This window comes from Oscillospiraceae bacterium (assembly GCA_034925865.1).
Taxonomy (GTDB): Bacteria; Bacillota; Clostridia; order Oscillospirales; family SIG627; genus SIG704.
The window spans coordinates 1-46667 of the sequence record JAYFRN010000037.1; the positions used below are offsets into that span (position 1 = coordinate 1).

Consider the following 46667-nt stretch of genomic DNA (forward strand, 5'->3'; position numbering starts at 1 on the left):
AATAGAAGGCTTTGTTCCGTACCCTTACGGAATATACGATGTTTTTGTCAGTAGCGGTGAAAACGGCGTTGATACATACAAGCTGACAATTCCCGAAGCGAGAAGCGAACTATTCACCTGTCACGCATCAGGAAACGAAAGCAAAGAGGCGATGTTCGACGTTACAAACAAAGCGACATATAAAGACGCGGTAATTGCCGAGAGATTTGCTCTACCTCGGACATCGTCGGACGAATTGAATGCAGAAATAATAAAGGATTTCTTTGAATTTGCTGATAAAAACGCCGTGTTTTCGGATAAGCGAGAAGAACTCGCGTATTATGTAAACTATAATATACGCCGGACATACGGACTTGAACGCATCGAGGTGCATTATATAACCTTTGACGAATACGGAAAAAAGAGCGATGAGATAAAGAAATATTTCTGCGAAACAACCACAGGAGCGTATTGGAAAGACGGTGATGTAGAACCAGAGGATATTATAAAAACTCTTGCATTGAATTTCGCAGATCGTCTGCAGATGTTTGTCGGTGATGTATCTGCAGAAAGACCATTGAAATGCGACATATATTCAATTGCCGCCGCGATGTATCTTTGTAAAAGAACAGCAATTGATCCTGTCTCGACAACGTATTATTCCCCACAAGAAATGAATATTACCAATTATGAAACAGAACGGATTTTCGTTGAGCTTTTAGGGATTGATTTTGTGTTGCCGGAGGAAAATCAAAGATACAAAAGCGAAGGAAACTTATATATTACATTAGGTGATGAAAAGAGCAGGTTCAGTATGGGATCTGTCTCCACCGTGCTGAACAGGTCGCTTTCCGAAATAAAAATTATCGGAAACCGGGTAACTGTCGACGCGGTATGTGAATATGCGGCAAGATTTGGATTTTCTTACGGCAAAAAAGCAATGCGTTATGAATTTGAATTCGACGGGCTTGAATTAAAACTGATATCTGCCAGGACGGAAAAGTCCATTAATGATCCTGAACCCGTTACAGTAAAGTTAATTGAAAAATCCCCTGACGGAAAATATGCATCGTTTGACGATGCTGTCCGCGCTGAGCTTGTGTTTGATAATACTGAAGATATTTCTTTTAGCGAATCACTTAAAAAGCAAATCTGCGATTTTGCCCTCGCATATAAAAACATCGCCGGTTCGTGTCTATCAACAGAAAGCATCGATAGTATACCATATAATGACTTTACATTTAATAGTGGATTCAGAATTGAAAGCTGTTGTTTTAACTGTACTCTCGACAACGGCAATAAAGTATGGTTATATACGCTATCCGCCATCCGGTCAACAACCGATAACAAATATAACGTTTATATAATAAAAATCGACGTTTTTACAGATGAAGACCCAACTTATATATCATTGTCTGATGACGGAATAAAAGCTGTGCTTGATAATGATCCGCGCTTCTGCGGGACTTATAATGAGCGTCATTTAGTGTGCGACGGATGGAAAAACGTTGATTTTGGTACTATAATCAAAGAAGCCGGATATGATAAGGTATTAGCATACTGTGGGTTTAACAATAAGGACGCGCTTCCATATATCGCGGTTATCGCCGGAAAATCTATTACAGAAAAACTGGACGGTAAGTTCATATTATATTATAAAAACGTTACTTTAATGTTTTATAATATAGAAACCGGATTATTTTCTGAGAAATGCATTGAATTGAAAGATATTCAAAATATACTCGGTTATAGTCTTAAATCGGATGACGATTATTTATATATTATTTTAACCACAAAAAACGGAGATGAAGAACAAAAAATTAAATATTGTCTTAAATATAACGGTTCCTCTGATCCCAAGCTTATCGAAGGAGAACCCAAAATTGTTTTCGAAGGGGATTCGAATGCTTATTACATTACTTCCATAATAGAAACCGAAAAATGGGTGATAGAAAGAGATTCGGGTGGATCAATTTATACGACGCGAAAATCTGACGGTGAAAAGAAAACATTATACAGTAGTATTCCGTACAAATATGGAGAAAGAGGAACATCAGCACAATTATACAGCATAATATCTGAAAAATACTTAATATATCAAATATTCGGTTGGGAATGGTCGGTCGGTTTCGGAGTGTTTAATCTCGAAACAGAAAAAAACTGGGTGGTTGAATGCGGTGCGTATTTACACGAAATATTCGGTGAATATATCATTCTGCAGGATAATGATGAACTTAAGTATGCCAAAGTCACAGCTCCTTTTGTCCAATTTCTTCTGATAGACAATCTTTGGGAATATGATTCTGTGTATATAGATTCGGAAATGAAACGCTTTTTTGTCTCGCCCGAAAGCTCCGGTTATAAAGCTTATTTATTTGAGGTGTATTATTTTGAAAGGACAAGCGGCAAATGTGTTCCGACGTCTTATTTCAGAATTTACGGTAAGGAAAATGATTGCAGATTCACCCTTACTGGAGGCTATGCGCTGGTTTTCTCATATGACAAAGAGGAATTTATATATAAAAAGCTGTATTATTAAACGGCATTTAAATAAGTCTTGTTTTATAAGAGAGAAAAGCCCATATACCAGAGTCTTTTCTCTCTTTGAGCGGTAATTATTTAAATGCCGAGTTAATAAACGAATGTTGATTATAAAAGCAGATTAGCAGATTTATATATTTAAGAAGTGTTTACGCATAAGAAAGGATTTCATTTATGAAGAATACACGAATTATAACCGCGCTTTTATGCGCAGTAACAGTTTTTTCGCTTATCGCATTCGCTTCATGTTCTCAAAAGCCCTCGTCTGACTCCGGGCTTACCGAAACCGGAGCGGAAACCGGTATCTCTCCGTTGACTGTTCATAAGACAGAACCTTCACCTGATACGGAAGATCCTGAGACTGAGTATTTACCGGAAACCAATAATCCTTTCGAAACCGAAGATTCAACTGAAACAGGAAGCCCTGCTGAAACAGGGAATTCTGTCGAAACAGGACCTGACACAGGCATTCCCTCCGAAACACAAACGGAGGAGCGCGTTCCTCTCACGACAAATCAGTTTGATATGCTCTTTGCGGAGAATGATTCTGAATTTGACGGAGGTGTAAAATTCTCGCTTGACAGATTTCAGATTCATTTACAAGTTGAATCAGATGCGACTTATGAAAAAATAAATGATATTATTGATGAAGAAGATAAAATAATAAATGCAAAATCTTACAGAGACGGAAGTGAGATTCGAAGTTCATACATATGGTCTTGTATTAATGGAAATTTTACATTTGTAAAGATGAATGATGGTTATGATTATAATCCTGAATATGTTTATACGATTTTTTACGACTTATATCATGAAAAGAGACTAAATTTGGAAGAGTCACTCAAAGCTGTGGGATTAACAGAAGTTTTGCTGCGCGAAAAGCTTTCCGCTGCGGGAGTGCAGCTTGGAGAAAACAGCAAAATAGAGGGAATTATGCCTAGTCCATATGGTGAATACAATGTTTATATCAGTAATGATAAAATTAGATCTGTAAAAACTTATACATTAAAAATTCCTGAGGCAAGGAGTGAGTTATTTACCTGTCATGCGTCCGATAGCGAGGATATTGAAGAAACATTTGATGTTATAAACACGGTTATGTTAAAAAATGTTTGCGTAATTGAGCGGTATCGATTACCGAGGACATCGTCAGAAGAGCTCAATACAATTATCACATCTGACTTTTTTAAATTTGCAGACGAAAACGCTGTTTTTTCAGATAAACGAAAAGAACTCGCGTATTATGTAAACTTCAAAATCCGCCGGACATACGGACTTGAGCGCATCGAGGTGCATTATATAACTTTTGATGAATACGGTAGAAAGAGCGATGAAATAAAGAAATATTTCTGCGAAACAACCACTGGGGCGTACTGGAGAGACGGTGATGAAGTACCGGAAGATATAATAAAGACGCTTGCACTTAATTTCACAGATCGTCTGCAGATGTTTGTCGGTGATGTATCGGCAGTGAATCCGTTGAAAACAGATGTAAATTCCGTTGCCGCTGCTATATATCTGACCGGAAGAACTGCAATCGACCCTGCAAAGATATCAGTATATACACATAATTCAAGAAAAATGATAAATATTTCTATTCAAGAGATAAAAAGCATTTTCAGTGATTGTTTTTCAACAGTGTTTGAAATCGGACCGGATAAAATTAACTTTTGCGATAATTATACAATATTAACGCAAAACGACAGTGGTTATCATTTGGAAATCACAAATGCTTCTACTGTATTGAACAGACCGCTTTCCGAAATAGGTATTGTTGGGAACCGGATAACTGTCGACGCGGTATGTGAATATGCGGCAAGATTCGGTTTTACTTACGGCAGAAAAACAATGCATTATGAATTTAAATTCGACGGTCTTGAGTTAAAACTGATATCCGCAAAGACGATAGATGACAGTAAAGAAGAACCGGCATCTTCAGAGAATCATCTCGGATATGGAGAAGGCTGGAATAATACAAATTTGACGGAACAGGTCAAAAAAGCCGGATATGATGTGATAGTCAGATGTCATGAATATGGTATTTCAAACGTATATCCATATGCTCCGATTATAGTGGCTAATAAAAGCAATTACACAATAAATGAAAAAGTTACCGATTGTTATACCGATCTGACGCTGTTGTTTTACAATATTGAGAATAACCGTTTTTGTGAAAAACACTTTAAGATTAATGATAATGATTATACAATAACTGGAGTATCATATCAAATATATAAAAAAATTGATGGTTATATATATATTATAATATCAATGCATTCCTCTGAAGGCAATTTGAATAAAACTTACCGCCTTGAATATGACGGTTCATTTAATCCTTCACTTATTAATGCACAACCTGAATTAATCGATATGGCAGATGGTGAAATATATAACATCCCCACAAAAATTGAAGCCGGAGGATGGGTTGCAGAGCGTGATTCCGACGGATCAATTTATGCTACGAGAATATCCGACGGTGAAAAAAAGGTGTTATATGAGGGTATTCCGGTTGAAATAACTGTAGAGGGGTCAACCGCCGCAAGGCTTTTTGGCGTAATATCAGAAAAATATATCGTATACAGTATATATGGATGGGAATGGTCAATCGGATATGGCGTGTTTAATACCGAAACAGGCACAAACTGGTTGGTTAAAAACGGTAAAAGCTTATACTGTGCGCGAGGGGATTATCTGATACTATTAGATGATACAAATCTTGAATATACAAAAATCACATCTCCTTATGAAACTTTTAATTTGACAGAATATATAAATGAAGGCGACAGTATTTATATTGACGAAAATTTTGAAAATATAACTGTCGTTAATTGGTCAAGCAGTACAAGTGATAATTATCTTGGAATATACACGTTTAAGAGAGAATCAGATAAATTGGTTCCGAAGTCCTTCGACAGAATTACGGGAAATAACGCCGGTGAGCGAGTTATTATATCCGGCGGATATGCTCTTGTGTCTTCTAATGATATGAAAGAATTTATATCTAAAAAGCTGATTTATTGAATGTCAATCTAGTAATATTGCTTGTCATATAGAGAAAAGCCCGAAGACTAAAGCTTTTTCTTATAAAAGCGGGATTATTTATTATTAACTCGGCAATTAAATAATTACCGTTAAAAGAGAGAAAAGTTCTTGTATATGGACTTTTCTCTCTAATAAAACAAGACTTATTTAATTGCCGTTTTAATAACTCGGCATTTAATAACCACTTTGAGAGAGAAAATGCTCTGGCATACGGGATTTTCTCTCATACAAAACAAGGATTAATTAATTACCGTTTAATAAAAATCGAATTATATTACAGTATGAATAATTCGTGGTAATAGTTATGAATACATAAGCGGAAAAGCTTGACGGTATTTGAAAAATATGTTATAACAATATCAATTCTGATGTTCATTTCAATTACCCATGCCCCAATAAATGAATGCGCGGCTTCCGGTCTTTCCGGCGGCCGCGCGGATTTTACAATATTCACAAAACAAAGATAAAACTACAGCAAAGGAGAAGCGGGCGCCGCTTCAATTTAAAATGAAAAAAGAAAGAAACAAGCCCAGGAGCAAATGGATTAAATTTATCTCTTATTACAGACCGTATCTCGGACTGTTTACCTCCGATATGTTTTTCGCTTTTCTGGGAGCGGTGGTGTCCCTTATGATACCGCTTGTCATCAGATACATAACATCCGATGTCATTTTTCGCCCGGAGAGCGAAGCTCTTAAGACGATCATCATGCTTTCCGCACTGATGATCGGTCTGATCCTCGTGGAATGCTACAGCAACTTCTATATGGCATTTTACGGTCATATGATGGGCGCGAAAATGGAATACAATATGCGTTCGGAGATATTCGCGCATTTTCAAAAGCTGCCGAATTCATTTTACGATGACCGAAAGGTCGGAAGCCTTATGTCACGTATTACAAACGACCTTTTTGAAATAAGTGAGCTTTTTCACCATGGGCCGGAGGATATCGTCATATCTATAATAAAGCTTTTTGGTTCGCTTGTTATTTTGATCTCCGTAAACGCGAACCTCGCAGCAGTTGCATTCGCGGTCATTCCCTTCATGATTCTGTTTGCGGTCAAATACAATATTAAGATGAAGCGCGCATTTAAACGCAATCGGGAGAGGATCGCCGAAATAAACGCCGGCATCGAGGACAATCTGTCCGGTATACGGGTCGTCAAGTCATTCGCGAATGAGGATATTGAGCAAAGGAAGTTCACGGAAGGCAACGACCGTTTTCTTGAAAGCAAGAAAGACAGCTATTATTACATGGGCATATATCACGCCGGGCTCGGAGCGTTTACATCGTTTATTAACATTGCGGTTATAGCGACCGGAACGGTGTTTATCACTTTGAAAATCATAGATGTAACTGATCTTATCACGTTTTTGCTATATATAAACAATTTCACCGAACCGGTCAGAAAGCTTATCAATTTTACCGAACAGTTTCAGAACGGAGCGACGGGTTATGAACGTTTTCTCGAAATACTCAATGTCGATCCTCAGATAAAGGATAAACCCGGCGCGGTTGAAATCGGCCGCGCGGACGGAGCCGTCAAATTTCACAATGTAGGATTCCATTATGAAAGCAATAATGCGATGGTGCTCAAAGATATTGATCTTTACGTTTCGGTTGGAGAATATGTCGCTCTTGTCGGACCATCCGGCGTCGGGAAAACGACGCTTTGCAGCCTGATACCGCGTTTTTACGACGTAACCGAAGGCTGTATACTGCTTGATGGCAGGGACATACGCGATATTACGCTTAAAAGCCTTCGCGACAACATAGGAATTGTTCAGCAAGATGTATATCTATTTTCAGGTACTGTTGAGGAAAATATCAGATACGGCCGCCCCGGTGCATCTGATGATGAAATTATAGAGGCTGCGAAAAAGGCAAACGCGCATAATTTCATAATGACTCTACCCGGCGGATATAAAACTGATATCGGTCAGCGTGGAGTGAAGCTTTCAGGCGGACAAAAGCAGAGGATATCCATTGCGCGTGTATTTTTAAAGAATCCGCCGGTGCTTATCTTTGACGAAGCAACCTCATCGCTTGACAACGAAAGCGAACGCGTGGTGCAGGAATCGCTTGAGAAGCTGGCCGAGCACCGCACGACATTTGTCATTGCTCACAGGCTTTCCACAATCAGAAATGCCGAAAGGATTCTCGTTCTCGGAGAGAACGGAATAGCCGAATCCGGCACCCACAATGAACTTATCAAGCTCGGCGGCGTTTACGCATCTCTTTACCGTCTCGCGAGCTGCCAGGAATGAGAGATAGGGGATCAGGGACTTTTTTACGAAAAAGTCCCTGATCCCCCAAAATGCCCCTCTATAAAAAATGCTATTTACAGACAGTCATGTTTATAAGCAGCATTTTATTATTCTCCGTAAAGAAGCAATTTCAATAAGAAAGCTTTGACAACATCTTATTTATATAATACCTGCTGAACAATCATAAAACACATATGACAGTAAAGCACAGAAAATATGAAAACAATGATCGCGCAGGCGGCAATCAATGGATACTTTGACTGGTTTTTCTACTGCCAAAACCTATGCCGTTCGATAACGGCATTATTCAGCGGGCATTATATAACAATATCCGCTCTTTCTTTTACGGAGCATTGTTTAAAATATTCTTCCTCAAGCGGAATCCAGCGGGATTTAAACATTTCAAACAGTTCATCGCTGTTTTTTGAGCGTATGCGGATGCGCTCAAGCTGTTCGTCTTTATCTACATCGCAAAACGCAGATAAATCCGCGTAATCGCTGAATGACGGATGAAAGCTGTACGACCCCTCGACTATGCGCCATTTTGATGCGCTTACATTACGAAGCTCTCCGGGCGTCATCCGGCCGCAGTCAAAGCTTCGATATGAAAAAGCTTCTTCACAAGAAAGCTTCGGAAGGACTTCTGAGGCGAATCTTTCGTAATGGACATTACCGCCCGGCTGTAAAAACCTTTCCTCGGTGCGCAGTTCCGGCGGAAGAAAAAAATCGTCCATGTGAACAACCCCAGCGCCAAGTATATTGCGGAGCTGCTCGGCAATTGTCGTTTTTCCCGCGGCGGCTCGTCCGTCTATCACGATGACATTTGCTCCGGCTTTTTCCGGCAGCGCGGCAAGTTTGACGAGCAGCGGAATTATACGCATAAAATATCCTGACACTATGCGGTATGCCGGATGCTCTTTCTGCCGGTATATATCGCTGTGATGGATGGCACATATACCGTTTTCCTCATACCGCTTTCTGAAGGTGAGCCATTTTTCCGGAGATATGGGTATCACGCCCCGCGTTACAAGCTCCTGCACCGTATCAAGAGAACGAATAAAGCTTGTTTCGGTGCTTTTCACAGTTGAAGAACTCATCATAAACATACGAAAAAGCCATTCACGCGGCATGCATTGCTCTTTCCATACCGGAAGGTTTATACGGCATACATCCTGTGAAATTTGTTCATACAGCTCGCCGTCGCTTTCCGATACGGAATCGTACTCATTATCAAAATACTTTTGCGCCGCGTCTGCATCAGTCAGCAGATGCTCGGCTCCGAAGGCGGCTTGGTAACAGAGCTTTACGATATCCTGCGGCTGCATCGAGGGGTGTTTAATCAGCTGATTTGTCAGATATTCACCGAAATCCATAATTGCTCCTGAATAAGTTTTTGTAAAAGCTTTATATCTGCTTTGGATAACGCGAGGGAATAAGTCTTGCTTTTTCAAGCGCGAAAATTATCGCGGGTATCAGCGCAAGCTGTATAATGATTCCGGGCCAGCAGGTAATGAAATAACTTGCGGTCCATGTTTCTATAGAATACTTTCCCGCGGTAAATATAAGCGCTTTTGCCGCTCCGGCGATTACGCGTCCGATAAGCATGGCGGTAATAAGGCTTATGTATATGTCAATATAATGCTTCTTTGTATGTATAAGCAGCATCATAGCTCCGGCGATAAGTCCGTATATCGCAAGCTCGATCAACATCGGCGGCAGATATGCCATCGGCGGCATACCGGCGATAAGGCTTGAGAGAAGAGGACCTGTTAAGCCGCAAAGCAGTCCGAACTGCCAGCCGCAGATCAGGCCGCAAAGCAGCACCGGTATATGCATAGGGCTGTAAATGATTCCCGCGTCCGGTATCGCGTGAAAGGCCATCGGCAGTACGACACATAAAGCGATGCATACCGCGGTTATAATAGAGAGTTTGATATAAGACATTTTGTTCATATTGAATTCCTCCTGAAATAAATTATTATAAAACTGAAATTTGAATCACAAATACCGAAGTGCATACCGCAAGCGCAGCATAATCTCTCATATGAAGCGGCTCGCGTTTTCGACGGGTGCGGTTGCGGGCGTTGCGATATCCGCGTGCCTCCATTGCCTGAGACAGCTCGTCCGCATGCCGAAACGCGGAAATAAAAATCGGAATGACGAGAGGAGTTATGCTTGCGGCCTTTTCCAAAAGGCGTTTGCTTTCGAAACGTGCTCCTCGCGCAGTTTGTGCCTTTCGTATCGTATCTGTTTCTTCAAGCAGCGTCGGAATGAATTGTATGGCTATGCTGATTATCATCGCCACATCCTCCACAGGCACACGGATAAACTTGAGCGGTTTGATAAGGCTATTAAGCGCAAAGGTTATTTCCGCGGTATCTGTCGTGCAGGTAAATATATTGCTTATTATAATTATAAGCATAACGCGGAGCACCACGTTTGCTCCCTGTACCAGACCGCCGTGTGACAAAGAAAATATCCACCACGAACATATGCGATCTGCGGAATCAAAAAACAATGCGTTCATGAGAAAGATAACGAGAAAAAACAGCCACATTCTATGTACTGAGCCTAAGGTAACTGTAATTGGCAGATTCAATAATAACAGTATGACCGACAATATACAAATGATAAAAAGGTATCTCCATAGAGTTGATGAAGCAATGACCGCGGCAAGCAAAAAAAATGCTCCGACGAGCTTTATTCTGGCGTCAAGGCGGTATAGTAGGGAACAACCGGGGATATATTGACCTGCAGGCATATAGCTCACGCTAATCACCGCCCTTGAGCTTTGATTTTAACGCTTCAAGCAGCTGGTTGTAACCGATGGTGTCCGCAGGAAGCTTAAACCCGCGCTGCATAAGCATGTCAGCGATCAGCCGGGGGGTGCTGACGCCAAGCTTTAGCTTCTTCATTGTGTCTGCATCCGAAAATACTGCTTTTGTTTCTCCGTCCGCGGCAATATGCCCGTTTTCCAGAATGACGAGTCTCCTGGAATACTCCCCATGCATATCCGCGTTGTGAGACACGATTATTACAGTTGTGCCTTCGCGGTTTAATTCCGATACAAGCTTCAAAAAAGCTTCTCGGCCGAGCGGATCAAGTCCGGCAACAGGCTCGTCGAATATAAGAATATCCGGCTTTACCGCAAGGACACCGGCAATCGCAATACGCCGTTTTTCACCTCCGGACAGCGCGAGAGGTGATTGAAGGCGAACTTTTTCAAATTCAAATCCCATTTTCTCTATTGCCCATTTGATACGGTCATTAATTTCTGATTTTGCCAATCCGCTGTGTTTTAGTCCGAAAGCGACGTCTTTTTCAACGGTTGTTTCAAAAAGCTGGCATTCCGGATATTGAAACACAAGCCCCAGTTTGCGGCGAAGCTCGCTTCTGTTATAGCTTTTTAAGTTTATATCCTTTCCGTCAACAAGAATTTCGCCTTTATCCGGGACGAGAAGTCCGGCTATGAGCTGTATCAGAGTGGTTTTTCCGCAGCCGGAACGCCCCATGATCCCGACAAATTCGCCGTCTTCTATTTTAAGGTCGATATCGGACAGAGCTTTTATAAGACCGGCGGCATCGGTTATGTAGGAAAAAGAGACATTTTTTATTTCAATTGCAATCGGCATATTTCCTCCGTCAGCTCCTCATTTGTCAGCGGACAGCGTCCGAGATCAATTCCCGCTGCCTTCAGATCATAATACAGCCGCACAGCAACCGGAGGAATAAGTCCGGCATTATTCATAAGCCCGGCATCTGATAGTATTTCGCGCGGAGAACCGTGAGAAAGAATTCTTCCGCCGTCCATGAGCCAGACGGTATCGGCTATTACAGCTTCCTCGACATAATGCGTTATCATAACTACGGTTTTGCGTTCAATTTTATGAAGCCGGCGAATCATATCAAGCACTTCGTCTCTGCCCTCCGGATCGAGCATGGCCGTTGCTTCGTCAAATATTATTATATCAGGATCGAGGACAAGCACCCCCGCTAGAGCAATTCGCTGCTTCTGACCGCCCGATAATGAATGCGTAGAGCGTTCATTGAAGCTCTCCATTCCTACAAGACGAAGCGCGGCCTCAACCTTCTGTGGGATGATCTCCCTGGGAGTTTCGTAATTTTCGAGTCCAAACGCAATATCGTCATTGATAACCGAGGAGACAAACTGGTTGTCCGGGTTCTGAAAAACCATACCGCATTTGCGTCGCAGCTGCCATATCCCGTTTTCATCGCTCGCATCGATCCCGGATATGGTCAGCTTTCCGTTTTGAAGCCGGAGCAGAGAGTTGAAGTGCTTCACAAGCGTTGATTTTCCGCTTCCGTTTTGACCGAGTATCGCGACAAGCTCTCCCTTTTTGATTTCAATATTCACATTTTCGAGCGCGGGTTTTACACTTGAGTCATATTCGTAGGAATAGCTTATGTCGCTTCCGACAATCAATTGTGCGATTGATGCCATCTCCCTTCGGGCAAAAATAAAAGCCGTGAAAGCAAGGTCTCTCTATCAAGAGACACGCGCCTTCATGGCAGCTGATCAGATATAAATAAAACAAATAAAATCAAAATAAAAATTGCCGTGCAGCTTCAATAATTATTTGCTTGCTAAACGAGCTCCCTTCTGGGAGCATAATTCCTTCGTGGAACAAGCATATTATAACATAAATCGGCGGAAAAAATCAACAATAATTATAACAGTAAATTAAAAAATATAAGAATTGATCTCGGATAATAATAATTTTGATTTATTTCGCTTTTAATAACTTTGATATATTTTGCTCAGAATATAAGCTTTTTAAAAACCCGGAGGGACTTTTTAACAAAAAAAGCCCTCCGGACAAGCTTAACACATAAAATTCAATCGTTATTGCCGAAGCCGACGGCTTTCTGAGGTTCGGGAGAAGGCTTTTGGCGAAGGCCGAAAATATATTGCGGATCGCTTTCGCGTTTTACCGCATCCTGAGTTATAATGACCTTCACGACGTCCGATCTGTCCGGAATTTCATACATGACAGGCTGCATAAACTCTTCCAATATGGATCTCAGTCCACGCGCTCCGGTTTTGCGGTCTTTTGCTATGCGGGCTATCTGCACAAGCGAGTCGGGGGTAAATTCCAATTCGACTCCGTCAAGCTCAAGCAGCTTTTTATATTGCCTTACGAGGCAATTGCGCGGCTCCGCCAGAATTCTGACGAGACTCGCTTCATCAAGCGGATCAAGCGAAACGAGAACCGGAAGACGACCGACAAGCTCGGGGATAAGTCCGTATTTAACCAGATCATGTGATGTAACCTCCCGGAGGATTCCTTTTTCGTCCTTCTGAGCTTTGCTGAGAACGCTTGCGCCGTATCCGATTCCCTGCTTTCCATGCCGGTTTTCGATGATTTCTTCGATTCCGTCGAAAGCTCCGCCGCAGATAAATAGAATATTGGTTGTATTGATTTGTATGAATTCTTGATTGGGATGCTTGCGTCCGCCCTGAGGGGGAACGTTGGCCACGGTGCCCTCGAGAATTTTCAAAAGCGCCTGTTGAACGCCCTCTCCGGAGACATCGCGGGTAATTGACCGGTTTTCAGATTTACGGGAAATTTTATCTATTTCGTCGATATAAATTATTCCCATTTCTGCTCTGTCGATATCGTAATCAGCCGCCTGTATCAGGCGAAGGAGAATGTTTTCGACGTCTTCGCCGACATATCCTGCTTCGGTGAGCGTGGTGGCATCCGAAATCGCAAACGGAACGCGGAGAGTCTTTGCAAGCGTCTGGGCGAGATATGTCTTTCCGACGCCTGTGGGACCGAGCAAAAGAACATTGCTCTTTGAGATTTCGACATCGTCGTTATTCTTTTGAAGGATTCGTTTGTAATGATTGTAAACGGCTACCGAAAGCGCTGTTTTGGCGTTATCCTGGCCGATTACATATTCGTCAAGCGATTCTTTTATTGCCCTGGGTCTTGGCAGAGTTTCCAGAGACAGCTTTCCGGAAATGCGTGATTTACCGTTCATATCTTCAAGGATCATTTGGCAGATACCTATACAGTTATTACAGATATATACATCGTCCGGTCCGGGAATAAGCGTTTTCACCTGTTTCCCGTCTTTGCCGCAAAATGAACAGACGGGGCGCTTTTTGTTATTTTGGGTTGCCATTTAAACTCCTATATGCGCTGTCTTTAAGCGCGTTTTTCGATGACTTTGTCTATGATACCGTATTCCATCGCCTGAGAGGCAGTCATGAAGTTGTCGCGGTCGGTGTCGCGTATTATCTGTTCGAGCGGCTTTCCTGTTATATCGGACAGAATTCTGTTCATTTTTTCTCTTATGGCGATGATATGTTCTGCGTGAATTTTAATATCGCTGGCCTGCCCCTGCATACCCCCGAGAGGCTGATGAATCAATATCTCCGAGTTCGGAAGAGCAAAGCGCTTTCCTTTTGCGCCGGCGGCGAGCAGAAAGGACCCCATACTCGCGGCCATGCCGATACAAATGGTGGATACGTCGCATTTTATATAATTCATCGTATCAAAAATGGCCATGCCGGCGGATATGGAGCCGCCGGGGCTGTTGATGTAAAGGTTTATGTCTTTATCGGGATCCTGGCCTTCGAGGTAAAGCAGCTGAGCAACGATGAGAGTTGCAGTGTAGTCATTGACCTCGTCCGCAAGAAATACTATCCTATCGTTCAGTAAACGCGAATATATGTCATATGCGCGTTCGCTTTTTCCTGTTTGTTCAATTACTGTTGGAATCAGCGGCATAATATATCTCCTTTAAACATATATTTTAATTCAGGATTATTCGTGGTCGTGATCCTCGCCGTGGTGGCATCCGCAGTTTTCGTCATCGCATTCGTGAGAATGCGGCTCAAAGGGCTTTTCGTTAATTTTTGCGGAGTCCTTGACGAGCTTGAGAGCTTTTGATATTTTAAGATCGTTAGCTACTAGCTCTCTATCAAAGTATTCTCTCGCCTTTTCGTCCTCAATTTTATATTCGGAAGCGAGACGTGCGTATTCTTCGTCAGTCTCCCCGTCGCCGATAGCAATGTCTTCGAGCTTTGCGATTTTTTCAAGGGCAAGACGGACTTTTACTGAACGCTCTGCCTGAGGACGAAATTCTTCCTTGAGCTTTTCGGCGGTCATTCCGGTATAATTGAGATACATGTCAAGGCTGATGCCCTGAGACTGCATTCTGTATGTGTAATCGTTGTAGAGGTGTTCAACCTCGTCGTCGATCATGCAAGCCGGAATATCCGCGGTCATGCCGCTGACAAGCTTGGAAAGAAGCGCGTTTTCAAACGCGTTGTCGCTCTGAGAATCATATCTCTTCTGTATATTAGCCTTAATATCGGCTTTGTATGCGTCGAGTGTATCAAAATCTGATGCTTCCTTGGCAAATTCATCGTCAAGTTCAGGAAGCTCAGTATATTCTATGCCGTTGAGGGTCACTTTGAAACAAGCGGCTTTGCCTTTAAGCTCCTCCGCATGATATTCCTCCGGGAACGTCACATTTACGTCAAAGCTGTCGCCAATGGAATGACCGATAATCTGATCCTCAAATCCCGGTATAAAGCTGTTAGAGCCGAGCTTAAGATGATGTCCGTCGGCTTTTCCGCCGTCAAACGGAACACCGTCTACACTGCCTTCATAATCAATTACAGCGGTGTCGCCGGACTGTGCGGCGCGGTCGCTTACTTCAATTGTGCGGCCGTTGCGTTGTCTTGCGTTTTCAAGTTCAAGGGCAATATCCTCGTCTGACACGGCACGGATGATCTTTTCGGTTTCGATGTTTTTATATTCGCCAAGAATAACTTCGGGCTTTACGAAATAATTGGCTATTACTTCAACGCCTTCGTCTCCGATCTCGCCAAGTTCTATGTCGGGGCGAGAAACCGCTTCAATACCGGATTCCTTGAGAGCATCGGTGAGAACGCCAGGAAGCAGCTTGTCAAGGGCTTCCTCATAAAAGAATCCCTTACCATACATTTTTTCAATTATACTTTTCGGAGCTTTGCCTTTACGGAAGCCGGGCACATTTATTTTGCCGACGTTCTTTTTATATGCCGCCGATACCGCCGCGTCAAAATCCGCTTTCGGTATGCTGAGCCTGAGTTCGGTCTTATTATCTTTACCGGGCGTAACCTTCAATAATGCCATTGTGTTAAAATACCTTCCTGCCGCCGCAAAAGGAAAGATCCGGCGGCATCCTTTCATATATTGTCATACCATTCAATTCTAATCGAAACAGGATAAAATGTCAATATCAAAAAGTGAGTTATATTATATTTTAAATGAGACTTTTTATGAATATTTGATAAATATTCCCGTTTTGCCGCTTATTATTTGAATATCTACGCGTTAATAATATTCTGCGCGGTATTGGTAAAAGCAATTAATGTATTGTTTAATTTGTATAAAATCGATTATATGCTGTCATATTATATACGGAAGGAATATAATACAATATGAAAACGAAACCAGACGCATATCACACATTGCCTCCGCAGCTTTTGCCGCCTGATACCGTAAAACAGCGCGGAAGCCTTGCCGGTCATGTATTTGTCGAAGAATGCCGCCGAGGAAGGCCGGATGGAACACGCGGATATACCGTGCGGACGCCGAAGGTGGAGGAAACATATCCGGAAGCTCTGGAATTCAATACTCTTTTTGAGCATGCCGCGTCGGAATTTATTACATATTTCAATAAAATCTGCGTCTTGATTCAAGAAGAAAATAAATCCTGTAAAAAAGGGTTGTACGGCGCTATGTTTTTCGAGCTTTCAGAAGGAAAACGCAGCTTTAAAATAAAGGTGACATCACGGATAATCGGAGCCGGAAGGAATAGAGAGGAGCCTTTGTCCGGAATTGAAAGCCTTGCTTTCGGAAAACAAAATCTAGTGCTGCTTTCCAGAAAAAAGTATTGACAAAATCATCTGATTAATTTATACTTAATCATTATTATTTTTTCGAAATGGTACAAATTATGCAACTTAAAGTCAGTAAATTCGGCGGCTCCTCGCTTGCGGACGCCGCGCAATTCAAAAAAGTCTATGATATAGTAATGTCCGATCCGTCGCGCAGATTTATTGTTCCGTCCGCGCCGGGGAAACGGTTTTCAAAAGATAAGAAAGTTACCGATATGCTGTACGAGTGTTACAAAACAGCAAGCTCGGGCGGTTCTATCGACGCGCTTTTTGCAGAGATAACATCCCGGTACAATGAGATAATCGCCGGATTAGAGCTAAAGCTTGATTTGACTCGCGAATTTGAACGCATAAAAGGCTCGTTCTACGTAAACGCAGGCCGTGATTATGCGGCAAGCCGCGGAGAATACCTCAACGGTAAAATTCTCGCGGCTTATCTCGGCTATGACTTTATCGATGCCGGAGATGTCGTGTTTTTCCGCTTTGACGGCAGCTTTGACGATGAGAAAACATACAGCGTTATGTCAAAAACGCTTTCCGAACATCGCTGTGCCGTAATACCGGGCTTCTACGGATCAATGCCCAACGACACCATAAAGACATTTTCACGCGGCGGCAGCGATATAACCGGTTCGATTGTCGCAAGGGCGGCGGGCGCGGAGCTTTATGAAAACTGGACAGATGTGTCAGGCTTTCTGATGGCCGATCCGCGGATTATCTCGTCTCCGAAAGTGATCGATTATATAACATATCATGAGCTTCGCGAGCTTTCTTATATGGGCGCTACCGTTTTACACGAAGATGCCGTTTTCCCTGTCAGAAAGGTCGGCATTCCGATCAATATCCGGAACACGAACGCTCCGGATGAGCCCGGCACCATGATTGTCACGGAAATTCCGGAAGGGAACAGTATAGGCAATATAACGGGCATCGCGGGCAAAAAGGGCTTTTCCGCTGTAAATATTGAAAAAGACATGATGAACAACGAGCTCGGCTTCGGACGCAGGGTGTTGTACGCGTTCGAGAAAAACGGGATATCGTTTGAGCATCTGCCCAGCGGAATTGATACGATGAGCATTATAGTATCTACCGCGGCAATCGAAGATAAAAAACAACAGCTCATGCGTGATATCTGCGAAATTGTGAATCCGGATCATATTACGATAGAGACCGGACTTGCGCTTGTTGCTGTCGTCGGACGCGGTATGGTCAGAACTAAAGGTACGGCGAGCAGAATATTTACCGCCGTATATAAAAACAACGTAAATATTAAAATGATCGATCAGGGTTCGAGCGAGCTCAATATTATACTCGGAGTAAACGAAGATGATTTCGAAACCGCGATGAGATCAATATACGAGGAATTTGCAAAGGAATAATTTGATAGATTGAAACGTGGGAAGCCGAACATGCTTCCCGCGCTTTTTTATGCGCATTAAAAAACCGATCAAATCTACATACATTTTCACTATTATGTCCTGATAAGTGAAATAATACGTAAATACATTAAAATCAAAGTGTTTGTATGACTTGAATTGTTAAATTAATATGCAGTAAGTATTGACAATATTTTTTTATATCTGTATAATGAAATCAAAATGTATGTCTATATTATTCGGCAATAAAACACACATATCTTCACGGTATAACTTAGATTTTTATTATTAACTCGGCATTTAAATAATTACCGCTAAAGAGAGAAAAGACTCTGGTATATGGGCTTTTCTCTCTTATAAAACAAGACTTATTTAAATGCCGAGTTAATAATCGAGGAAGGTATTCTATATGAACAGAAAAGCAATATGTATATTTATCATTTTAATATTGATTGCCGGAATTCTCCCGATAGAATCCGGCGCGGAGGCTGATGTGTTGTTTACAAGCAATTTCGAAAAAGGTCTTGCCGCCGACGGATGGTCGCTCTCAAATCCCTCTTCTCCGCTCGGAGACAATATTCATATTATTGATTCTCAATATACCGGCACACTGAAGCACGGTGAAATTGCGGATGGCTGTGTTGAGCTTTTCGTAAAAAACGGAGTCAATTCCGGAGTATATATGAGTGCTGCCACAAAAGCGATAAAAGGCGAATGGTATGCTGAGATAACGATGAACATAGTATCGCTTATGAAATATTATGTCGATTACGGCTGGAGAGGGCTTTGCCTCCGCGTATATGATTCCGAAGGACGCGATACTCATATTGTTTTCAGGAAAGATGGAATATTTCAAGTAAAAAACACGAACGGAAATATTCGCGAAGCCCTTGCGTTTGATTATCCGGATGACGGGAAAATGCATACATACGGATTTTATAACGACGGTATAGGCAATATTACATATTCACTTGACGGTATTATTTTAGGCAGCCGTCATTCGAATGCGCTTTCAGAAACGAAAAATTCAATAGTATTGGGCGTGGACGCATGGAACGAGGAGACAGAAAATTCTTCGGATATGCTTGTGATACTCGATTCTGTTAAAATATTCTCCGGGAAGCCGGGCTGGCTCAAACCGATAGCCGGCATATCTCAGGTTTCTTTGACGCCCGATTCCGTATATAATGATATCAACGTTTCAGCGACTGTTGTTGATTTTGAAAAATACAGCGGAACTCTTGATGTAGAAGCTACTCTGTGTAAAACGGACGGAACCGAGCTTTCTTCACAGTCAAAAAAGCTTTCAGATACCGACGGTTACGCGGCTTACCGGTTCAAAATGTCCGGATCCGAATATCCGGACAGAGGCGAATATATTCTCAAATTCAAAGTCAAAGATGAAATCGCCGTAATATCGGAATTTGCGAAACGCATATTTCTTCCGCAAAAGGCGGCTGTTCTGGCCCCTTCAAAGAAGAGCGTTGATTCATCAGACGGCATCACCTATATTCTGACCGATTTGTTACAGTATCTTCCGCAGGATTCATCTTGGGAAACGGGGAAGTACACAGTAAACGGATTCGATGGCGAGTATTTTTGGATATATGGAAAAAACGGAAAATCCGAGTTTAATGTGCCTTTGAAAGCGTCAGGAAAATATGCGCTTTCTGTCGGATACTTTAACATTGACGGAAATTTTAAATATTACGGCTCTTCGGAAAAAGCGATAGCGTCAGTCTCGCTTTCAAAATTTTCCGGAGCTCCCGGTTCATTTATACGTGAAGCATATCTGGGTGTCGTGGATTTTAACGGAGGCAATATAGGCAAATTTGTTTCCGCCGGAAAACTCGCGTATATAAGGCTGCGCCCAATTATATCGGACGAGGAGCTTGATGCACTGAACGAAGAATATGACGGCGAAAAACGGCTGATATTGAACAACGACGGCTGGAGTTCGTATCCGGAATATACTTCCGAAGAACAGCTTGTACAAAGAGTGCTCACACAGCACAACGACAGATATGCGTATATGGTCGATTGGTCACTTGGCGATATTTTTGCTTCAAATGATTTTTCCGAGCTTTTGGGCAATCCTTATTCCCGCCTTACCGACAGTGATATGAACGGATGGCGTCAGATAGATCATGACATGAAAAACTCCATTCTGAATTTCATTGACAAAGGCGTTTCGCCTGCGAAAGTGCTGCTCGATGCCGTAGCAGACAATACGCCGAAGGTCGGATTTGCGTTGAGAGCGATCGCGGATTATACAAGCCTCAATTCTGTCCTCCTCAAGGGCAGAGACAGAATGCGCGTCAAAAATTACGACGGCTCAGATCAGAATTGTATGAGCTATTATTACACTGAAGTTCAGGATTTCATCATTGAAAGAGTAAAAGATGCGTTGTCGGTTGACGGCAGAGGAAAACAGGCTGAAAGCTTCACCTTTGATTTGGCGAGATATCCGTACAATCTTGGCTATGAAATAGAACCATATATGAAGGAAAAATACGGATTTGGCATATCGGGAAAAGAACGCCTGTTCGGTGATGAGCTTAAAGCCTATAATAAGGCCAAGAGTGAAATAATGAACGCCTTCATGACCCGCCTGCGCGAAGCGACAAAAGGCGTTAAATTAATGGTAAGATTCGAGTATGATACTATTGAAAAATACGGGCTTGATATTGAATACTGGGTCAAAAATGGCCTTGTCGATGTCATTATTCCCGGAAAGATCAGCTATGAAGATTTCGGAGATTATTCATACTACGCAAAGCTTGTTGAAAATACCGGAGTAACACTATACGGAGGCATCACATCTGATCTTGACGGTCAGGATCTGACTGCTCAGGAAGAACAGCTGATGAATTCGGGCGTTTCGGTAAATATATACAACTCTACGGTCAATACGGAACAGTATTATACAAGGGCATACCGATTGTACAAGCTCGGATGCGAAAAACTGTATATCTTCAACAACTGGAATGCAACCGATATTCCCGACGATCTGGGAAACAAAAATGCCGTATATCGCTATAATTTGTTTAAATATCCCTGCGATTGCGTTACTTCAGGGGCAAAATTCGGGGAGAAGCTCGGCGATGTAACAGAAGCGATCATCGCTCAGGCATATGCGAACAGTGATGATACCCCGGAGGACGGAATCAATGCTGTTCCGGTCGCAGTAAAATGGGCAATAGGCATAGCAGCGGCCGCAATATGTGCCGCAGCCGCGGTATTGCTTGTCCTGCGCAAAAAACGAAACAAGCGGATATAACATGTTATTCACACAACATTGTTCAGCAAAAATAAAATAAATATTTTCGTCCGAACTTGCGCGGTATGCGTCGGTTCGGACGTTTTTTTTGCGTTTCCATATAAACAGAAAAGGGCGAATTCAGACGAACAATGTCAAAATTCGGGATCCGGGAATATAATAAAGTGGGACTGAATAAAGGATGTCAAAACGGAAAAAATATCTATACAGCAAAAACAAAATGAAAGGATACGAAATAATATGACCGTAAAACGCGGAGATATTTACTATGCTGATCTAAGCCCTGTTGTCGGCAGCGAACAGGGCGGTATACGTCCCGTGGTAATCGTGCAAAATGACATTGGCAACCGTCACAGCCCGACGGTCATCGCGGCGGCAATAACAAGCCGGACTGATAAAACGCGCCTGCCTACCCATATAGAGGTCTACGCGGATAAATACGGATTGGAAAAAGATTCGGTTATATTGCTTGAACAGGTACGCACCATAGACAAAACGCGTCTTAAGGAGCGAATGGGACACCTCGAGGACGACCTTATGCAGAAAGTCAACGAGGCGCTGAACATAAGCATGGGTCTGATTTGAGCTTCGGTTTGAGCAATGAGTTTTTCTCCTGACTCGTAACAAGAATATTCATTATAATTTACCACCATAAAAAGATCGGGCGCCGTATCATACGGCGCCCGGATTTATTTATAAATGTCAGCTTATCAAACGCTGCTTTTGATTAATTCTTTGAAGATCTCCCAAAATGAAAGTTTTCTGACGCTGTCAGCCGAAACAATGGGAGCTTCATATATAATTTTGCCTTCTGATTCATAGATTACACGGCCGATTATCTGTCCCTTATCTACCGGTGCGGTAAGTTCATGGCTCATTTCCGTGCGGCATGTGATCTTGCTTATGTCGCTTTTTTTACACAGAAGCCCGCCGAACAACGCTTCGGGTTTTATGGAATCCGTTATACCGCCCCATACCTTTGTTTGCGGCAGCTCAATACCTTCAGGCTTGAATACGGCGTAATTGGCGAATCCGTAATTCAGCATTTCCTTTGCGTCGGAAAAACGTTCGTCGCTCGTTTCGCCGTGAAGCACAACGGCGATAAGATGCAATCCGTTTTTCTTTGCCGATGCCGATACGCAGAATTTCGATTTTGATGTATATCCCGTTTTAAGTCCGGTTGTGTCCTTATAAAAGCGGACAAGCTTATTTGTATTTACAAGTCCGAACTTTCCTCCGCGTATAGAATCCATCCAAAGCGTTGTAAATTCAAGAATCTTGCTGTGCTTTAAAAGCTCGCAGGACATTTTCGCGACATCGCGTGCCGATGAAAGATGAACTTCATTGTCGTCAAGGCCGGTGACATTAATAAATGATGTATTAGTCATGCCCAATGCCGCGGCCTTTGCGTTCATCCTTTCCACAAAGGCTTCTTCGCTTCCTGCGATATGCTCCGCAAGCGCGAGCGCGGCGTCGTTTGCGGAAGCCATGGCGATCGATTTGATCATATCATGGGCGCTCATCTGCTCTCCGGACGAGAGAAAAGTCTGGCTGCCTCCCATTGAGGCCGCCTTATCGCTGACTGTTATCATATCTTCATATTTTAATATGCCGTCGTCAAGAGCCTCCATTACGAGCAAAAGCGTCATTATTTTGGTTACTGACGCGATAGGCATACGCTCGTCGGCATTTTTTTCATAAAGCACCGTTCCCGTATCGGCATGCACGAGAATGGCCGACGGACATTTTACAGATACCGGCACGGAGGTTGGTTCCGCAGATTTTGATACAATATCAGAATCATTATCCGCGGTTAATTCTCCGTCCGATTGTTCTTCGGAAGCTGCGATACCGGTTAATTCCGTCATATCACACCATTCGTAATAAGTGGGTATATCTCCGGCGGAAGCCGGAACGCAGAATAGAAAAAGAACGGCGAGTATTAACGGAAATGTTTTGACAGTAATTTTCCTGATATTCACAATAATCAACTCCGTATATGATATTTGTAAAGGCAGCCTCTAAAAACACTAATTTCCGCGGCATCGTATTCAAAAATTAATTGCTCAACAGCAACCTTTTCTTCTCATTTTATTGCGGTTTATAGTTATTAGAGGTTCTTTAAAATAATATGCGGAGAATTGATATGTTATTCCATTGCTTTATTATTTACGCATTTATAAACAAAAAGAAAATGCTCCGACATATGGGCTTTATCTTATAATTTTGAGTTATTAAAACGACAATCGAATAGGTCTTGTTTTATAAGAGAGAAAAGTTCATGTACAAGAGCATTTTCTCTCTTTTAGCGGTAATTTTTTAATTGCTGAGTTAATAAAGCAACTGTTATTTAATCGCCGTCTTAATAATATCGGTTTCATGCTGCTCTTTGTCGTCCTTTTGTTCTTCGATCACGCGGTGAGACATCCATTTGGTCCCTAATATTCTCGGAAGGAAAAACGAACTCCGAACTACCCAGTCGCAGTACATGGCGAGCCATACGCTGAGAGTGCCGAGGTTGAATATATATACAAAAAGATAAGCGAAGCCGATCCTGAATATCCACATGGAAAAAACGGAAACTCTCATGGTGAATTTGACGTCTCCGGCTGCGCGAAGGGTATTCGGAAGCACAAACGCCATCGGCCACATCAACGACGAGGCGATACAGTATGTCGTCAGAAGCTGTTTTGTGAGAATGGTCGTATCGGGCTTCAGGTTGTAAAGAGTAAGGAGCGGTCCCATAAATATTATGCATATAAACGCGAGAGCGGCAATTGAAATATATGAGCAGATCATAAGCTTTTTGGTATGATTTTTTGCCTGACGGTATTCTCCGGCGCCTACGCATTGCCCGTTGATTGTGATCAGGGCAAGCCCGATTGCGGAGGCCGGTATCAACAGCATATTCGCAAGGGATCCTGTTGCGGCGTTGGCGGCTATCGCGCTTGTGCCGCCTAATGTCACAAGCCTTTGAACAAGGATTTTTCCGACTTGAAACATTCCGTTTTCAAGCCCTGTGGGTATTCCGAGCGAAAGGATGCGTTTCGTCATGCAGAACTCCGGTATAAATCCATTTAACGAGTCGATATATATCGGCTTGTGCGGATCGCGCAGAATCAACAATACTGCCGCTGCGCCGACAGCACGCGCCGCGAGAGAAGCAATCGCTGCTCCGCTGACACCCATCGAAAAGCCGTATATTAATAACGCGTTTCCGCAGACGTTGATTATATTTACGGCAACGGAAACAAACATCGTGGATTTTGAGTTTCCCATGGAACGCAGAATTGCCGCTCCGCCGTTATATACCGCAATAAACGGATAGGACAATGCAGACCAGAAGAAATATTTAACGCAGTATCGCATCACGGATTCCTCTGTCCGGCCGAATATGGATCTTAAAAGCCATTCGTTTAAACAAAGTGAAAGCACCGCAATCACGATTGAAAGCAAAAACGTCGCGCTGATAAGCTGTTTTGCGGCTTTGCGCGCGGACGCTTCGTCATTTCTGCCGAGATATTGCGATGCAATAATAGCGCCGCCCGTTGCGAGGGCGGCAAATATATTGATAAGCAGTATGTTTATTGAATCTACAACCGATATCGCGCTCATCGCGTCCTCGCCGACGCTTGCAACCATCACTGAGTCGGCCAATCCTATTGATATGGCGAGAAACTGCTCTACAATGAGTGGAAGAACCAGCTTTATAACTGCGGGACGCGGGAAAATCTGTTTTGATTCCGTATCTGTTGCATCCATTTAAATAAAATTCCTGTTATTCATATAGAGCTTCCTGATCGACGTCTTTGAAAGCTTTATATACATTATAAAGCTTTATTGCTATATAAAAGCCGACCGAAACTTCAATTAAGGCAAAGAATGCTTCGTTGGTGAATCCGAGTATCCAGAACGAAGAAAGCAGCAATCGGGGAAGGGAGCTGACCGCGATCAGAAGAACAGCCGAATAGCCGTAAAACAGATAAAGCCTGAGATTGTATACGGCCCGATCTGTGAGAGTGAATTTGGCTTCGTTCAGGAAGAACAGCATTATTGCGCATGGAGTAACGAGAGAGAAGAAATTTGATGGAATACTGACGCTGCCATGGATAGAAATAAAATAAGCTATTACTCTGGATGCCGCCCAAAGAGCCGGAGAGAGCGCGAGAATCGAATAACCGGCACCGTGCGGATATACGTTCTTTGCGGAGGAAATAATAAAATATATTCCGCTCAATACAGCAGTCGCAAGCACGACATACATGATCACATCTATTGAAGGGCTCTTTAACAGGCGGGTAATTAACAGCAAAAAAGAAGAGATGAACATGAAGCCGATCAACGCCGTTGCGAAAACCGCCCAGGAATTATTTGTTACAAGGATCATTCTTGCGCCCTTTGTGACGGTGAGCTTCTCGGGAATGACGTTTTTTTCGGTATTATATTCACCATTGATTTCGCCTGTGCCGCTTTCTGAAATCGGAATATCCGCCGCGGATGCCTGCGGGATATCAGCATCAGGCTTGCTGTCTGTCCGGTCTGACGGAGCAGAGGAATCGGACGCGGGAGAAGTGTCGGCTCCCGCGTCATTTGTTTTCTTTTTAGGCGCGAATCTTACGGAACAGGAAAACGAAACGGCAAAAAGCACAATAAGAAGACCGGCAACGGCATAATTTAAAATGTATGGGAAATTATTTCCGTCAATGCAAAATCCGGTTTTCGGATCAATAAAGTTCATTGTGGAGTATATGCTTAATACGGCTAAAACGGGAATAAGCACAAGAACGCATGTGAGAATGAATATAACTCTCTTGCGTATAATATTGATTTTCACTGTTAATGCCTCGTGAGTTGTATTTAATTAAGATAATATTATTATATACCCTGCTGCGGGAAATTCAAAGACCTGAATAGGATTTTTTATGAATTTTTTCTAAAATTTAATAGATAACTGGATTCAAATTAAATAACTAAAGCTTAAAAGAAAAAGGCTTATGGCTTATCTCTCATATTAAACACGACTTATTTAAATGCCGTTTAATAATTTACCGTTTTACAATATAAAATCTATTCGCGGTTTTTATTCAAGTTGCTCATCTTGTTTTTGTGCATCTGATGTTTAACGCGGCTTTTTTCGCAATTGGACAGAATCAGCTTTTCTGTCTGTTGTATCATAGTCTTCGTGAGCATCAGCTTTACGCCGCCCCGGCGCGCGGATTTAAACGCACGGCAGTTTTTTATATATGAGCTGAGCGCCGGAAGCTTCACAACGTCTTTTTCGCGATGTGTAAATGAAACGCTACGCGAGGTGAAGACGGTGACGCCATTTATATTTAGTTTTGAAAGAGACGGATCTATGTCAAGAATTCGCCCCAATGCTCTCTTATGTATATCATTCTGATATACGGGATTATGAAATCTGATCACCTTATCTTTGTATCTCTGAGTCCATTGCTTTGATGATCCGGTTTGAATCTGTCCGTTGTGGCTTTTTGTCTCAATTACAAATATACCGTACCGGCAGAGCAATATCTGGTCGATCTGTGTCAGACCGTAATCGGTCTTAAGATATATATCTGTCAGCAGGACAGCTCCCGGAAAATTTTTAATCAGGTATTCCGAAACCAACGATTCGGCAAGGTCTCCGTAATGGCCGACTTTGTTTTGTTCTTCTTTCGCTTTTATAGAATGGTAAATCAGGAATATTACGGCGCAGATATTAATAGCGCCGAAAACAGACAAGATGACAATTAATTCTGTATTCATTCTTTATATATCATTTTCTCTTAAAATCATATCGGTAAGATTAATAATATCTCCGGCTCCCATGATCATTATAAGGGTATCTCCGGATTTATTTTCAAGATATTTTGCTATTTGGCTAAAGTCTCCGAGGTACTTGCCGTTCGGAGTTGAAAGCGCGAGCGCTTCGGCGGTCACACCGGGAATCGGGTCTTCCCGGGCGCTGTAAATATCTGCGAATATGACCTCTTCACAATCCGAAAATGCGCTGCGGAATCCGTCAAAGAGAGCTTTTGTCCTTGTGTATGTGTGCGGCTGAAAAACTGTTGTGATATTTTTTGCTCTCATTTCCTTTGCAATCGCAAGTGCTGCGCGTATTTCATCCGGATGATGGGCATAATCGTCATAAACCGCAGCTCCGTATTTAGTACGCCCGCGGTATTCGAATCTGCGTTTTATTCCCGTGTATGCTCCAAGCCCCGCGGCGATGACGTCAGGAGTGATTCCGCAAATATGTGCGCATGCAGCGGCGGCAAGAGCGTCTGTGACCAGCACGCTTCCGGGAGCCGCGAGAGAAATACGTGTTAGCTCTTTCTTGTCTGCGACAAGCATGAACGAATAAAAACCGTTTTTGTCCGCGATATCAGAGGCAAAATATGCGGCCGACGGGTCCTTTATTGAAAAGGCAACAGCTTTGGAAGAACATCCGGATACAGCTTTTACCGTGTTTTCAGAGTCTGCGTTATAGACTGTGAATCCGGCCGGGCCCGGAATTGACGCGAATTTTGAAAAGGATTCGATTACCCGGTCAATGTTTCCGAAATAATCGACATGATCCAACTCCGTGTTCAAAATAACGGATACCGTAGGATAAAAATCAAGAAATGAATCCTTGTATTCGCAGGCTTCGAATATAAAGGGATCGCCGCTTCCCCAGCGGTGTGTTCCGCCCACGGCGTCATAATATGCGCCGATAAACACGGACGGATCCGATTTATTCTCTATAAATATACGTGATATCATAGCGGTGGTTGAAGATTTTCCGTGAGTGCCTGATATCCCGATGCGTACGGGTTTTTCGAGCATTATCGCGCCGAGTATTTGCGCGCGTGTCACGCATTTTATACCGTGTGTGTGCGGATACATATACATCGGATCAGAACCGGAAATGGCATTTGTAAAAACGCAAAGTGAAACACCGTCGAACAACTCGGGAGAATATGAATATGATATGTTAATTCCTTTAGCTTCAAGCCCTAAGGTGACGTCGGAGCGGTGCGCGTCATAACCTTTTATGGCGGCTCCGCGGTCATATAGATGTTCTGCGATGGCAGACATGCTGATCCCGCCGATACCAATAAAAAGCACAGTGCCGTTTAATAAAAAGTTGTTCATGATGTCAGAACTGATTGTTAAATTTTTGTTTTCTTCCGGTTCAGAATTGTCATTCCGGGTTAACATTATCTCTACCTAATCCTTAACAAATATACTTTATAATATGATATAGCACAATAAAGGAGACAGTATATGAAGACCACCGATATAAAGATCAGAAAAACTTTTGACGAGGGACCGATGCGCGCCGTCGTGTCGATGACCTTTGACGATTGCTTCGCGGTTCATGACATAAAGGTAATTTATGCAAACGAGAAATATTTCATTGTTATGCCTTCGCGTAAAAATGCCGACGGGACATACCGTGACATAGCTCATCCTATAAACGGTGAATTCAGACAGCAGCTCGAGAAGGAAGTGCTTGACAAATACTTTGAAATAATCTCGGAAAAAGAAACAAGCGAATCCGACCAGACAACGGAATAAACATGAAACGTCTATATATTATATAATTACCTCTGCTTCTTTGCAATATACAAGTTGTAAATTTTCATTTTTCATCAAAAACCCTGCACGCCGTGTGTCTGTTTTCAGACACGCGGTGTTCTTTATTCGATTGTAAAACAAACAGAATTTTAGAGTAAGGGAAATATGAAAAACATGATTAATACAGGCATCAATCAATGGATACTGCATGTGCAAAACTTCAGTAGATATTATTTGACTGCTGTTTTAATAATTGCCGTCAAATAATTACGAGTTTATAAACTTGCAACTTTTACCCGTAAAATCATATTCTCGTTATTGTTGACAAACACTATTACAGCAAGTATAATTATAATGGCTGTATGTTTTGAATCTGTAATTCATAAAAGCCGCTTGAAACTTACACTTTGATGAAAATGCGTAATAATTAAATTTATATAAGGAGTCCCGGATGCCATCGATAATCAGTCGCGTTATATACGGACAGTTGAAGCTTGCCCGCCCCATTTTGAATCATCTTGATCTGGAGGATTCCAGAAAATATCAGGATATGCTGGGTGAAATGGGAGCAAAGGCCCTTAAAAATCGCGTCGGTTACCGAATCGAGCCTTTTGAGCATTTCGAAGCGGAAATGGCATTTCCACTTTTATTTAAGGATAACGAAAAAAATCAAGAAAAAACGGAGAATTATTCCGATACGAACGATATTCAAGGCGTTAAATGCGGCGGATATGCCGTTTTGTATCTCCACGGAGGCAGCTATACCTCCGGATCGCTTCAATATGCGAGGGGCTTCGGAGGAATTCTGGCTGATGCTCTGCAATGTGAAGTGCTTTGCGCCGCATACAGACTTGCGCCTGAATTTCCGTTTCCTGCCGCAATAAACGACGCCGCGGAAGCATATGTCAGGCTTTTGGAAAGATATCCCGCCGATAAGATTGCGGTCGCGGGTGAATCCGCCGGAGGAGGGCTTACGCTCGCACTCACAGCGAAGCTTAAAAAGGACGGACTGCCGCTTCCGGCGTGCATTGTCCTTATATCTCCGTGGACCGATCTGACATTTTCGGGCGCTTCATATGAAAAAAACCGAGATGCTGATCCGACCCTGTCGGAGGCTTCACTCAGATACAGCGCGACACTTTACCGCGGTCAATATGTTCCGACGGATCCGTATATATCACCGGTTTTTGCCGATATGAGAGGATTTCCGCCGGCGCTTATATTCGCCGGTACAGAGGAAATACTCATGGATGATGCTGCTGCGGCCGCAAACAGAATGCGCGAATGCGGAGCGAAAGCCGAATATCAGACGAAGGAGGGTATGTGGCACGCATATGTGCTGTATCCCATTCCCGAAGCAAAAGAAGCCATTGAAAAAATAGTAACATTCATAAAAACAAACATCAAAGAAAAGCTGGCGGATTATGAATGATCGGCACACAGGACATTCAAGAAAATGGATGAAGCTCGACAACGCGGCAAAAATATATCCCGTCGCCATGAAAGGCGGCTGGATGTCAATTTTCCGCCTGTCGGCCGAGCTTAATGAAAAAGTTGATCCGGAGATACTGCAGCGTGCGCTCATACGCACGGCAAAAAGATTTCCGTCATTTACACAGCGTCTGAGAAGAGGCTTTTTTTGGTATTATCTCGAACAAATAATAGCGGAGCCTGTCATAAGCGAAGATGTGATGAATCCGTGCGCCAGGATGAATTTCAAGAAGAACAACGGATATATGTTTCGCGTCAGATATCATGAAAACCGCATCGCGTTAGAGGTGTTTCACGTTTTGGCCGACGGCACGGGCGGACTTTGCTTTTTAAAGACACTTCTCGCCGAATATATTTCACTGAGATACGGCGAGAACGTACCACGTTCAGATACGATACTTGACTGTAACAAGACTGCTTTAAAAGCAGAATATGAAGATAGCTTTTTAAAATATGCCAGAAAAGCCGCTTTGCTGCCAAAGGAAGAGAACGCATATCATGTTTCAGGTACGCGCGAGGAAAACGGCTTTATGCATGTAACGACCGCGTTTATTTCAGTTAAGGCATTATCCGAAAAAGCAAAGCTGTATGGAGCGACTATAACCGAATATCTTATATGTCATCTTATAGAATCGATTGTCGAGATTCAAAAAAGCGAGATCGGTAAAAAACATTTTCTTCCGGTTAAGGTGTGCGTACCGGTGAACATGCGGAAATTCTATCCATCAAAGACGGTTCGCAACTTCGCTCAGTTTGTAAATGTCGGAATTTCGCCGCGCTTCGGAGAATATACATTTCAAGAAACGCTTTCGATTGTACGGCATCAGATGGGGCTTTTTGCTACGGAAAAGCAGCTCAATGCACGGATGAGCATGAATGTAAATGCCGAAAGACACAAGCTTATGCGTATTGCGCCGCTGTTTATTAAGAATCCGGCTATACTGATCGCATTTATTCGTAACGGAGATCGGAATTCTTCGGTCACTTTATCAAATCTGGGTATCGTTTCACTGCCTGATGAAATGAAAAAACATATCGAACATTTTGACTTTATGCTTGGGGCTTTATCGACAAATCCCATTGTGGTGGGCTGTATATCTTATAATGACCTTCTTTGCATAAATATTACCCGTTCAATAAAAGAGAGCTTTTTTGAACGTGAATTTTTAACCCGCCTTGTAAAATCAGGAATACACGTGAAGGTGGAAAGCAATCAGAGGTTCTGAATGTAAATGTAATGAATGATAACAGGGAAGGAATGAATTACTAAATGTCATATTGCGTAAATTGCGGTGTCGAACTCGGCGACGCAGAAAAGCAATGCCCGCTATGCGGCGTGGTGGTCATAAATCCTGCGAAGCCATGGAAAGAACCTGATAAAAGACCGTATCCGGAGCATATTGATGAGGTCATAAAAAGCATTGATCTCAAATATGTAGTATGCCTTGTCGCGCTTATCATGCTTATTCCGTGCGCGGTGTCGCTCCTATGCAACCTGACTATTGAAGGAAGCTTGTCATGGTCGCTTTATGTTCTCGGGGCATGCGTCTGTTTATTCGTATGGGTGTTGCTGCCATTGCTTTTCAAAAAGCCGAAGCCGTATCTTTTTGTTATGTTCAACGGGCTTGTGACAGCCGCATATCTGTTTTTGATCGCATATATGACGGACGGCATCGAATGGCTGGTTTCTCTTTGCCTGCCTCTTTTGGGTGCGCTTACGGTCATTTCGCTCATTATCGCGTATGTCATACGTCGTAAAAGACTTGCTTTGCTGACGAAAATTTCTCTGATAGAATTATTGAGTGGCTTTTTAGCCGTTGCGATCGAAGTTATTCTTGACCTGTTCATATTACATGAGCTTTGGCTGAATTGGTCGCCGATTGTATTTATCGTTTTTTTCTTCTTCTCGATTATTTTCGAGGTGCTTCGCAGGAGAAAAAAATGGCTCGACGAAATTCGCAGAAGACTGTTTATCTGATATGCGATATATCGAATCGCATGCGAGAATACAGAAGAGAATTATCACAACCATTATATGGAGAAATAATAAATGCGTATTTTATATCCTGAAGTACGGCTTATAGATGACATAAATCCTTTTATAAAAATAGAAAAAATAGGTCGAGTGTGTTATAAATCTTCTTCTGCTTTTACTGAAGAAACAGCAAATCTCTTTTTTAAAAATCTTGTTGCAAGAAAACATTATGCAGTGTTGGAACATGCTAATTTTATTTTTGAGGTATCTGAGAAAGTATATCATTTATTATTCGGGTGTAAGTATTTTAATTATTCTGTGGAAGAATTTGAAAATAAACCGAAAAGATTTATAATTTCCGGAAATTTAAGAGCTATAAATGAGTTTGGTAGAGAAATATTACTTCGTGCTTTACATAATATTGACCCTAACCTTGTATACTCCTGCGGATTCATTCTTAAAGATAATTTATCTATGGTTTCTAAAGATGTAGATTGTAAAATAATTAATATCGATGATATACCTGACATACAAGAGACGGCTTATAAAACACATAAATATTTTTCGTTTGATTTAATATGTGATAGAGGTGTATCGCATGAACTTGTTAGGCATCGTCCTTCTTCTTTTGCACAAGAAAGCACAAGATATTGTTCTTATTTAAAAGAAAAATTTGGCGGGGAGATAAGCATAATTCTTCCTTCTGATTATGATAATTGGAATAATGAGCAGAAAGATAGATATTTAGATTTAATGAAGCAAAGTGAAGAAACTTATCTTTATCTTTTGCAGACAGGTATATTACCTCAGAATGCAAGATCAGTTTTACCAACTTGCTTAAAAACAGAAATTGTCATTACAACAAATGCTTTGGAGTATGAACATATTTTTAACTTGAGGCTTAGAGGTATTACTGGGAGCCCTCATCCTGATATGAAAATAATTATGGAAAAAGCATATGAAATATATTGTGGTAAAAGCAAGTTTTGAAAATAGTGGATTCAAATATATATATATACGATAAATAAGATCTAAATCTTGAAATAATAACATATATAAGAAAAATCAAAAAAATGAAAGGTTATTAACTGAAATGAAGCGACGTTTTTTGTGTTTATTTCTTAGCTTATTAATATGTGCTGCACTTTTATGTTCCTGCGTTCCGCGCGGATATACAATGTATGAAAACAAAGACTCCGAAATTTCGATTATTTACCCTTCTGATTGGGAAAAGAGGGAATACGACGGCTCGATAATTAACTTTTTCACTCCACCTGTTGACGAATCCGACGATTTTCAGGAAAATGTAAGCGTAGTCACGATTATGCTCACAAATATCGACCGCAACAACAACGGAATACCGGACACAATAACTCTGGACGATTATCTTGAAATTTCCAAAGAGGAAATAAACACATACATTTCAGATTATAATGAAATATCGATCAAAGACATAAAGGTCGGGAATCTGGACGCAAAGCGGATTGTATATACCGGAAGCATTGTCAGCGAGTCTGCCGAAACCGTCAGTACTGGCGGCACCGATGGCACCGGCGAAGCTTCATCAGAAGCCGGATCGTCATTGGAAACTCCGTATAATAATTATAAATGGATTCAAGTCATAGTCATACATAACCGTGTCGCATATCTTATAACATATACAGCTCTTCCGGATAGTAATACCGGATATGAAGAGCAATTCGATACAATGATATCAAACTGGCGTATCAGATAAATAATTTCTTGTTAGAACAATGTAAATATTAATGCTGAATTATTAAGGGAATATAATTTATGGATCTCGTCTTTATCATCAACCCTATCGCCGGGAGCGGTAAACGTCAATCAGAGATCAAAATGAAAATCGAGTCAGCTGCCAGAGAAATGAAATTTAGCTATGTAATATATGAGACTACATGCGTCGGAGACGCGTGCAGATTCGCGGCCGAATATATGGCACCCGAGTCCGGGGCCTGCCTATTTGCGTGCGGCGGAGACGGAACTTTGAATGAGGTTGCAAATGGCATTGCGGAAAATAAAGCTTCGGATAAGCTGATACTGGGTATGATACCCATAGGAACCGGAAACGATTTTACGAAATGCTTCGGCGACATTGAACGCTTTTGTGATATACCGACTCAAATTGAAGGTAATCCCATAGTAATTGACGCAATACGCTTCTCCGCCGATAATAACCATGACAAGCTTGCAGTAAACATGTTCAATATGGGCTTTGACAGCGCGGTGGTTGCCCAATCAGAGCGCATCAGGAGGTTTCCGCTGCTGTCTGGACCTATATCGTATACAATAGGGATTATTGTAGAGCTCTTTTCTCTTCCGCATGAAAATCTGACTATTATAATAGATGATTCCGAAGTTATAACGGGAGAATTTTTGCTTACAGCCATCGGAAACGGGACTCACTACGGGGGAGGATATAACGCCACTCCCGATGCAAGAATCAACGACGGCATGCTCAATATGACTCTCGTAAAAATGACCAGCCGCCTGAACTTTATTTCCCTTGTGGGAGCTTATAAAAATGGCACAATACGTAATTCAGAAGCAGGAAAAAAACTCGTTATTTACAAGAAATTAAAAACACTATCAATCATTGCTCACCGAAGAACGAGCATTTGCATTGACGGAGAACTTTTCAGAGCGCATCGGCTGGATCTGACGGTTATACCAGGATTATTGCGTTTTAATCTGCCTAAAGGCATCAGTTATTAATTCTGAATCGTTACCAAAAATTTTGAAGAAAAAATTCTAAAAAAACCAGTTGACAAAACGGATTTGATATGGTATACTTCATAAGTCGTTGCGATAAATGGCGGAATAGCTCAGCTGGCTAGAGCATTCGGTTCATACCCGACAGGTCATAGGTTCAAATCCTATTTCCGCTACCATATACGGCCCGTTGGTCAAGCGGTTAAGACACCGCCCTTTCACGGCGGTATCAGGAGTTCGATTCTCCTACGGGTCACCATGAAAAACCTCGTCGATCGACGAGGTTTTTCAAACTAATTATCAGTTTACATGGCCTCGGCTTTTATATAGCAAAAATATTTAGTTCACCATTTTCAACTTCATACTTAAACTTAATCGGGGTGTAGCGCAGTTGGTAGCGCGCATGGTTTGGGACCATGATGCCGCAGGTTCAAATCCTGTCACTCCGACCAAAAATCCGACTGAAAAGTAATGATTTCAGCCGGATTTTTATATGCGATGTATAATTTCAGAGAAGGAAAAATATTGACCACATAGTACTCTTATGAGAATGTAAAAAACGTTTTCAGCATTACACGCCATAACGTTTATTCTTTGTTTTATTGCGGCTCAAATTTTTAATATTTTGGCGAATCCGATATAAATTTTACTACTATTACAATTAATTAACTCAAAGTTAAATTCAACTTGCTTAATGTTATCTGTACAAATGCTATCAAGAAAGTTATTATATTATCAGAATCAAGCGCTTGATTACTTTTATGAATGGAGATACGAATATGAAAATCAGAATAGGTGAAAATATCAAACGCCTGCGCAAAGCAAAAAGCCTGACACAGGAGCAGCTTGCGGAACTAATGAATATTTCCTGTGCGGCGGTAAGCAAATGGGAGTCAGCGGACACATATCCGGACATTACATTGATTTTCCCGCTTGCTAATCTTTTTGAGGTCAGCGTTGATGAACTGATGGGTTATGATTCTGAACTGATTGAAAGTGAACTCAAAAAAGTGTTGGATAGTTACAGACAGCTTCAGTATGAAGGAAAATATTCTGAAGCCAGTAAATATATTGCCAAAGCACACAGCGAATATCCTAATGATTACAGAATAATGAATTGCTATATGTGGGATGTTGCCGGTGGGTCTGTCGAAAATGATCCGGAATTGCTGAAAGCGCATAGTGACGAACTGATGCAAATTTGTGACTGTATCCTCGGCGGATGTACTGATGAAGATCTTCGGCTCGAAAGCATGACGATGAAGGCAAAACTGCTGTATGCCTCCGGCGACACACAGGCCGCTTTGACGTTGCTTTCCGAATTTCCTTCGTGGTATCAAAGCTCTGGGCAAAAAACCGAACAACTCTTTTCCAAAGATACACAGGATTTCAGATATTGGGTACGCCGCAATCTTTATGAACTCGCCAATTTTTCCGCTGATAAAGCAGCAAAAGTGATATTTTTCGATGATTCTGAGGATTTCTCGGAAAAAGTCATGAGAGCTGAGCATATCGGAGATTCAATCGCATACTCCTATCGTGAAACAGGAGAAACATTCCTGTGTCTGATGGCAGAATCCGTATATGGAAGACTGGCGAATGATATGGTGTTCCGCGGCGGAGAAATAAACGATATTATCCGTATCAGGGATAAATACCTGATGTTTGTTAAATCCGTGACCGAAATATCGAATCAAGATGTGGTTTTACGCGATCTGATCAAGTATGAGTATCATGCCGATAATCTCTTGGATTGGACTCTTGATTACTATCTGTCAACAAACAATAAGGTTCTTGCCGGGCTTCGTGAAAACAACGCGTATATGGATATGCTTAAAAAATACAAATAATAACTTATAGCCGGGCAGTTTCGCCCGGCTTTTTCTTTACACGTCCGCTTTTTCCGCTGCCGCTTTCATCGCGGATTTTTCTTCTGCAATCTGCGCCCTTGCTTGCACAATTTTTATTCCGGCAACTCAACGCATTTCTCTTGCGTTTTGCGTAGACGTTTTGACTCTCTCGCCGTGAGCGTTTGTCGGCGTATATCTGCCTTCGTATAGATGGTTGTTGATCTCATAAATCCCACCCGTTCCGCTTTTCCGCACTTCGCTCTTGTACGGCTCAAGCCCTTTGATAACAGCTTCTTGCGGTTCGGTGCTCTCATGCTTGTTCCGCCGATGCTTCGCTTGGCTCGTATGCCTCACCTTTGCCCATACCGCTCACGATTTTTGCCGCAGCCTGATGTTGCATGGTGTCGGTCACGTGGCTATAAATATCAATCGTCGTTGAGGAAGAAATATGGCCTATATGGCTGAGAGCCTCTTGATGTTCACGCCATGTTTCAGCGCGGTTGTATCTCAGCGTGTATCACGTTGGTTAAACCGCTTCCACAGCCGGTAATATATGTATCTGAATAATAAAAAATATTAAGACCATGGGTATTATAACATAATTTTCTGATGCTTTCTGTAAGAATTTTGAAATAAATGTCGAATAATGGTTGACAATGGAAATAATAGATATTATAATAAAAATAAAAAGAAAATATAAATATTAAATATATAAAATGGTGATTTATGAAATATGCTCATATTTCCGAAGATGGCAATTGTTAATAAAATAATAACGCAGAAAGCGTAACAGATATGAAAATGATATAGAATATGAGGTAGAACATGGAGATTTATGCACGTAAAACGGATGACGGTCGAAAACAGACTCTTTTTGCGCATTCGGAAAGAGTTGCGGAATTTTCATCACAGTGGGCAAATTTGTTCAAGAGCGCTACACTGGCAAAAATTGCGGGAGTATACCATGATGCAGGTAAGGCGACAGTAGAATTTCAAAATTACTTATTTTCCGAAGAAGCAAAGCGGGGAAGCGTTAATCATAGTATATATGGCGCGAAAAGAGCATTTGAAGATTATTATGATTGTTTACCGGTAGCTGAGATACTTGCCAATATAATAATATCACACCACAGAAGCTTACGTGATTATTTATCTCCTGACGGCTGCACACCGCTTATTTCAGAACTACAATCATGTTCGAATAAGCTCAGCCTAGACCAAAATTTGAAGCTTGATTCCAATATATTATATAAAGAAATTCAATCTGTAATAAATATTTCACCGGATAAGAGATTTGGTGCGATGATGCTGACTAAGTTACTATTTTCATGTATCGTTGATGCGGACAGGCTCGATGCATATCTTTTCGAGCGTTGCGAAGTTCATAATCCAAAATGCCCGGACTGGGAAGGGATGCTGATTGAATTAAACAACCGTCTGAACATTATGAATAACGAAAGTAAAAAGAATAAATCAGACAAATCGATACTTGAATTGCGAAATAATATATCCATACAATGCGCGAAATCCGGAATGCGAGAAAAAGGAATCTATAAACTGGAAGTCCCGACAGGTGGCGGAAAAACCCTATCAAGTCTAAGATTCGCACTTGAACATGCAAATAAGCATAATTTCGACCGGATAATATATGTAATACCCTACCTTTCAATATTATCTCAAACCGCAATTGAAATCCGAAAGGCGCTGAATGTCGATAGTGATACGGTTTTGGAACATCATTCGAATGTTCTGCCCGATGATCCTGAATACTACAAGCTACAAACCAACCGCTGGGATTCGCAGATTATTCTGACTACACAAGTGCAGTTTTTGGAAAGTGTGTTTTCAGCCAAGGGCAGCGATTTACGGAAATTGCATAATATGACGAACAGCATTATTATCTTTGACGAGGTGCAAACCCTTCCGGTAAAATGCGTTCATTTGTTCAATAGTGTTGTGAATTTTATTTATAAAGTATGTGGTACAACCGTACTTCTATGTACAGCGACACAACCATTACTTGATAAAGTGGCACGTCCAATAATTCTTTCCGAATACCCTTCTATAGCCGTTTGCAAAAAAATTCCAAAACGCACAGATATTGTCAGCATGATACGCCCTGCTGGTTATTCACCGGAAGACTTAAGCAGGTTTACCCTTGAAAAGCATCACACTTCGACTCTTATTATAGTCAATACAAAAGACGCTGCCAAGTCGCTTTACCTGCGTCTTAAAACTCAAACAAAAATTGTTTTACATCTAAGTACAAATATGTGTCCCGCTCATCGTGATAATGTAATTTCTAAGCTTCGCTGCTGCCTATCGCAGAATGAAAATGTAATCTGCGTTTCGACACAGCTCATCGAAGCGGGTGTTGATATTTCATTTGAATGTGTAATACGCGATTTAGCGGGGCTGGACAGTATATACCAGGCAGCAGGACGATGTAATAGACACAACGAGTTTGGAGAAGTGAAAAATGTCTATGTTGTAAATATAACTGGCGAGAATTTAAACAGACTTGAAGATATCAAAGAAGGCGCCGACGCGACCAGAAGGCTTATAAATGAAGGACAATTGGATATAGATCGTTATTATACATATTATTTCTATGAACGTAGAAACCAGATGGATTATCCTACAAAAGGAGGGGGATCAATTTATGATCTACTGACAAACAATAATCAAGGTCGGAATGCGTATAAAACCTATGTGGGTGACAAAAAATCACCACCTGCGCTGACCTGCGCAATAAAGTCGGCTGCAGATGAATTCTATGTTATAGCTCCGGGTCAGACCGAGGTGTTGACCTATTATGGGGACAGTAAAGAATTGCTGGATGAATACCGAACCGAAAACGATTTGAATAAGAAGAAAATATTATTACGCCGTATAGAACGCTATATGGTATCTCTTTACAAATTTCAAACAGACGAGCTTCTTTCTCGCGGTGCGCTTTCGAATGATAATGGTCTGACAATTCTTGCAGACGGTTTTTACGATGAAGAACTGGGTATTGACATTACAGGCAACCACACTTTTTTGAATGTATGAGGTTTATTATAATGGAGGAGAAAAGAAATTCGGTAAGTTTTAAGGTTTATGGTAGATACGCGCTGTTTTCTGACCCGATAACGCGTCCCGGAGGTGAGAAATTCAGCTACCAGACCCCTACATATCAGGCGCTGAAGGGCATTCTCGAGAGTATATACTGGAAGCCGACAATTATTTGGTATATCGACGCGGTTCGTGTTATCAAAAAAATACAGACCGAAAGCAAAGGTATACGCACTATACTAATACAACCTAAAAAAAAGAATGTAAAAAACGACTTATCATATTACACATATTTACGTGATGTTGAATACAGGGTTTTAGCTCATTTTGAATGGAATGAACAAAGAACCGATTTGATTGAAGACAGAGACGAACACAAGCATCATAATATAGCAAAACGCTGTATAGAGCAGGGAGGACGCCGGGATATATTTTTAGGAACAAGGGAATGCCAAGCATATGTTGAGCCTTGTATTTTCAAAGAAGGGGCGGGGTTTTATGATAACTATGGTCCGCTCGATTTCGGTCTGATGTTCCACAGCTTCGGTTACCCCGATGAAACCGGTAAAAATGAGTTGGTCGTGCGGCTGTGGAAACAAAATATGAAAGATGGGATTATTGAATTCCCCAATCCTGCAAAAGTTGAACTAAGCCGCACTGTGCGTCAATATAGTCCAAAATATAAATTCAAGCGTTTTACTAAGGGCGTTAATTTTAAGGTAGAGGAAGAAGGTGAATTTGAGTGAATTGGTTTAATAATTTAGCGCTGACATATGATAACGTTCCAGAAATTGTTGGCATACCCGATGAAAAAGGCAATGTCCTGTTGCCGTCAAATCACATGACAAAAAAAACTGATATTATTGTTATAATTGACAGTGAAGGAGAATTCAGGCATGCTGAATACAGCGATGCGGTTATCGTTATCCCATGCACTGAAAAATCATCATCATCGCGTTCAGGTAAAGCGATTTCCCCACACCCTCTGCATGAGGAGCTTGGGTATATATGTTACGATGAGAAAAAACGCGAAGCCTATTTCAAACAGCTTGCTGCCTGGCATGACCGCCATCCTAAAGTCTGCGCGGTATATAATTACCTGAAACGCGAAACCCTGCTTAACGATTTGCGTAAATCAGGTATAACAGTGGATAAGGATAAATTAAACACATTTAAAAAGAACGGCGAAAAGAAATCAGAAAAGGAATTACAGGACGAAATATATAAACAATTCGTACGATTTTCTGTAGAAATTCCGGGAGATTTAAAACCGTGTCTTTGGAAAGATGACACCGTTACTGTCGCGTGGCAGAATTATCAAGCTGAGCTCGATGAAGGTGTTATTGAACTATGTTATGTATTAGGTAAAGTATGTCCCACGGTTTTAAAACATCCAGGAGGAATAAATCCTTATACAAACGGAGCAAAGCTGATAAGCAGTAACGATTCTACGAATTATTCATTTCGTGGTAGATTTTCTGTACCTGAGCAGGCAAATGTAATCAGCGCCGAAGCAAGCGGCAAGGCTCACGCAATGTTAAAATATCTGATTGCGACTCAGGGATATAAGTGCGGCACGCAGGCAATAGTCGCCTGGGCAGTCGACACAGGCGAAGCTGCTCTCAATCCTTTCGCGTCTTCTGATGAATTTTTCGGGGATGACGAGTCAGTAAAAACAGATTCTGATAAACTTATTGGTTCGCAGGATGTTCTGGCTACGGATTATGCCAAAAGGCTACGCAATGCGTATTGCGGCGTTGGTAATGCCGGTAAATTGCGTAAAACAACACGACAGATAGCTGTCATCGTAGTCGATGCGGTAACAAAAAATTCAGGGCGTATGAGTGTTACATATTATCAGGACATACATGAAAACGAATATATAGAGCGTGTTGTACTGTGGCATGAACAATGCTGCTGGTGGTTTCGAAAAGATAAGAGGGAATATAAATCCGCTCCGAGCGTAGACAGAATTATTGAAGCGGTATATGGAGAGCCAAAGGGAGAGGGATACGAAAAAATTAAGAAACAAACCCGGGAGCGGCTGCTGCACGATATAATCTGCGGTGAGCATATAGACAGTGGATGGGTAAAGGCTGCGGTAAACCGCGTTTCAAATCCGTTTTCGTATAGCAAAGAAGATGGTGGCTGGGACAAGTCAACATGGGAGACGGCAATAAGCGTGACTTGCGCTATTACAAGAAAATATTTTTTTAATAAAAAGGAGGATTTTTCATTGGAACTGGAAAATGAATGTCGCGATCGAAGCTATCTTTATGGCCGGCTGCTTGCGATCGCAGAAAAAATTGAGAGTCATGCACGTTATCTGCAAACCGGAAAGGACAACTCGGATAAACGTCCTGTCAACGCAATACGGTATATGACTATCTTTACAGCAAAGCCCTTCCGCACGTGGGCACTGATTTACAGTCAGATCAATCCGTATATTCAACGTCTTGATGGCGCAGATTGGTACCAACGGCAGATTGATGAAATTATGAGTAAGTTTGAAAGCGGGGATTATGAAAGCGATAAACCGCTTGATGGCAAGTACCTGCTCGGCTATTCACTGCAGCGCAAGTGTCTATATAATACAAATAACAAGGAGGAATAACAAAATGAGTTTGTCTAAAAAAATTGACTTCGCAATTATTATCAGCGTTAAAAATGCTAATCCGAACGGAGATCCACTAAATGGCAATCGCCCGCGCGTAAATTATGAGGGATACGGTGAGATCAGCGATGTATGTTTGAAACGCAAGATACGCAATCGCCTTCTTGACGACGGCCAGTCGATTCTTGTTCAATCGGACGATTATAGAAGGGATGACCACCGCAGTATCAAGGCCCGTTACGATTCAAATGAAGAAATCAAAAAGCTTTCAAAAGATAAGGACGGAGAAAAAAAAGCAAAAATTGCCTGTGAACAGTGGTATGATGTCCGCGCTTTCGGACAGGTACTGGCCGGTGTTGACGATGACAGCGCATCAATAGCAATCCGTGGACCTATCAGTATACAAAGTGCATTCAGCATTGAACCGGTCGATATAACAAGTAACCAAATTATAAAAAGCGTTAATCTAAAAACAGATAAGAAAGATCCTTCTCAAAAAGCTGGAGATACAATGGGAATGAAACATCGCGTCGACAGCGGTGTCTATTTAACGTTTGGCAGTATAAACCGGCAACTGGCGGAGAAAACGGGCTTTTCTGACAAGGATGCTGAAATATTTAAAAAAATGCTTACAAAAATGTTTGAAAACGATGATTCATCCGCTCGGCCGGCAGGAAGCATGGAGGTTATGAAAGTGATATGGTGGACGCATAATGAAAAAACTCTGTCTTCAGCTAAGGTACATAGAAGCCTCAAAGTAAATATTGATGGTTCATATACAATATCTCAGTTGGATGGAATCAACATTGAAGAACTAGACGGACAATGAATTTTCAAATGGATGATTTGCTGCTCTCCGGTCTACAGCATTTTGCCTTCTGCCGGCGCCAGTGGGCCCTGATCCACATTGAACAGCAATGGGCTGAAAATTTCTTCACTGTCGACGGCGGAATCATGCACGAGCGCGCGCACGATCCATTCTTCACCGAAAAACGCGGGGAACGGATCGTCAGCCGGGCGATACCTGTGAGGTCGGACAGTCTGCACCTCACAGGTGAGTGTGACGTGGTGGAATTTCTTGCCGATCCGGAGGGAGTGCAGCTTTTTGGACGGGAAGGACTTTGGCAACCGCGCCCGGTGGAGTACAAGCGTGGTGATGGAGGCGCGACTGACGCCGATTCACTGCAGTTATGCGCTCAGGCGATGTGCCTTGAGGAAATGCTGTGCTGTCGGCGGATTGATGAAGCTTTCCTATATTACGGTGAGCTTCGCCGACGCGTTGGAATTCTACTGACCGACGAGCTGCGGAATTCAGTCAAGGATATGACGCGGGAGATGTATGAAATTTATCAGAGGGGCTGCACGCCCACGGTGAAAAAATCAAAAAAATGCTCATCCTGCTCAATGAAAGAAATCTGTCTTCCCGGTATCTCAAAACAGCAGTCTGCAAAAGCATATCTCGAACATGAGCTGAAAGGTGAGTATAATAGGTAGAATATGAGAAAGCTTCACAATATCCTCTATGTGACTCACCCGGATGCTTACCTTTCTCTAGACGGAGAAAATGCAGTCATATTAGAAAAGGACCAGGAGGTAAAGCGAATTCCTCTTCATAATCTTGAAGGGATTATCACTTTCGGATATACCGGAGCCAGTCCGGCGCTGATGCATCACTGTGCGGAGCTTGGAATAGCTCTGACATTTTTGAGCGCGCATGGACGTTTTCTATGTCGCGTTGAAGGAGAGAAACATGGCAATATTCTTCTGCGTAAAGAGCAATACCGGGTTTCAGATGATGAAAATCGTTCTCTTGAAGCGGCAAGATATATTGTATGCGGAAAGCTGTATAATGAGCGTGCTGTGCTGCTTCGGGCGATGCGTGATCACTCAATGCAATTTGATTGTGAAAAGATAAGTAATGCCGCAGAAAGAATAACCCGGGCAATTACGATGACAGAGAAGTGTTTAACACTTGAAGAATTGCGCGGAATAGAGGGAGAGGCGGCGAACGCATACTTTGGTGTATTTGATCTTTTAATATTACAAAATAAAAATGACTTTTTCTGGTGCGGGCGCACTCGCAGACCACCGACTGATAATGTAAATGCGTTGTTATCATTTTGCTATAGTTTGCTGACACACGATTGTGCCGCGGGACTTGAATCAGCCGGACTAGACAGCTATGCCGGATTTCTGCACCGCGACAGGCCCGGAAGACAATCTCTCGCACTGGATTTAATGGAAGAATTTCGCGCACCGATGTGCGACAGATTTGTTCTTTCAATAATCAATACACGCCAGGTTAATGCATCCGGATTTCTACAGAAAGAGAACAGTGCTGTTATAATGGATGATAATACACGACGTGATGTTTTAGTTGCATGGCAAAAGCGCAAACAAGAAGAGATAATTCATCCGTTTCTTGGGGAGAAAGCTGAGTGGGGGGTGCTTCCTTTAGTACAGGCTCAGCTTTTGGCACGATATATACGGGGAGATATTGATGCCTATCCGCCGTTTTTGTGGAGGTAAGGTTATGATGGTCCTTATTACATACGATGTAAATACAGAAACAGCTGCAGGACGAAAGCGGCTTCGACAGGTAGCAAAGCAATGCGTTAACTTCGGTCAAAGAGTACAGAATTCAGTGTTTGAGTGTCAGGTTGATGCTGCAAAAATGCGTGAGATTGAAGAAAGGCTGTTAAAAATCATTAATCCGGAACTCGACAGTCTTCGCTTCTATAATTTGGGAAACGGTTATAAAACAAAAATAAAGCATGTCGGCGCAAAGCTTTCATTTGATGTCAGCGAGCCTCTGATAATTTAACGCGAATAGGAAGTGAACAATAAAATCACGGATCGTTCGCGTTGATTTCTGAGTGAGAAAAGCGGATAAAAACATGTGTTTGACACTTTGTAAGCTTTTATTGCTCTTTTAATGAATTGTATTTGTCAAAAGTGTATAATGATTTTTAAAATTTTTGTGCATTTTTGCTGTCGCTCTCCACACGGAGAGCGTGGATTGAAATTTACCTTTATCTTTATCAAAATCAAATTCATATCGTCGCTCTCCACACGGAGAGCGTGGATTGAAATGTTTTCAAAATCGAATTTAAGTTGATTGTATGCCGTCGCTCTCCACACGGAGAGCGTGGATTGAAATAAATAAAACTAAATTTGAAAATCGCACGGTTGCGAGTCGCTCTCCACACGGAGAGCGTGGATTGAAATAGATAAAAGCAAAAAAGGCAAAATCGCCGCAGAGGTCGCTCTCCACACGGAGAGCGTGGAGTGAAATAATAAATGATGAGATGCCCGGAGGTTTGAAAAAAGTCGCTCTCCACACGGAGAGCGTGGATTGAAATTCCTCATCTGCTGCTGTCATGGTGTAGCCGCCCTTGTCGCTCTCCACACGGAGAGCGTGGATTGAAATTTTGCCGATCATCCACTTTTCTTTTGTCATCATGGTCGCTCTCCACACGGAGAGCGTGGATTGAAATTCCGCTTGTACCGGTACCGTTTGCTTGCTCTCCTGTGTCGCTCTCCACACGGAGAGCGTGGATTGAAATTTCCGTCGCGCACTTAGAGCATAACGCCTTACCGTCGCTCTCCACACGGAGAGCGTGGATTGAAATTTTGATCAATAGCATTAAGTATTAAAAGTACTGGTCGCTCTCCACACGGAGAGCGTGGATTGAAATTTACTCCTAATGGGTATGTGCCTATTAAAAATTTGGTCGCTCTCCACACGGAGAGCGTGGATTGAAATAAAATGGAAGAAAATTTATTTAGACTATTGAGAAGTCGCTCTCCACACGGAGAGCGTGGATTGAAATTCCATTTCAAGCTTTACAACAGTCTGAAATAGTACGTCGCTCTCCACACGGAGAGCGTGGATTGAAATTTCTCTGACCCGGGTACGCGTGCCGCATGGCTTGGTCGCTCTCCACACGGAGAGCGTGGATTGAAATATAATAGCCTCTC

General features: G+C 42.1%; 37 protein-coding genes, 3 tRNA genes and 1 CRISPR repeat array. Of the genes, 26 read left to right on the forward strand and 14 right to left on the reverse strand.

What is annotated here, in order from left to right; translation table 11 throughout:
- The 4 genes from VB118_11385 to VB118_11400 all read left to right on the forward strand — a co-directional run.
- The coding region (locus tag VB118_11385; protein MEA4833203.1) for a hypothetical protein at positions 1-2518 on the forward strand (2518 nt) is incomplete at its 5' end.
- Between the two features lie 176 nt (positions 2519-2694).
- Entirely contained in the window at positions 2695-5541 is a 2847-nt protein-coding gene (locus VB118_11390) for a hypothetical protein (protein MEA4833204.1), read from the forward strand.
- A 347-nt stretch (positions 5542-5888) separates the two neighbouring features.
- Positions 5889-6029 carry a hypothetical protein gene (locus VB118_11395; protein ID MEA4833205.1) on the forward strand — a complete coding sequence of 47 codons (141 nt, stop codon included), beginning with the start codon at positions 5889-5891 and terminating at the stop codon, positions 6027-6029.
- A 40-nt stretch (positions 6030-6069) separates the two neighbouring features.
- Positions 6070-7830 (forward strand): ABC transporter ATP-binding protein, encoded by a 1761-nt coding sequence (locus tag VB118_11400; GenBank protein ID MEA4833206.1) that lies wholly within the window; start codon positions 6070-6072, stop codon positions 7828-7830.
- A 317-nt stretch (positions 7831-8147) separates the two neighbouring features.
- Here the strand turns inward: VB118_11400 and VB118_11405 are convergent, their stop codons facing one another.
- From VB118_11405 to tig, 8 genes are all read right to left on the reverse strand, one after another.
- Positions 8148-9203 (reverse strand): hypothetical protein, encoded by a 1056-nt coding sequence (locus tag VB118_11405; GenBank protein ID MEA4833207.1) that lies wholly within the window; start codon positions 9201-9203, stop codon positions 8148-8150.
- Positions 9204-9234: 31 nt separating this feature from the next.
- Positions 9235-9783, reverse strand: a complete 549-nt coding sequence (locus VB118_11410) for an ECF transporter S component (protein ID MEA4833208.1) — start codon at positions 9781-9783, stop codon at positions 9235-9237.
- A gap of 25 nt (positions 9784-9808) precedes the next feature.
- A complete protein-coding gene (locus VB118_11415) occupies positions 9809-10591 on the reverse strand; it encodes an energy-coupling factor transporter transmembrane component T (protein MEA4833209.1) in 783 nt (260 codons plus the stop codon).
- 10 nt (positions 10592-10601) lie between these two features.
- The gene (locus VB118_11420; GenBank protein MEA4833210.1) at positions 10602-11462 is read right to left on the reverse strand and encodes an ATP-binding cassette domain-containing protein; all 861 of its coding nucleotides are present in this window, start codon (positions 11460-11462) and stop codon (positions 10602-10604) included.
- Entirely contained in the window at positions 11441-12292 is an 852-nt protein-coding gene (locus VB118_11425; GenBank protein ID MEA4833211.1) for an energy-coupling factor transporter ATPase, read from the reverse strand. Before VB118_11425 ends, VB118_11420 begins: the two co-directional genes overlap by 22 nt.
- 395 nt (positions 12293-12687) lie before the next feature.
- Positions 12688-13980: an ATP-dependent Clp protease ATP-binding subunit ClpX gene (gene clpX, locus VB118_11430; GenBank protein ID MEA4833212.1), complete on the reverse strand. Its 1293-nt coding sequence runs from the start codon at positions 13978-13980 to the stop codon at positions 12688-12690.
- A gap of 23 nt (positions 13981-14003) precedes the next feature.
- Positions 14004-14588, reverse strand: a complete 585-nt coding sequence (clpP, locus tag VB118_11435) for an ATP-dependent Clp endopeptidase proteolytic subunit ClpP (protein ID MEA4833213.1) — start codon at positions 14586-14588, stop codon at positions 14004-14006.
- Positions 14589-14624: 36 nt separating this feature from the next.
- A complete protein-coding gene (gene tig, locus VB118_11440; GenBank protein ID MEA4833214.1) occupies positions 14625-15983 on the reverse strand; it encodes a trigger factor in 1359 nt (452 codons plus the stop codon).
- Between the two features lie 308 nt (positions 15984-16291).
- Here tig and VB118_11445 point away from each other — a divergent pair, with 308 nt between their 5' ends.
- The 4 genes from VB118_11445 to VB118_11460 all read left to right on the forward strand — a co-directional run bounded on the left by VB118_11445 (position 16292) and on the right by VB118_11460 (position 21991).
- On the forward strand, positions 16292-16750 hold the full coding sequence (locus VB118_11445) for a hypothetical protein (GenBank protein MEA4833215.1): 459 nt from the start codon (positions 16292-16294) through the stop codon (positions 16748-16750).
- Between the two features lie 59 nt (positions 16751-16809).
- Entirely contained in the window at positions 16810-18129 is a 1320-nt protein-coding gene (locus VB118_11450; GenBank protein MEA4833216.1) for an aspartate kinase, read from the forward strand.
- A gap of 406 nt (positions 18130-18535) precedes the next feature.
- Entirely contained in the window at positions 18536-21406 is a 2871-nt protein-coding gene (locus VB118_11455) for a hypothetical protein (GenBank protein ID MEA4833217.1), read from the forward strand.
- 240 nt (positions 21407-21646) lie between these two features.
- Positions 21647-21991 (forward strand): type II toxin-antitoxin system PemK/MazF family toxin, encoded by a 345-nt coding sequence (locus tag VB118_11460; protein ID MEA4833218.1) that lies wholly within the window; start codon positions 21647-21649, stop codon positions 21989-21991.
- 125 nt (positions 21992-22116) lie between these two features.
- Here the strand turns inward: VB118_11460 and VB118_11465 are convergent, their stop codons facing one another.
- From VB118_11465 to murC, 5 genes are all read right to left on the reverse strand, one after another.
- A complete protein-coding gene (locus VB118_11465; protein MEA4833219.1) occupies positions 22117-23388 on the reverse strand; it encodes a D-alanyl-D-alanine carboxypeptidase family protein in 1272 nt (423 codons plus the stop codon).
- 364 nt (positions 23389-23752) lie between these two features.
- Entirely contained in the window at positions 23753-25168 is a 1416-nt protein-coding gene (locus VB118_11470; protein MEA4833220.1) for an MATE family efflux transporter, read from the reverse strand.
- 16 nt (positions 25169-25184) lie between these two features.
- The gene (locus VB118_11475; protein MEA4833221.1) at positions 25185-26240 is read right to left on the reverse strand and encodes a hypothetical protein; all 1056 of its coding nucleotides are present in this window, start codon (positions 26238-26240) and stop codon (positions 25185-25187) included.
- A 233-nt stretch (positions 26241-26473) separates the two neighbouring features.
- Complete coding sequence (locus tag VB118_11480) at positions 26474-27172, reverse strand: nuclease-related domain-containing protein (protein ID MEA4833222.1); 699 nt, start codon at positions 27170-27172, stop codon at positions 26474-26476.
- Between the two features lie 3 nt (positions 27173-27175).
- Positions 27176-28609: a UDP-N-acetylmuramate--L-alanine ligase gene (gene murC / locus VB118_11485; GenBank protein MEA4833223.1), complete on the reverse strand. Its 1434-nt coding sequence runs from the start codon at positions 28607-28609 to the stop codon at positions 27176-27178.
- Between the two features lie 66 nt (positions 28610-28675).
- On the opposite strand from murC, the gene spoVG reads away from it, so the two are divergent.
- From spoVG to VB118_11540, 11 genes are all read left to right on the forward strand, one after another.
- Positions 28676-28969, forward strand: a complete 294-nt coding sequence (gene spoVG / locus VB118_11490) for a septation regulator SpoVG (GenBank protein ID MEA4833224.1) — start codon at positions 28676-28678, stop codon at positions 28967-28969.
- 451 nt (positions 28970-29420) lie between these two features.
- A complete protein-coding gene (locus VB118_11495) occupies positions 29421-30401 on the forward strand; it encodes an alpha/beta hydrolase (protein MEA4833225.1) in 981 nt (326 codons plus the stop codon).
- Positions 30394-31686, forward strand: coding sequence for a hypothetical protein (locus VB118_11500; protein ID MEA4833226.1), 1293 nt, complete (start codon positions 30394-30396; stop codon positions 31684-31686). The genes VB118_11495 and VB118_11500 overlap by 8 nt, the downstream gene beginning before the upstream one ends.
- A 44-nt stretch (positions 31687-31730) precedes the next feature.
- A complete protein-coding gene (locus tag VB118_11505; protein ID MEA4833227.1) occupies positions 31731-32438 on the forward strand; it encodes a DUF6320 domain-containing protein in 708 nt (235 codons plus the stop codon).
- 72 nt (positions 32439-32510) lie between these two features.
- Entirely contained in the window at positions 32511-33425 is a 915-nt protein-coding gene (locus VB118_11510) for an FAD-dependent thymidylate synthase (protein ID MEA4833228.1), read from the forward strand.
- Between the two features lie 187 nt (positions 33426-33612).
- Positions 33613-34170 (forward strand): hypothetical protein, encoded by a 558-nt coding sequence (locus tag VB118_11515; protein ID MEA4833229.1) that lies wholly within the window; start codon positions 33613-33615, stop codon positions 34168-34170.
- Positions 34171-34229: 59 nt separating this feature from the next.
- Complete coding sequence (locus tag VB118_11520) at positions 34230-35168, forward strand: diacylglycerol kinase family protein (protein MEA4833230.1); 939 nt, start codon at positions 34230-34232, stop codon at positions 35166-35168.
- 99 nt (positions 35169-35267) lie between these two features.
- A tRNA-Met gene (locus tag VB118_11525) sits at positions 35268-35344 on the forward strand.
- Between the two features lie 5 nt (positions 35345-35349).
- Positions 35350-35424, forward strand: a tRNA-Glu gene (locus VB118_11530).
- A 117-nt stretch (positions 35425-35541) separates the two neighbouring features.
- A tRNA-Pro gene (locus VB118_11535) sits at positions 35542-35617 on the forward strand.
- A 327-nt stretch (positions 35618-35944) separates the two neighbouring features.
- Positions 35945-37015: a helix-turn-helix transcriptional regulator gene (locus VB118_11540; protein ID MEA4833231.1), complete on the forward strand. Its 1071-nt coding sequence runs from the start codon at positions 35945-35947 to the stop codon at positions 37013-37015.
- Between the two features lie 126 nt (positions 37016-37141).
- Here VB118_11540 and VB118_11545 read toward each other — a convergent pair whose 3' ends face one another.
- Complete coding sequence (locus VB118_11545) at positions 37142-37369, reverse strand: hypothetical protein (protein ID MEA4833232.1); 228 nt, start codon at positions 37367-37369, stop codon at positions 37142-37144.
- 471 nt (positions 37370-37840) lie between these two features.
- Between VB118_11545 and cas3 the strand changes: the two genes are divergently transcribed.
- From cas3 to cas2, 7 genes are read left to right on the forward strand one after another with little or no spacing between them, the layout of a single operon-like run.
- Complete coding sequence (gene cas3, locus VB118_11550) at positions 37841-40069, forward strand: CRISPR-associated helicase Cas3' (protein MEA4833233.1); 2229 nt, start codon at positions 37841-37843, stop codon at positions 40067-40069.
- Between the two features lie 11 nt (positions 40070-40080).
- Positions 40081-40818, forward strand: a complete 738-nt coding sequence (gene cas5c, locus VB118_11555; protein MEA4833234.1) for a type I-C CRISPR-associated protein Cas5c — start codon at positions 40081-40083, stop codon at positions 40816-40818.
- On the forward strand, positions 40815-42686 hold the full coding sequence (cas8c, locus tag VB118_11560) for a type I-C CRISPR-associated protein Cas8c/Csd1 (protein ID MEA4833235.1): 1872 nt from the start codon (positions 40815-40817) through the stop codon (positions 42684-42686). The genes cas5c and cas8c overlap by 4 nt, the downstream gene beginning before the upstream one ends.
- 4 nt (positions 42687-42690) lie before the next feature.
- Positions 42691-43515, forward strand: a complete 825-nt coding sequence (gene cas7c, locus VB118_11565; GenBank protein ID MEA4833236.1) for a type I-C CRISPR-associated protein Cas7/Csd2 — start codon at positions 42691-42693, stop codon at positions 43513-43515.
- Positions 43512-44180, forward strand: a complete 669-nt coding sequence (gene cas4, locus VB118_11570) for a CRISPR-associated protein Cas4 (GenBank protein MEA4833237.1) — start codon at positions 43512-43514, stop codon at positions 44178-44180. The genes cas7c and cas4 overlap by 4 nt, the downstream gene beginning before the upstream one ends.
- A gap of 3 nt (positions 44181-44183) precedes the next feature.
- A complete protein-coding gene (gene cas1c / locus VB118_11575; GenBank protein MEA4833238.1) occupies positions 44184-45215 on the forward strand; it encodes a type I-C CRISPR-associated endonuclease Cas1c in 1032 nt (343 codons plus the stop codon).
- A 4-nt stretch (positions 45216-45219) separates the two neighbouring features.
- Entirely contained in the window at positions 45220-45510 is a 291-nt protein-coding gene (cas2, locus tag VB118_11580; protein MEA4833239.1) for a CRISPR-associated endonuclease Cas2, read from the forward strand.
- A 169-nt stretch (positions 45511-45679) separates the two neighbouring features.
- Positions 45680-46654: a CRISPR direct-repeat array (repeat unit 33 nt; unit sequence GTCGCTCTCCACACGGAGAGCGTGGATTGAAAT).
- Positions 46655-46667: the final 13 nt, after the last annotated feature.

Excerpts from the sequence above, each read along its gene's own strand:
- VB118_11505 (MEA4833227.1), top strand. The coding sequence starts at position 31,731 with ATGTCATATTGCGTAAATTGCGGTGTCGAACTCGGCGACGCAGAAAAG.
- VB118_11400 (MEA4833206.1), top strand. The coding sequence starts at position 6,070 with ATGAAAAAAGAAAGAAACAAGCCCAGGAGCAAATGGATTAAATTTATC.
- murC (MEA4833223.1), bottom strand. The coding sequence starts at position 28,609 with ATGTTAACCCGGAATGACAATTCTGAACCGGAAGAAAACAAAAATTTA.
- VB118_11455 (MEA4833217.1), top strand. The coding sequence starts at position 18,536 with ATGAACAGAAAAGCAATATGTATATTTATCATTTTAATATTGATTGCC.
- cas1c (MEA4833238.1), top strand. The coding sequence starts at position 44,184 with ATGAGAAAGCTTCACAATATCCTCTATGTGACTCACCCGGATGCTTAC.
- VB118_11420 (MEA4833210.1), bottom strand. The coding sequence starts at position 11,462 with ATGCCGATTGCAATTGAAATAAAAAATGTCTCTTTTTCCTACATAACC.
- VB118_11425 (MEA4833211.1), bottom strand. The coding sequence starts at position 12,292 with ATGGCATCAATCGCACAATTGATTGTCGGAAGCGACATAAGCTATTCC.
- VB118_11500 (MEA4833226.1), top strand. The coding sequence starts at position 30,394 with ATGAATGATCGGCACACAGGACATTCAAGAAAATGGATGAAGCTCGAC.
- clpP (MEA4833213.1), bottom strand. The coding sequence starts at position 14,588 with ATGCCGCTGATTCCAACAGTAATTGAACAAACAGGAAAAAGCGAACGC.
- VB118_11480 (MEA4833222.1), bottom strand. The coding sequence starts at position 27,172 with ATGAATACAGAATTAATTGTCATCTTGTCTGTTTTCGGCGCTATTAAT.
- spoVG (MEA4833224.1), top strand. The coding sequence starts at position 28,676 with ATGAAGACCACCGATATAAAGATCAGAAAAACTTTTGACGAGGGACCG.
- VB118_11415 (MEA4833209.1), bottom strand. The coding sequence starts at position 10,591 with ATGCCTGCAGGTCAATATATCCCCGGTTGTTCCCTACTATACCGCCTT.
- VB118_11460 (MEA4833218.1), top strand. The coding sequence starts at position 21,647 with ATGACCGTAAAACGCGGAGATATTTACTATGCTGATCTAAGCCCTGTT.
- clpX (MEA4833212.1), bottom strand. The coding sequence starts at position 13,980 with ATGGCAACCCAAAATAACAAAAAGCGCCCCGTCTGTTCATTTTGCGGC.
- VB118_11405 (MEA4833207.1), bottom strand. The coding sequence starts at position 9,203 with ATGGATTTCGGTGAATATCTGACAAATCAGCTGATTAAACACCCCTCG.
- VB118_11470 (MEA4833220.1), bottom strand. The coding sequence starts at position 25,168 with ATGGATGCAACAGATACGGAATCAAAACAGATTTTCCCGCGTCCCGCA.
- tig (MEA4833214.1), bottom strand. The coding sequence starts at position 15,983 with ATGGCATTATTGAAGGTTACGCCCGGTAAAGATAATAAGACCGAACTC.
- VB118_11445 (MEA4833215.1), top strand. The coding sequence starts at position 16,292 with ATGAAAACGAAACCAGACGCATATCACACATTGCCTCCGCAGCTTTTG.
- VB118_11410 (MEA4833208.1), bottom strand. The coding sequence starts at position 9,783 with ATGAACAAAATGTCTTATATCAAACTCTCTATTATAACCGCGGTATGC.
- cas4 (MEA4833237.1), top strand. The coding sequence starts at position 43,512 with ATGAATTTTCAAATGGATGATTTGCTGCTCTCCGGTCTACAGCATTTT.
- cas5c (MEA4833234.1), top strand. The coding sequence starts at position 40,081 with ATGGAGGAGAAAAGAAATTCGGTAAGTTTTAAGGTTTATGGTAGATAC.
- cas7c (MEA4833236.1), top strand. The coding sequence starts at position 42,691 with ATGAGTTTGTCTAAAAAAATTGACTTCGCAATTATTATCAGCGTTAAA.
- VB118_11450 (MEA4833216.1), top strand. The coding sequence starts at position 16,810 with ATGCAACTTAAAGTCAGTAAATTCGGCGGCTCCTCGCTTGCGGACGCC.
- VB118_11520 (MEA4833230.1), top strand. The coding sequence starts at position 34,230 with ATGGATCTCGTCTTTATCATCAACCCTATCGCCGGGAGCGGTAAACGT.
- VB118_11515 (MEA4833229.1), top strand. The coding sequence starts at position 33,613 with ATGTATGAAAACAAAGACTCCGAAATTTCGATTATTTACCCTTCTGAT.
- VB118_11540 (MEA4833231.1), top strand. The coding sequence starts at position 35,945 with ATGAAAATCAGAATAGGTGAAAATATCAAACGCCTGCGCAAAGCAAAA.
- cas3 (MEA4833233.1), top strand. The coding sequence starts at position 37,841 with ATGGAGATTTATGCACGTAAAACGGATGACGGTCGAAAACAGACTCTT.
- VB118_11495 (MEA4833225.1), top strand. The coding sequence starts at position 29,421 with ATGCCATCGATAATCAGTCGCGTTATATACGGACAGTTGAAGCTTGCC.
- VB118_11390 (MEA4833204.1), top strand. The coding sequence starts at position 2,695 with ATGAAGAATACACGAATTATAACCGCGCTTTTATGCGCAGTAACAGTT.
- VB118_11510 (MEA4833228.1), top strand. The coding sequence starts at position 32,511 with ATGCGTATTTTATATCCTGAAGTACGGCTTATAGATGACATAAATCCT.
- cas2 (MEA4833239.1), top strand. The coding sequence starts at position 45,220 with ATGATGGTCCTTATTACATACGATGTAAATACAGAAACAGCTGCAGGA.